Source organism: Rhodoferax potami, assembly GCF_032193805.1.
GTDB classification, from domain to species: Bacteria; Pseudomonadota; Gammaproteobacteria; order Burkholderiales; family Burkholderiaceae_C; genus Allorhodoferax; species Allorhodoferax potami_A.
Window position 1 is genome coordinate 2,736,774 of the sequence record NZ_JAVBIK010000001.1, and the last position, 55,743, is coordinate 2,792,516.

Consider the following 55,743-nt stretch of genomic DNA (forward strand, 5'->3'; position numbering starts at 1 on the left):
GCAAGCCGGACTGACGCAACGAGCGCACGCCCTCCAACTCTGACTGGGCGGCGATATCCATTGCACTGCCATCACGCAAAATAATGCGTTGAATCTCTTCACTGATGGGCATCACTTGGTAGATACCCACCCGGCCCTTGTATCCGTTGTTGCAAGCCGAGCAACCCACTGCCCTATAGGGCTTCCAGCTCCCATCCAGATCAGCCTGCTTGAATCCCGCGTCCAGCAGCGCAAGCTCCGGCACATCGGCCGGTTGCTTGCATTGCCCGCACAAACGCCGTGCCAAGCGCTGCGCGGTGATCAAAATGACGCTGGATGCAATGTTGAACGGCTGAATGCCCATGTTCCGCATCCGCGTGAGCGTTGTCGGTGCATCGTTGGTGTGCAAGGTCGACAGCACCAAGTGGCCGGTTTGCGCCGCCTTGATCGAAATGTCCGCCGTCTCCAAGTCCCGGATTTCCCCCACCATGATGATGTCCGGATCCTGCCGTAAAAACGACTTCAGCGCTGCAGCAAAGGTCAGCCCCGCCTTTTCATTCACGTTCACCTGGTTGACACCCGGCAAGTTGATTTCGGAGGGGTCTTCTGCCGTAGCAATGTTCACCCCCGGCTGGTTCAGCAAATTCAGACAGGTGTACAGCGACACCGTTTTGCCGGAACCCGTAGGCCCCGTGACCAGAATCATCCCGTAAGGCCGGCCAATCGCCTTGAGCAGGCGTTCTTTTTCCTCAGCCTCGTAACCCAGCGCATCAATGCCCAGCTTGGCACTGCTCGGGTCCAGGATACGGATCACAATCTTTTCGCCAAACAGCGTCGGCAGTGTGCTGACCCGGAAGTCAATCACCCGGTCCGCGCCCACCTTGAGTTTCATACGGCCGTCTTGTGGGACCCGCTTCTCCGAAATATCCATCCGCGAGATCACCTTGATCCGCGAGGCCAGCTTGTCTTTGATCGCAATCGGAGGGCTTGCTATTTCGCGCAATTCCCCGTCAATACGGAAGCGCACCCGGTACTGGTGCTCGTAGGGCTCAAAGTGCAAGTCAGAGGCCCGCATGCTGAACGCATCCATCAGCATTTTGTGCAGGAAACGCACCACCGGTGCATCTTCGACATCCGCGGTCGCCGCTTGGGTGGTCTCAATGGCGGACTCAGCAGCGGCTTCATCAAACTCGAAGTCGCCGCCAATGATCTCTTCCATCGCCTCGGTCGCAGTGACCGTATTGGCGTCCACAATCTTGGAGAGCTTGTCGTACTCGGCAATGACCCAGTCAAAGCCCATCTGGGTCGCAAACTTGATGCGCTCCGCAGCCTGCTGGTCTGAGGGGTCTGCGGTGGCAATGATCAAGCGGTTACCGCGCTTGCTCAGCACCAGCACCCTGAATTCCGTGCAAATCTTGGCGTCTAGCAGGCCCTTGGGCAGGCGCTGCACATCGACAGCATCCAAGTCCAGCAGCGGTGCCGCAAAGGCCGCAGACAAGGTTTGTGCCAGATCCAACGACGATACCGCCGCCGACCCCACCAGTTCCGCCATAAAACTGTTTTTGCTCAACAGTGCTTTGCGGTAGATTTCTTCAGCCGTTTGCTGGGGAAGCTTTCCGGCTAGCACCAGCGCCCTGCCAATTCCCGGCAGGGCAACAGAAGCGGGATCGCGGGTCAATGAATCAGCGGATGCCATAAGCCGTGAAGGATAGCGCAAGCCACGCATTCGCAGGGCGCCGGAATCACCCGGTTACGAATTTTCGTCTCCCAACCGTGGCGCTTTTCACACCGAGGTGAAAGAATCCCCGGCCATGTCCTTGGCTGACAACTTGGGCGCTATCGACATGGCCGGCCATTCGATTGCCAAAGTGGGGTCATTCCAGGCAATACATTTTTCAAAAGCAGGCGTGTAGTAGCCTGTAGTTTTGTATAAAAACTCGGCTGTTTCCGACAACACCACAAAACCATGCGCCAGCCCGGGTGGCACCCATAGTTGCCGCTTGTTGGCGGCCGAGAGTATCTCGCCTACCCATTTTCCGTAGGTCGGGGATTCAGGCCGAATATCTACGGCCACATCAAAAACTTCGCCCTGAGCCACTCGCACCAGTTTGCCTTGGGGATTTTGGGTTTGGTAGTGCAGCCCGCGCAGCACACCGTAGCCGGACTTGGAGTGGTTATCTTGCACAAAGGGCAATGTCACTCCGGTGACCTCACGAAACACGCGCTCGTTAAAGCTCTCAAAGAAAAAGCCGCGCTCATCCCCAAAAACTTTGGGCTCCAGCAGCAACACATCTGCAATAGCAGTGCGGGTGACTTGCATCAAAAAACCTTTTCTTTCAGCAAACGCAGCAGGTACTGCCCGTAGCCGGACTTTGCCAGCGGATGCGCCAACAGTTGTAGTTGTGCATCGTCAATCCACCCGCTGCGCCACGCAATCTCTTCGGGGCAGGCCACCTTCAGGCCTTGGCGGTTTTCAATGGTGTGGATGAACTGGCTCGCCTCCAGCATCGATTCATGGGTTCCTGTGTCCAGCCACGCGTAGCCGCGGCCCATGGTCTGCACATCCAATGCGCCGCGCTCCAGGTACATGCGGTTCAGGTCGGTAATCTCCAACTCGCCCCGGGCAGAGGGCTTTACCTGCTTGGCCATCTCAACCACGTTGGCGTCATAAAAATACAGGCCTGTCACTGCGTAGCGCGATTTCGGGGCCTTGGGTTTTTCTTCCAGGCTGATCGCCTTACCTGCCGGGTCAAATTCCACCACGCCGTAGCGCTCCGGGTCATTGACCGCATGGGCAAACACGGTAGCACCGCTCGTTTGCGCGGTGGCGTTCTGCAGCAACCCCACGAAATCGTGCCCGTAAAAGATGTTGTCGCCCAGCACCATCGCGCAGGGGGCACTGTCCAGAAACTTTTCACCAATCAAAAACGCCTGTGCCAGCCCGTCCGGCGAGGGCTGCACCGCGTATTCAATGCGAACACCCCATTGGCTGCCGTCGCCCAGCAACTGCTCAAACCGGGGGGTGTCTTGCGGCGTGCTGATCACCAGCACCTCCTTGATGCCTGCCAGCAGCAGCACACTCAAGGGGTAGTAAATCATGGGCTTGTCGTAGATCGGCAGGAGCTGCTTGCTGACAGCCTGGGTTGCGGGGTACAGGCGAATACCGGTCCCCCCCGCCAAAATAATGCCCTTGCGGCGCTTCGCCGTGATGCCGTGCGACAAATCGCTCATGGTGTTACTTCCCTGAAATTTCAATCAACATGCGCCTTACACCCGCTTGCCAGTGGGGCAGGGTCAAGCCAAACGCGGCTTGTAGTTTGCGGGTGTCCAAGCGCGAGTTCAGCGGGCGCTTGGCCGGCGTGGGGTAACTGCTTGTCGGGGTGGGTGCCACCTTGTCTGCCGTGGCTTTGAGTGGCAGTCCCAAAGCTGCCGCCTCAGCCAGCACAAACTGCGCATAGCCGTGCCATGTAGTTTCACCTGCGGCAATGCAGTGATACAGACCCGCCAATTCAGGGCGGGTTTGCAGGGTGCGTATGGCATGCGCCGTCACATCGGCCAACAAATCTGCAGAGGTGGGGGCGCCGAATTGGTCGCTAATCACCGTCAGCGACTCTCGCTCACCCGCCAGGCGCAGCATGGTCTTGGCAAAGTTGCCACCCCGGGTTGCATACACCCAGCTGGTGCGCAAAATCAAATGCTTGGGGTTTAAGGCAACCGCCTGTTCGCCTTCAAGCTTGGTCTGGCCGTACACACTCAAAGGGCCCGTGGCATCGGCCTCGGTCCAAGGCATGTCACCCCTGCCATCAAACACATAGTCTGTGCTGTAGTGAATCAGCCATGCTCCTGTTTTGATAGCTGCTCGCGCAAGAGCAGCGGGCGCTAGGGCATTAATGGCTCTTGCAAGTTCTGGCTCGCTCTCGGCTTTGTCGACAGCTGTGTGTGCAGCCGCGTTGACGATCACGTCTGGCCGAACTGCCTCTACCGTGCGTTCCAAACCCGCCAAATCCGTAAAGTCGCCGCACAAGCCTTGTGGGTTCTGGCTGGCGTCAAAGTCCAGCGCCACCACCTCACCCAGCACGCTCAAAGACCGCTGTAACTCCCAGCCCACTTGGCCGCCACGACCCAACAGCAAAATCTTCATGCTGCCGCCTTATCGCGGGGTGCTGCGATTCGGTAGCCTCCGCTCAACAACTTATCCACCCAATGCGGGTTGTCCAGGTACCACTGCACCGTTTTACGGATGCCGGTCTCAAACGTTTCTGCCGGCCTCCAGCCCAATTGCTGCTCAATTTTGCGAGCGTCAATCGCATAGCGGCGGTCATGGCCGGGCCGGTCGGTGACAAAGGTGATTTGCTCTTCGTAAGGCTTGCCGTCCGCGCGGGGCTTAAGCTCATCCAGCAGCGCGCAGACGGTATGCACGATGTCGAGGTTCGGCTTTTCGTTCCAGCCACCCACGTTATAGGTTTCACCCAGCACGCCGGCCTCAAGCACGCGGCGAATGGCGCTGCAGTGGTCTTTGACATACAGCCAATCGCGGATTTGCTGACCGTCTCCATAGACTGGCAAAGGCTTACCGGCTTGTGCATTAACGATCAATAGCGGAATCAGCTTTTCCGGAAATTGGTAAGGCCCGTAGTTATTGCTGCAGTTGGTGGTCAGCACCGGCAGGCCATAGGTATGGTGATACGCACGGACCAAGTGGTCGCTAGCGGCTTTGCTCGCGCTATAGGGGCTATTGGGCTCGTAGCGGTGGGTTTCTGCAAAAGCCGGGTCTGTTTTGGCTAAAGAGCCGTACACCTCGTCCGTGGAAACGTGTAAAAACCGGAATGCCGCTTTGGCGTCTGCTCCCAGAGCACCCCAGTAGGTGCGCACACTTTCCAGCAAGTGAAAGGTACCCACAATATTGGTCTGAATGAACTCCCCGGGCCCGTGGATAGAGCGGTCCACATGGCTCTCGGCGGCAAAGTTCAGCACAGCCCGGGGTTGGTGTTCTTGTAGCAAGCGGGTGATCAGTTCCTCATCGCCAATGTCGCCGCGCACAAAAATGTGCTCGGGGTTGTCAGCCACAGTAGCCAGGTTTTGTAGGTTGCCGGCGTAGGTCAGCTTGTCCAGGTTGACCACTGTTTCGTGGGACTCGGCCAGCCAATCCAGCACAAAGTTGCTGCCGATAAAGCCGGCGCCGCCGGTAACCAGAATCGTCATGGTGGCTCTCTCGCATAGGGGTTGCAGCCCCGATTATCTTTCCAGGCGCCCCCGCGCTTGCCAAACGACTGCCGTTAGTCCATTCGGCTCATCCATCCGGACTATTCCCTTCCTCGCTGCGCCTGCGTACTATCTAGTAACAACTGGTTACAGACTTGCATTTCAGCCCACCATGCGCGCTTTATCGAACCCTCGTCACCCTCAAACCGGTTTCACCCTGATTGAGCTCGTCATGGTGATCGTCATCCTCGGTATCTTGTCTGCCGTGGCCATCCCCAAGTTTGTTGATTTGCGTAGCGACGCCCAAACCGCCGCCACCCAAGGCGTGGCAGGTGCTATCTCCGCCGGGGCTGCCATCAATGTGGCCACCCGCAAGGCTAACGCCAGCAAAGGCGTTGCAGTTACCGATTGCGCAGACGGCGCCTTGCTCCTGCAAGGGGGCCTGCCCGCCAACTACAGCTTGGGCGGCGGGCTGCCCTTGCCAGTGCCCGAGGGGGAAACCGTCGTTTGCACCCTGAACGGCCCCAACGGCACTACAGCCAACGCCACCTTGATCGGCATTCTGTGACACACATTTTTCGGGAGACCTCTATGCCGCTACCCAGCGACTTCCGGGCCATTGCTTCCACCCTCGCCGCTGCCGCGGCGCTGCTCTTTTCCGCCGGAGCGCATGCGCAAGCCCTCACACTGACGTTTGATGCGCTCTCTGCTCCCTCGGGTACCCTGGCTGCCGGCGTGCAGTTGCAGCACACCAGTAACACCCACTTTGTGGTCAGCGGCGCAGGCTACCTGGTGGAGCCCGCGCCCGCCGGTAAATTTTTGGCCTACTACGGACTGAGCAACCAGAGCGAAACACTCAGCCTCGCCCCAGGTACAAGCGGCACATTTGCGCTGCTCAGCCTCGACCTTGCAGGCATGCTCGGTGACGGTGGCGGCACATTAACCGACCAGCTCAGCATCCAGATTACCGGCACCAAGCTCTACGGTGGCATGGTCAGCACCAGCCAGCCTCTTGCGCTGACGCCCGGCCGCTTCACCCACTACGACAGCAGCTATTTCGCAGGCTTTACCGGGCTGACGTCGGTGCAATTCAGTGGCATTGGCTTCAACTACGCCCGCTATGTAGGGGTCGACAACATCGCCCTCAACATTAGCCCCGTACCCGAGCCCGAAACCTATGTTCTGTTGTTGGTCGGCCTCGGGCTGGTGCTGGCAGCCCCGCGGGCCCAAGCGCGGGGCCCGCAGCGCCCCTGAAAATAAAAAAGGCTGCAGTTGCAGCCCTTTTTGTATACAGCCCCCGCATGTGGGGCCGGTGCCGATCAGGCAGTTACTTTATTGCGGCGGCGGGCAATCATGCCCATCACTCCCAAGCCGGCCAACAACATGGCGTAAGACTCAGGCTCGGGTACTGGCGTCACGTCGTATTGGGCAATCACCAGGTTGAACCCGCCACCCAACACTTGGCCGGAGGCCCACAGCGAATAAGTACCGCTGCCCAGGTTGTTGAAACTGAATGTGCTGCCAGTTGCAGTGCTTTGTAGCGCGCCACCTTTGTACAGCGACGTAGTCAAGTTGGCGATAGGGCTCGCGGTGTAGCTGGTGCCCGATGCGCCCACTGCGCTCACCAGATAGTCAATCGTGCCGGTCAAGTTCGACAAGCCCAAAACATCCACGGTGCTCAGCGCTTGGTTAAAGCTGCCGGTTACCACTGCGGGTGCCGATGTGGAAGCCTGTGCTCCCAACGAAGCAACGGCCATCGCCACTGCAGCCAAAGCTGTTTTCATAGTCATAACCTCTCCTGTGAGTCAAAAGCCGCAACATTGCAGCCTGTATAAAGGTTAGGGTCGGCCGCGAGAGTTGTACATAGTCCTTTTGGCTGACCCGTGGCGTGCAGACTACGCCTGCGCAGCCACCTTCAGCACCCGCAGCAGGCAGTCATCGCACAATTGCTTAGCCTGATCGACAGTGGTGCTCTCTGCGTAGCAGCGCAGCTCGGGGGCATTGCCGCTGGGGCGCAGGTGGACAATGTCGCCTGACACAAACAGCACCCGCAAACCATCGGTCTCGTCGATCGAAACCACTTCGCCTGCTTGGGGGGCCATCAGCTCGCGCATTGCAGCGTGGTCCATGCGCAAGCGGACGATCAGCGCCAGGCTGCTGGCAGTGGCAAAGTTTTGAATCCGGTCGCTGGCGGTAAACCGCTTGGGCAGGCGGTAACCCACCTCTGACATTTTCAGCTTGCCCGCTTTGGCGCCGCACAGCAGGGCCAGCATCGGCAGCACCGCATCGCGGGTGGGCAAAGGCCCCAGGCGGCGGCCATCGCGTAGCACCTGGCTACCCAGCAAAAAGCCGCCATTGGCCTCAAAACCCACCACCAGCTCTGCACCCGCCTTAGCGGCGTTTTGCATGCCCTCAATCACATAGGGCGAGCCAATGCGGGTGCGCACCACCTGCGCAAAACTTTGGGTGCTCTCCAGTGCGCTATTGCTGCTCACGGGGGTGACCACTGCAGTCGCCTGGAGCTGCTGCGCCGTCAAAATGCCCACCACATCGCCGCGCAGCCACTCGCCGCGCTCGTCGCCAATCAGGGGGCGGTCGGCATCGCCGTCGGTAGACACAATCGCATCAAAGTCATGCAACTCCGCCCACTCGCGGGCCTGCTCAATGTCCTCATGGCGCACCGCCTCGGTGTCGATGGGCACAAACACATCGGTGCGGCCCAGCGAAATCACCTCTGCGCCCAGCGCCTCCAAAATAGTGCGCAGCACATCACGCGCCACACTGCTGTGCTCATAGACGGCAATCGTCTCGCCCGCCAGCGCCTCAGTGCCAAAGAAATCCACATACCGGCGCACATAGGCCCGCTCCACCTGCGGGTCGGGGGCGGGCAGGGCAGGGAGCTTCAAGTCCCGGGGTACGCCCACCAAAAAGTCCAGCATGGCGCGCTCATCGGCTTTGGTGATCTCGCCTTCTTCGCGGTAAAACTTGATGCCATTGCGGTCAAACGGAATATGGCTGCCCGTGACCACAATCGCCGGTGCACCCAGCTGCGCCGCATACAGCGCCAGCGCCGGTGTGGGCAGGGCGCCGCCATACACCACCTGCATCCCCAGACTTTGAATCGCTGCCGCGCAGGCCGCAGCAATCGCCGGGCTACTGGGGCGCAAATCGTGGCCCAGCACAATGGTGGTGGCCTTGGGCACTACCGCATTCAAAAACGCCGTGGTGTAGGCGTGGCACAAGCCCGGGGTCATGTCCACCACCTTGCCGCGCGCACCGCTGGTGCCAAATGCCACGCCGGATTGGATGGCCAAATCTTGCAGGGTCAACACGGTCATGGCATTAGCGTCCGATAGCTTGGTACTCAATGCCCATGCTGCGCACCAGCTTGGGGTCGTACAGATTGCGGCCATCAAAAATCACAGGCTGCTTGAGCTTGGATTTGATGTTTTCAAAGTCCGGGCTGCGGAACTCGCGCCACTCGGTCACGATGATCAGCGCATCCGCCCCCTCCAGCGCAGCCGTCTGGTTATCGGCATAGCTCAGGCGCGGCTCATCCGGGAAGCAGTGCTGCGCCTCTTTCATCGCCACCGGGTCATAGGCCGTAACCGTAGCCCCCGCATCCAGCAAATCTTGAATCACATCGCGGCTGGTGGCCTTGCGCATGTCGTCGGTGTTGGCCTTGAAGGCCAAGCCCCATAGCGCAAAGTGCTTGCCGGTCAAATCGGTGCCAAAGCGCTTGAGCACCTTGCCGCCCAGTACGCGCTTTTGGGCGTCGTTGGCGGCTTCTACCGCTGTCAGCACCTGCAGGTGAATGCCGGCATCGTCTTGCGCGGTTTTCACCAGGGCCTGCACGTCTTTAGGAAAGCACGAGCCGCCATAACCCGCGCCGGCATACAAAAAGTCGTAGCCAATGCGCGGGTCCGAGCCAATGCCCTTGCGCACGTTTTCAATATCGGCGCCCAGCTTTTCGGCCAGGTTGGCCAGCTCGTTCATAAAGCTGATGCGGGTCGCCAGCATGGCGTTCGCGGCGTATTTGGTCAGCTCTGCACTACGGATATCCATCACGATCAGGCGGTCGTGGTTGCGCTGGATTGGCGCATACAGCGCGCGCATATTGAGCGCGGCCTGCTCGTCCTCGCAGCCCACCACAATGCGGTCGGGGCGCATAAAGTCGTCAATGGCGGCGCCTTCTTTCAAAAACTCGGGGTTGCTCACCACGCTGAAAGGCGTGTTCACCCCGCGCTTGGCCAGCTCGTCGGCAATGGCCGCCTTCACCCGGTCTGCAGTGCCCACGGGCACCGTGCTCTTGTCTACCACTACCTTGTAGTCGGTCATGTACTTGCCGATATTGCGGGCGGCCGCAATCACATATTTCATGTCGGCCGAGCCATCTTCATCCGGCGGGGTGCCCACCGCAATGAACTGCACCGTGCCAAAGTGCGCAGCTTTTTCCACATCGGTGGTGAAGTGCAAGCGGCCCGCCGCCACATTGCGCTTGACCATCTCTTGCAGGCCCGGCTCGTAGATGGGGATGCCGCCGTCTTCCAAGATCTTGATCTTGGCCGGGTCCACATCAAGGCACAGCACATCGTTGCCCACATCGGCAAAACAAGCGCCTGACACCAGGCCCACGTATCCGGTACCAATTACTGTAATTTTCATCTCTCACTCCCTCTCTAAATTAAATAAAAAAGGCCTGTAGCGCACATATCGCCTGCGCTACCAGCTATATTTTTGATAGCAAAATGGCATCCACATAGTCTTTAGTGAAGCGGTGCACATCGTCAGAGGCTTGTGCCTCGGCCAGGGGCCACCAGCGCAGCGCACTGTGCTGGGCATCTGCCACCGTCAGCTCGGCACCGGCAGGCAATGCAATCAGGTTGCCCATCACCACATAGTGGGTAGACACCCCCACATCCCCCGCAAAACAGTCAGTGTAAAAGTGCTCAAAGGCACCCATATGACGGGGCGGCACCAGCAAATCAGCCAGCTGCAAGCCCAGCAGTATCTCGGTGCCCCCGCGCACCACCACGAGGTCCATGGCTACCAGGGGCGCAGCGTCTACCACGCCTAAAAAAACGTCTTTACTCAGCATTCTGTTCACTCAGTAGACCTACTAGAGCTGCTACTCGTTGGACTCAAGACATCTCCGAAAACTCGGCGAAACATAGGTGTCAATAATTTGTTTCCAAATTCACTCAAATGGTCATCATCAAAATAGAGTGCACGTCCATTTCTCAAGCCGTGACACTTTCCGTCCCAACACAAATAAGGGGTCGGATCTAGCAACTCAATTTCACATTGCTCATGAGCTTGTTTCTGTGCATTTAATACAGTGGTATTTCGACTTTGATAGTTGGAGATAGAAATCGAGATGTCTTTATCTATGCCCCAAATCATAGATCTTGCACTTTTAGGTACATCCTGTCCCATCTCTGGTACAGGTTGAAGCATATAAGTTTTTCTTGACTCTGCTAGTCGGCAAGCTGATTGCACTAAGTTTTTCGAAAAATCTACCGAAAATTCAGCGCTTGTCTCTAAATTTTGGCTGTTGAAAGAGACAAGAGGCAGATCCCGAGTTGTTTTATCCTTTAAAGCTTCATTGAAGCCTAAAAGGTACGCGCTACTTCTATTCGCAATAATCAGCGGAATTTCCTCTGGTAGCGCTTTGATTTTTATATCTAATTTTTCTAAAAACTCCGAGCATTTAAAGTCGCTGCCCGCGATGTGCGCGCGCGTAGGTTGAACGCCGAACATAGTCGGGCATCCGCTATATGTAATTTCTAATATTCCATCCAGAGGAGAGCTGAGCGCATTAGCAATAGAACTAACGATAGCATTGCCATGGCTGTCACCAATTAAGATTGCTCTGATGTTATTTCCACCATGTACGCAAGAAATTAGGTCTGAGCCTGATGTCTGCATGCATTCTTTACGGCGGGGATTAAAATTACTGGCTTCGGCGGCTATTGCTTCTATGTGCGAAGGAAAGCGATTTTTGATACCATTTTTAGTGTAAATAAAACTCGCAAATAATATTGCGGAAAGCGCAATTGCGAAAACTAAGATAATGCAATATGGATTGCTTAACTTCGCCAAATATTTTTGTGATGGGTTTTCTATCAATGTAAAAGAAAGATGGCCCAATATAAATGTGGCAAATAGACCGATAATCACTGCAATTGGCGCCGTTTCTTGACCTGAGTAAACTAGTCCTACTGTAATTGGCCAATGCCAAAGATAGAGCGAGTATGACCTTGTCCCCAGCCATTGAGCTATCGTGTTACCAGTCAAAAGGGAGTTATTTCGTCTAACAAATAGAATTAACGATGTGCCTAGAACTGGGATTGTTGCTTGCCACCCAGGCCATACGGTGGATGGATCAAAGATGACAAGAGATAGCGTGATAAGTGAAAATCCTAGTATCTCCACGGAAGTTTTATAAATTTCTTTTGTGGGAATCCACGCAGCTAAGAGATACACCAATCCTCCGGCGAACATCTCCCAGGCACGCGTGTGAAGTAGGAAAAAAGAAGCTGTTGGATTTGTTTTGGACAGAAGTATTGATGTTGCAAGCGATACGGCGAATCCAACTGAGATGGCAAATGTAATTCCTAGTCTGTTGGGTACTAACTTCCAGAGACTAAGTAATAATATTGGGAGAATGAGGTAGAACTGCCATTCGACTGAGAGAGACCATGTGTGTAGAAGCCACTTCTCGTGCGATGATGGATCAAAGTATCCAGCTTGGCGCCAAAAATTGAAGTTAGAGAGAAAGGTAAGGCTTGCTACTGATTGAGTTGCCAGTATTTTGTAGTCGTTTTGCAGGAGGAGGAACCATCCTGCAATTATCAATATCAAACATAAAATAATTAAGGCTGGAAAAATACGTCTCGTTCTAGCTGCATAAAAAGCAATCAGTGAGAACTTATTTTTTGTATCATCAGTATTTTCTTCTAGTCCCCGAATGACAATTCCTGTCATCAGGTAGCCAGAGATAACAAAAAAAGTATCAACACCGATAAATCCGCCAGAGAATCCGGGTATGCCGAAATGATAGAGAATGACGAGTAATACAGCCCAAGCTCTCAATCCATTGATGTCTAACCTAAATTGGGATTCTATTTTGGATTTCATATATCTTTAGACGCCGATTTCTTATGTATTTTTAACTGCCGGATTGCACCTGCAATAAACAAAGTGTTTGTCACCAAGTACCGTCGCCACAAGCGGCGGGGCTCAGACACCAGGCGGTGCAGCCACTCCAAGCCCGCGTTTTGCATCCACAGCGGTGCCCGTTGAATGGTCCCCGCGTGGTAATCAAACGCAGCGCCCACCCCAATCATCACCGCCTGAATGCGCCCACGGTGCGCAGCCATCCATAGCTCTTGCTTGGGGCAACCCAAGCTCACCCACACCGTGCCGGCGCCCGATGTGTTGATGCGCTCCACCACCGCCGCATCTTCCTCGGCGGTGAGTGCGCGAAAAGGTGGCGAATACGCTCCCGCCACCTGTAGTGCCGGGTATGCCGCTGCCAGCTTGGCTTGCAAAATGGTGAGCGTTTCTTCGGTGCCGCCGTACAGGTAAATCAACTCGTTGCGCCCGGCCGCTTCTGCGCAATACCTCCACATCAGGTCCGGCCCGTTAATGCGCTGCTGGTTTGCGAACCCCAGCTTGCGCATCATCCAGGCGACCGGAGCCCCATCGGGTGTTGCCATATCGGCTTGCGCAACCACGGCCCCAAACGCTGGGTCTTGCCCGGCAGTAACCACCGAGTGCGCGTTGCAAATACAGACATAGCGGCTTTCGCGTGCGGCGGCCCAAGTGGCTATGCGCGTGAGCGCTTCAGGCCAGGTGACTGCATCGATAGGTGCCCGCAACACCTGAACCGTTTGTTTGAGGAATGTCATGCGCTTATCCGGTCTTTCACTTCCGCAATGGCGGATTCATAAATAGTCATAAGCTGCTGGTAATTGCGCTCTGCGGTGAACTCCGCTTCGTACTGTTTGCGTGCATTGCGCCCCATGGCCGCCATGGCTTGCGGGTTGGCCAGTGCCCAACGCATCTTGTGTGCCAAGTCTTCAGCATTGCCTGGCTCAAACAATAGTCCCGTTTCGCCATCTTTCACTAACTCTGCCAACGCACCAATGCGGCTGGCGATCACCGGCAGTCCGCACCCTAGTGCCTCTACCAACGTGCGGGGAAAGTTCTCGTACCAAATGCTTGGCAACACCAACGCAATGGCCGCACCCATCTCTTGGCGCACTTGCTCCATCTGCAAGGCGCCCATCGCGTTGAGGCCGGGTACTTTGTCAAGCAGTGATGCGTCGGGCCCTGTGCCCGCAACCCGCAGTGCGCTGCCCTTTACCTGCCGCTGGGCATTCACCAGCACATCGACCCCTTTTTCGGACGAGAGGCGCCCCACAAACAAAAAGCCTTGCCGCTCAGCAGGGGCTGGCGGCTGGAAGTCCACAAAATTGGGTTTGATGGCGATTCGCTCTGCAGGCAGGCCGCCTTCAATGAACTTGCCGCGGCAAAACTCGTTGAGCGCGATGTAGCGGGTCACCTTGTTTTGCCACGTGCCCATGGCGCGATGCACCGTCACCATCCCTGCCAGCACCGTGCTCTGCAGCACGGAGCCGCGGTAACAACCGCGCGCGGCGCCGCGCCATGGCAGCTTGCCCAAGCAGTCTTCGCACACTTTGCCGTTGCGCAAGAGCATGGCCTGCGGGCACATCAGCCTGAAATTGTGCAGCGTTTGCAGCACCGGCACTTGCAAGCGTGCAGCCACCCAGTAGATCGCTGGCGATATGAGCGGAAACGTGTTGTGCACGTGCACTACGTCGGGCTGAAACGCACGCAGTGTGCCTTCAAACTCCGCGGCTACATTGCCCGACCACACCGTATTGACTGCAGCTGAGAGTTTGGACATTGAAGCGATTGCATCGTTGTGCCTTGTGAACATCTCTACCGTGTGCCCCCTGCTGCGCAGCAACGCAACCTCGGCCTCCATTACCGTGTCTTCACCGCCTTTGTGTTGATAAGCGTTATGAACTACCAGCACCCTCATAGCGCGGCCTTTGCACGGTAGCTTGGGCTTTGCAAACATTGCTCCACACCATCTGCAAAATTACGAGCCATATTTTCCACCGTGTAGGTGGTTGCACTGCTTTTGCACGCAGCTTTCATTGCTGCTAACGTGGTGGAGCTAGTCATCAGAGCTACACACTCACGCACATAGTCATCCAGCGTGTTGTTTGTCATCAGCCCATTGGCGCTTGACTGCAAATAAACAATCTCTGGACTATGCAAGCCACAGTCCGTCGTCACCATCGGCACTTCGCATACAAATGAATCCAAGATACCCAGGCCCACCAAGCCGGGGTTCAACATGACAGTGGCGCTTGCTAGGGCTAGCACTTTGTCTTTTCCCTTCAGCATGCCGGCAAAGTGCGCCCACGCATGCTCTTTGCAGAACGCTTCGACCATAGATTTTTGTGGGCCCGCCCCGACCATGAGCAATTCAAAACCCGGTACTTGTGCGCGAATAGCCTTGACTGCATCCAAAAGAAAGTTGATGCGCTTTTCTTCATATAAAGAGCCTAGAAAAATGCCTACAGGCCCATCTCCAAGCCCGTGGGCCGCACGCCAGCCCGCAAGCTCAGCCGGCCTGATGGCTTCGAACTGGCTACGCATCTCAGCAGTATCGATAGTGTTGTTCAACACGGTAATCCGGTTTTCTGGAAAGCCTGACTTTGCGATCAACGGCCTGCTGTGTTCGGTGTAGCCAAACCACCAGTCGGCCCGGTGTGCCACACGGCGCTTAAACTTTTCGCGCCAAGACGCTGCATTGCCCTGCAAGTTCGCACCATGCCCCCACAGGGCCACTTTGTACGGCACTGGTGTGAATTGGTGCCACAGGTTGCAAATCAGCTTGTTTTCTAGTGTCACAACGAGCATGGCAGCGTCCTTGCACATATCGCCCAAGGGTTGATAACAAATACGACCACCTAAGAAGTAGTGCGTCGGCAACTTCTTTGCCCACGCTATCTGCCCCCCATCGTTCTTTCGTTCCTCTTTCTCGGTACCCAAACCATAGGCAAGAACCAACTCCAGCCCCCGCTCTGCCAGCTGTTTGCGCAGACTCTCAAAAAAAGCGACGCGGTAATGCGTCATGCGTCGTTGAATTACGACTACTTTCGTAGAAACGAATCGTTGCATCGTGACTACTCCTTAGACAACCGAAAATCTTCGCGTGCCAAGCGCGATTGAGCAGGCATATTTTTCAAAAAGATGGTCTCTGTTGCTTGCGTGTTGTTGGCGACTTCGATACCACGGATCGCATCAGGCGCCACGCTTGCCATTTGCCCGCCAACGATGGTGTTGCTACGAAAGACGTTGTATTTGGGAGCGCCTATATCGTCCTCGCGTATCTTGGCTAGATTGGGGAAACGTGTGGCGTAAATGGCGCCCCGGTACGGGACCGCATCAAGACCGCGCTGCAGCGTGCCTTTGGGGTCTAGCGTTGTCTGGCGTTGTGATGCAAGTCCTCTTGCATCCAAGTGCACGGCAGGGGAGCTTTGGAAGAAGAGATTCTTCTCAATGATGTTGTCTCGCCCGCCACCCAGGAAAACTGGTTGTTGTACGCGAGCAAAGATGTTGCCTCGAATCGTGATCCCAGAGGCTTGGTCATCGAGGTAAATACCTTTGACATCCAGTTCTTTGGACTGTGCAGTTATGTCATGAAAGAAATTATTTTCTATGACCGTGCCATGCACGGTGAAGTCTCTGCCCACGTAGATGGCGCCAGCGTCGCCGGTTTCTCGCACTACATTGAATATCTCGTTATTTGAGATGACATGGTCATTGCCTTTGAAGAATATGGCTGCATGTGGCGCATCGGAGACGGTGCTGCCATTCACGCGCTGTCCAACGCCATCGAGTTCTACTGCGTAGCGATACGTCTTAACTAAACGGCTGTAGCGCCGGATGATGCATGTGTCTACAAAGTTGCCTGCTGCAAGCAGCGTTGTACGGTCGCCCCCGGAAACATAGACGCCACCTTCACCGTTGTCTTCCACAAGGCTGTTGCGAATTCCTGACGCAGCGGAGTCAGCAATCACCAACCCTCTGTTGCCCGTGAGCCGAATGACAACGTCGTCAAACACCACACCATTGCTTTTCGACACATGCACCGCATCACCGGTCGTTTTTTCAAACAATATGCCACGCACGGTGATCTGATCAGAGTCCGCTATGCGAAGAAGTTGGGCCGCAACAGAGAGCTCAGCTGGTTTGCCCGCCGCACTTGGGTGGGGCCAATACAAGAGTTTGGCTGAAGCACGGTCTACATACCATTCACCTGGCGCGTCTAGCTCCACCAATGCGTTTTCTACCCGGGCGCGTTGGCCTGGTTTGATGCCATAGGGCGAGCCGTTGCCAAGGAGGGTCAATGTGTTTGCATTCGCATCTTTGTTGGAAACTAGATAGCTTTGCGCCGCCCAGTTGTTGCCCCAAAACGCGTGAACTTGCAGACTAGGCTCAACCAGCCAGTCGTTTACGTTTCTTCCCTCAATAGAAAACGTCTTTTTGTCGTCTGCAGCCACACCGCCAGGCCGTGCCACCTTGCCGTAACCTGCATTGGGCCAACCTGCTACGGGTTGAGCGGAGTCACCTACAAATAGCTCTGTTAACACCGGGCGGATCGGCAGGCCATAGCCCCACGCATGGGGTATCACTTGCAATGGCAAGCTAAGCGCTGAAAGGTCTGCAACTAGCAAATTGCTGCGAATGGATGGGTTTACGCGTGCTGGCACATTGCTCACAGTCGCCGTTTCCCATTTTTCAATGAGCTTTGCACCGCTAATGACGGTGGACTTGGAAGTGCCAACTATTTCTAGGAGGATGGCTTTGGTGAGGCCTCTTCCCCATTGCATGTCGAGTGCACTCGTCAAACGATAGGTGCCAGGGGCAACGAGCACCCGAACTCTGGAGAACTTGCCTAAAAGTGTGGCTTGCCATTGCGGTGTCTGAATCACACGAAATGCATCGGCCAAGCTTGCTTTGCAAGCTTGTGCCAAGTTCACTTGACAGGCAGGCAATGGCGATGACGATAGCCCTGCCGGAGGGAAAACCTTTACCTCTAAATCAGCCCCCGAGCTGGCGGTGGCGGCTACAGACAAAAAAAAGGCGATTGCCCGCGAGCAAGTAACGGCGAAGCCATTCATCTGGGTTGGCTCGCGGATATTTTGTTGTGCTTGGCAATTGCGTCGTTGTAGAAAGTCTCAAGAATCGTGGTCTGCTTTGAAATATCAAACGACTCCAGCACGAACTCGCGACCGCGCTGTCCCATCCTTGCACGCAATTCGCCGTCGCCCAGCAGTTTGGCAAGTGCGTTTGCCAGCGCAGCATCGTCACCTTCTGCCACCAGCAAGCCCGTTTCACCGTCTAACACGGCTTCGGGTATGCCGCCATGCCGAGTAGACACAATGGGTATGCCGCAAGCGGATGCTTCGTTGAAGACAATGCCAAGTGCCTCAGAGTCGCCGTTGGGCGCAGTTTGGCTTGGCAACGCAAAGACCTCAGCTTGCTGCATGTAGGAGCGCACTTCCTCTGAAGACTTGCTACCCATTAGCTCCACCCTGTTGCCAATGGATAGGTCAGTGATCAGTTGCAAAAGTTCTGCGGTTTGTGGGCCAGCGCCGATCTGGAGCAACTTCACCTCAGGAAATTGCTTTTCAATCCTCGCCCAAGCTTTAAGCAAGGTCACCAAACCCTTTTTTGGGGTGTGTCGTCCTACACAGAGAACGTAACGCTGTTGTGCAGTTTTGGGAACTGGACAGAAACGGGTTGTGTCTACCCCAATATAAATACGGCGAATTTTGTCCTTGGCAAAACCCGCCTTCAGCAGCAGATTCTGTACAAAGTCTGAAACAGCAATAAACCCGGTGCCTGATCGCTTCAATTCGTTCAAGTGAAGTGCGTAATGCAGATCAGTAGGCCGTTTGCTGGTCAATAAATCCAGCTTATTGCGGGTGATGTCCATCCCATGAAATGTGGTCAGCATGGGAATGTTCAATTTCCTTGTCAATGGCATTGCCATCACAGCATCCGGACCAAAATGAACGTGCACCAAGGACAAGTCTTTCAGGCTAGGCACATCAAATTGACTGGGCGACCGGGTGAGCGTCCACCACCACTTAGAGAATTTTTCGTGAAGATAGGCTACTTTCGTATCATCAGTTTTGCCAAAAAAATCTCGGCACAGAAACATCGAATCAAAGCTCTTGAGCGCTTTGACTTGTTCAGTAATAAAAACCTCTGACGGGAGGGGGTAGGTAGTTCTAAAAACTCCTACTTTCAGTCGATTGTTCAATTTATCTCCAGGTCCGGTAGTACCGAATTACTTTATAAAAAAACAAAGCCATTTGCTGAAATTTGTTGTGATACTTCACCTGAATGCGAAAGCTTTCTGTCAGCGTGCCAAGGAAGTCTCGCCCGCTCACGCCACCTGGTTCAAAAGAGCCCGAAACAAAATCCGCACGGTGAATAGTTGCGCCGGCGTGTGCAGCCTTCAAAATGAAATCTTGGTCAGCGGCAATAGGAAACTTGTTGGAGTAGTAGCCAAACTTCTGGTGCAAGGCCGTGCGGAATGCTGTGGAAACAGCATGACCTGATACAAATGCAAACTGGCGGTTAATGGCGGGGTCTCCGCCAAGCACGCCCTTTTCAGTGCCACAAAAATTAAGGCGAGATGTCACCATATCCGCGCCGCTGAAAGCAATTTCACGCTTGAAATTAGCAATTGCATCGGCATAAAAGTAGTCGTCTGAACCGGCTACGACGTAATAATCATTCGTGGCAACGCGTATGCCATTATTCAGTGCATCGTAAATTCCAAAGTCAGGCTTGACACTCAATTTAATATTGATTCCTGTGATGCCTTTAATAAAATCGATAGTGCCGTCGGTCGAGCCGCCATCTGCAATGACCCACTCAAAATCCAGGTCTGATTGATTTAGGAGACTCTCGGCCAGAATTGGTAGCATTTGTCTGGAGTTGAAAGTAGCAGTGATTATCGAAATCGTCATTTAACTGGAAAAGTTTGGGTGAATATTATTGGAGCTACCGATGGCAAAGCGACTTGCTTGTTCTTAAAGTAGGCAAAAGCGAATAAATCATAAGCAAGAAACAAGGCGAATTGGTGCATATAGCTCATATATGACCCATTCATGAATGTGCCGAGCATGAAAAAGATAAATATAAAGTTAACCTTCGAGTATTGCTCAGCTTTGAGTGCCTGCAGTTTAATGTTAAGAATCATCCAAGAAGCTATAACGCTCATGAAAATTGCTAGCCCAACAAAGCCTGAAACTCCAATTAGATTTGAAAAGCCGTTATCTGCAGAACCACCATGTATTTGTGTAGTAACGAACCCAAATGCAGCTGGAACGGTGAACCCAAATCCAATAAAGGGACTGAAATCAATTACATTGCTAACAATTTGCTCGAATTCTCTGCTCCGCACACTCAAGTTCTTCGCGCCTGAAATTCCGTTTGTTCCAAACTCCTGGAGGCGGTTCATTAGGGCTTGGTAATGCCCCTCTGCGACATAAGGCGCAATCAGTAAACCCACCCCAATGAGAATGGTAAGTACGATAAGTCTCACAAAGGTTTTAGAGCTTGGAATACGATAGACCACCAAAGCCAGCAACATAACCGCCACTAATATCAGGGTCCCGCGTGTCAACATCAGCGGTACACAAAAAAGCAAAATAGATAAGCCCGTGATGTTGACAAACCACTTTCCACTCCCTGTCAGGAGTCGCTGTGTAAACAGGAATATGAAGTAGTAAGCGAAAGTAGGAAATCCTGAGAAGTTTCTCGCTACCGGGGCTGCGGTGGACGCCACTTCAAACTCTTCGTAGGCCCCTTTGGGGTAAATATCGAGTCCTAATAAGTTGTAGGAAATATAGCAAATTCCGAAAAAAATTGTAAAGTATTGCAATGCGGTTATTATCTTTTCGAAATTTTCGATCGGGTTAGGCTTTAGTTCCTTATAAATTAGGTAAAAAATGATTCCATAAAAAAAAGTTCTTCCCATCTTGATTGGCCAGGTAAGATTGTTCATGGCCAGTATTGAAAAGATAAACAAGCCAATATAAAAAAACCAATGAAGATTTACAGCGAAGAGTAAAGCCCTACTTTTTGTAATTTTCAAGTAGTCTGGTTCTAACGTTTCCTCTTTGCGGAATACTGAAAAGGAAATAAGTGTAAGTGCCAAGATAAGGCCGTAGTCTTGGAACTTGATAAACCCTTTGAGTGCAAAATCTTCCCACCCCAAGAGTCCATTTATATTTGAATAAATGATAAGAATCATTGGAATGACGTAGATCTTGTCTCGTCGTATCAGCCATGAAAAAATTGCTATAAATGCAAGAAGCACTATGTATTTATGCATATTGTTGCTTGATGTAGTTGCTTTTCTACGGGCTGGATTGGTCGCATTTGTGTGATATTACTTGTTGCTACGTTTGATGTTTGCTGCAATCAGTGCTATTCCCGCTGTCATGGCGGCGCAGACAGTGAAATTGAGTGCGTGTTGCAGTGGTGTGTCAAGCAGAAAGTCGATTGTGAAGAATATAGATAATGCTGAAAGGTATGCTAGTACACTGATACAATTTTTGTTTCTGAGTAGTTGCGATGCGGAAATAATTCTTCTTGATTTGAAGAGTCTATTTGTTGCGTGCATGTACAGATATATATTTGCCAATATCAAGGCTGTGGCGCATCCAAGTAGAATTCCGTATTTGGTATTCGCATATGAGCCTAATAATCCCAATGCAATGGTTCCTAATAATGACGCCACTTGCCCCACGGCAATGGGCCTTCCTTGGCCGGTCCCAACTAGATAAAAATATGCTGGCATTAGAAGGGTTACGATGAGCCAGCTGCCGGAAAGAATATGTCCGGAGGTAATGAATATCTGCTCTTCCTTACCGATCCAAAGTAATGATATCGCTTTAAAGGACATAATTACGATACTGATAAAGGGAAGGCCTATATCAAGTGTTTTTTGCTCTGTTCGCAAAAACAGCGATTCATGCACCGTTTCTGAGTTGGTTGTGCTGAATTGAGGAACAATGGCTTGAAAGCCTGCAACCAGAACCGAACGTATCCTTGTTACAACTTGATTCGCCATTTCATAGAATGCGAGAAAGCTCAATCCAAGATATCGGCTTAGCAAGGCTTTAGTAATAGGTTCGATAAGTAGACCAATAATGCTGCCGATCTGCATCGAGAATGCGAATGCTGCTATTTCATTAAATCTATGTCGTCGCCAACGATATGGCAGCCACGGTAAAGCCTTCAATTCCCAGCGAGCGATAAACCATAGCCCGACAAGAGCGGCTAGGGTTTGAATAGCTTGAGCTATCGCCACACCTTCCAAACCGTAACCTGTAGCCAAGAAAACAGCGCCACATAGGTATATGACGTTGCTTCCGATAAGAATCATATTCTTACGATCCATCCGACCACACCCATCAATCGCTGATTGAATCAAACTACTAGTAACTCCAAGCCAGAGAGAGAGCAGTGCCCACGGCAAAATTTGTTTTGCAAGTGCTAGGTTAGGTGCTGACACAACAAGGTAAAGTAGCCCTTGAGCTAGCCAATAAGCGAGTACGGTCAAAACTAAAAATGGCAGAGAGATCGTCATTAATGATGTCTCAAGTACTTCCGCGGCAGCTTTGTCATCCCCTTCGCCCTTATATCTGCCGATGAATCGCATCGTTGCGCTTGCAAAGCCTAGTTCACCAATTCTTGCAAGAGACGTAGTCGCGAGTATGAGTGCCCAGAGACCTAATTGCTCGGTGCCTAACTCGCGTAGTAGGAATTTATAAAGTAGAAATAGCACAATCGCTGATATTACGGTTTGTGCTATAGACCATCTTGCATTGCGCGAAACTTGGCGCGGTAGGTTAATCATATGTTTCAGCAAGACGTGGTAGCCTTGGTTAGCCTTGCGATTTCTATTTCTTCTTGGATTTCTTCAACGGACCAGTTACCGTCTAATCTGAATTTGGTTGCTATTAATGACAGATCGTCTTCAGGTAACGACCACCATTGCCACTTAAGTAGTTGTTCTATCTTCTTATCGTCGAATCTGCGTTTTATCTCCCTTGCGGGTACACCTGCCACGACACTGTAGGGTCGGACATCGCGTGTAACAACCGTGCCAGCAGCAATCACGGCGCCGTCACCTATACGAACCCCATCCAAAACTATGACATTGGCACCGATCCATACGTCATTGCCAACCTTTGTAAACGCACTTTCACCAAATAGATTCTCTTTGGCGAAGGTTCGGGTGGTTTGTCCGGCAAGAGAGTAAAACGAGGGATGAGTGCTAATCCAACTGATTGGATGATTTCCTAGTCCAATAGATACTCGGGGCCCTAGACTGCAAAAAGCACCAATATCGACGCGTGAAAGCTTTGTGTTCGGAGAAATGTATGTATATCTTCCGATAGATGCTTTATATAGTTGGGTATTTGCGTAGACTTTATTGAAGCCTTCGAATACACAATTTCTATCAACAATTGCGCTTGGGTCGATCCAAACTTTCTTCCTTCTCGCCAACAAGTAACGAAAGTTTCGCCGTAGGTATGAAAGGAATAGCATGAAAGCTTTTTTTTCTTGGTTCTTCGCAGAATTTGTAAGCGACTTGGGCTGAGGTGTTACGGCATGTGAAGCACCGGTGGTCCGACCTTGTGCGCGCGCCACAAGGTAAAAACAGCGGTGCTAGTTGAAGGCTATGCTTTTAGCGTTAAGTCCAGAAAGTCGCGATAAGCGGTCTGGAGGCCTGAAGTCATTTGGGTAGGCGCGCTCCAACCAATACGATGGAGTCTGCTCACATCCATCAATTTGCGTGGTGTTCCATCAGGTTTGCTGGTGTCGAACGCAATGTCGCCCGTAAAACCCACAGTGACGCTCACGGTCTGTGCCAGTTCGCTGATGCTCACATCGTGACCCACCCCAATGTTGATCAGCGGTGGCTCGAACTTGCCTGTTTTTGATTCGTCGCTACCCAGCAAGCTTTCATACTTGTCGTCTGGCAGGTTCATCAAGAACACGCAGGCATCTGCCATGTCGTCGCTGTACAAAAACTCGCGCTTCGGTGTACCTGTTCCCCACACGGTCACGGTGCTGGCACCACTCACTTTGGCTTCATGAAACTTGCGGATCAGCGCCGGAATCACGTGGCTGTTTTCAGGGTGGTAGTTGTCGCCCGGGCCATACAGGTTGGTGGGCATGGCTGCCAAATACTTGGTGCCATATTGGCGGTTGTAGCTCCAGCACATCTCTACGCCGGCGATTTTGGCCAGTGCGTAAGGGCGGTTGGTGGGCTCCAAGGGGCCGGTGAGCAGGTGCTCTTCGCGCATGGGCTGTGGTGCCAGCTTGGGGTAAATGCAGCTCGAGCCCAAAAACAGCAGACGCTTGACCTGGTTCACATAGGCCGCATGGATGATGTTGCTCTGGATGAGCAAGTTATCGCGGATGAATTCAGCCGGGTAGGTGTTGTTGGCCACAATGCCGCCCACTTTGGCGGCTGCCAGAAACACGTAGTCCGGCTTCTCAGCTTCAAAAAAAGCGGCAGTGGCTACCTGGTTGGTCAGGTCCAGCTCGGCGTGGGTGCGCAGCAGCAGGTTGCTGTAACCCGCTGCCTGCAGGTTGCGCACAATGGCCGAGCCCACCAAGCCCCGGTGGCCCGCCACGTAGATTTTTGCGTTTTTGTCCATGGCGCTGCGGTTTACTCGTGGTGGTCGTAGGTCTGGAAGCCGGCCAGCTTGACCAGCGCATCGCGCTTGGCGGCCGTAAAGTCGGCTTGCACCATTTCAGCCACCAGCTCTTGCAGGCTGGTAGTGGGCACCCAGCCCAATTTCTCTTTGGCCTTGGTGGGGTCGCCCAGCAAGGTTTCCACTTCGGTGGGGCGGTAGTAGCGGGGGTCTACCTTCACAATCACATCACCCACCTTGCACTTGGCTTCAGAGCCGGTCACTTCCACCACCGTGCCGATTTCGTTTTCAGCCTCGCCGCTCCAGGCCAACTGAATGCCCAGCTCGGCCGCTGCAAACTCCACAAACTGGCGCACGCTGTATTGCACGCCGGTGGCAATCACAAAGTCTTCTGCCTTGTCTTGCTGCAGCATCAGCCACTGCATTTCTACATAGTCGCGGGCATGGCCCCAGTCGCGCAGAGCGCTCAGGTTGCCCAGGTACAGGCAGTCTTGCAGGCCCAGCGCAATGCGGCTGATAGCGCGGGTGATCTTGCGGGTGACAAAGGTTTCGCCGCGCAGCGGGCTTTCGTGGTTAAACAGAATGCCGTTGCACGCGTAAATGCCATAGGCCTCGCGGTAGTTCACCGTGATCCAGTAGGCATACATCTTGGCCACCGCATAAGGGCTGCGGGGGTAGAAGGGCGTGGTTTCCTTTTGGGGGATTTCTTGCACCAGGCCATACAGCTCAGAAGTAGACGCTTGGTAAAAGCGTGTTTTCTTTTCCAGGCCCAGGATGCGAATGGCTTCCAGAATACGCAGAGTGCCCATGCCGTCGGCGTCAGCGGTGTACTCTGGCGACTCAAACGACACCGCCACATGGCTCATGGCGCCCAGGTTGTAAATCTCGTCCGGCTGTACCTGCTGGATGATGCGGATCAGGTTGCTGCTGTCGGTCAGGTCGCCGTAGTGCAGCGTGAAGTTGCGTGCCGAGACATGGGGGTCTTGGTACAGGTGATCGATACGGTCGGTGTTAAAGCTCGATGCCCGACGCTTGATGCCGTGCACCTCATAGCCTTTTTTGAGTAAAAGCTCAGCCAAATAAGAACCGTCTTGGCCGGTTACGCCGGTAATGAGTGCTACTTTTTTCATAGTGACTTTTAGAGTTGAGTTGTTGTTAGATTGCCGCCAATCAAGCGGTTTCGATGTTCAGGTTTGACAGCCTGTATCAATTGCTCGGAGAACTGCTTTTGCGCTTCGAAGGCTCTAGAGGAGTCACGATCAATTGATGAAACCCTCACGAGCATCCCGTCGGGGATCTGGCCGTGCCACGCATATTCCATTTCAGTGATTTTTTTGGAAAATCCAAAGGTCGTGATTCTGTCTCCAATAACCGTCCAATAAGTAACAGGTTCGTAGCGTTGACTTAAATTTGTTTCCAGTTGCACTGCAGCTATTTGTTGTCCTGCAATCGTCAATTCCGTAGAGCGTTTGGACTGCAGAACGAAACCTTGAGCCGGGTAGCAAGATTCTGGCCTGTGCAGTTGTAGCGTGTCGTTTTGGTTTCGTCCGTAAGCGAGCGAAAGCATGATTCGATAGCCTTCGGCGTTGACATAGCTGCGGCTCAATGTCTCGCTGTAGACCTCATTCAGCATCTTTTCCTGTTGAGGGTTTACTACTTGGCCACCACCACTGGGCTCAGCCTTCCAACCTTCAAAGGTGGTTGGAATGAGCTCTGCGAGAGAGACCTGTGGCCGCATTTCAGCTATCTGCTCCGTGGGTCTTGCCGTGCTACCCAAGTATGCTGAACTGAGCATTAAGCAGAGCAAAACGATGTTTTTCTTCAGAGAGATCATTACAGAGCGGCTCCAAGGTTTGTGGCCCGAGCTTTTCTAAAGCGCTCTATCACTTGGAGCGTTGAGTCGAAGCTGATGATGAGCAACAGGGCACTTAAAAACAAAACCATGCCGGCAAAGCCATGCAAAAAGCCTTGTCCGGCCTCGTCGCCAAAGTGGTAGGTGATCAAGCTGAGTGCCATCACGCGAATCACGTTGGCGGTAAACGAAATCGGCACGATCAATATTGCAAGGCCCACGTTACGAAACAGTGAATCGCGGCGCACCAGGTTAAGGTACAGCAGGCCCAAGGCCTCTAGGGTCAGCAGCGTGTGCAAGCCGGCGCAGGCGTCTGCCACTAGCAACATGTATTGCCCGATTTGCAAAATCACACCACTGCGGCCGATGGGGTAGCCCACCCAAAACAGCACATGCTCTGCCACATAAGACACTGCCATCTTCATGGGCATGGTCACGGTTTCGACCACAGCACCGGGCAAGGGCACCATAAACAACATAAAAAACAGAGCAAACCATTGCGCCTTCAGCGCCTTGGGGCCAAAGTTGAGCAGGGCCAGCGCAATCAGCAGCCAAATAACCGAGCCGATTTCAAAAATCAAAATGTCTTGCGAGCGGCCCAGCGCATACATCAGCAGCCCGAACACAAACACCGGCCAACCCCAAGCGCTGGGTTGCTCGCCGCGGCTGGCCTCCAGCATGGCGGGCCAGTTGCGGTAAATCAGCCAACACGAAATGCCCAGCACGATGGGGCCGTGCATTTGCTCGTCTTTCGCCCAGATGCCGGTAAACAAGTCGTACAAGCTAGGCAGGTAAAGCACCGCTAGCCCGAGCATGACAGGTAGCCAGGCCAGTAGCTGTGCGGCTAGAGCGGGTTTGCCAGAGTGAACGCGGTTCATGGTGGGGCTCATGCGTCGTTGAGCACCGAGCCCACCAGCGCGACACCGCTGTCTTGCAAGCGGCGGGCCAGTTGGGCGGCGCGGGGCACCAGGCTCACATGCTGGCGTGCCACCAGCAAGGCGGCGCCGGCGCGGGCGGCGGTGATTTCGGCGTCGGCAAAGTCGCTGCCGGCGGGGGTGTCGATGATGATCACATCAAACTGCTGGCTGGCTGCGCGCAGCAAGTCGCCAAAGGCCGGGCGGCCCAGCAGCTCTTGCGGGTTAGGTGGTGTTGCGCCTGCCGGCAGCACTGCCAAGCCCGGCAGGCCGGGGATGAGCTGTGCGGACTCTAGGCCCGCACGGTTAGCCAAGATGGCAGACAACCCGGCGCTCTTGCCCAGCTTGAACAGGGCTTGCTGCCCGCGCTCGGGCTTGGAGCGCATGTCGGCATCAATCAACAAGGTGCGCTCGCCTTGCTGGGCAAACACAATCGCCAGGTTGGCTGCCACAAAGCTGCGGCCCTCACCATTGCCGGGGCTCACGATGGCCATGACTTTGCGGGCGGGGTCGGTGTTAAACCAGCGCAGCATGAGCTGGCTGCGCACGGCGCGCAGGTTTTCGCCCACGCGGCTGAAGGGCTTGTAGGCGGCTACCAGCTCGGGGCTGACGCTTTGGTCTTGGTCGCTGAGGTACGAGTAGTCAAACTGCTTGCTGAGTGCAAAGTCGATGTCGTCTTTGCTCAGCACTTTCAGGGCGAGGGCTGCCTCACCGAACTGCACTTGGTCTTTGCGCTGGCGCTCGACGATGCGGGCCGCGTCTTCCACCGTGAGGCGGCCGGTGGCAACCAGAATGTCGCCAATGGTTTTGGTGCTGTTATTCATTAGCGGACTCCCAGGGCGGTGCGTTTAAACATGCCCGATGCCGAGCTGATGGCGCCCAGCACAGGGAGCTCCAGAGCCTCGACCAGATCCTCGGTAGAGCGGACACGGCGATTCATCAACTCCAGCAGAAGTGCCAAGCCAACGCCCAGCAGCGTGCCCAAAAACACAGACACCAGCACGTTGATCAATACACGGGGTTTGGAGGGGTCTGGTGGTGGGCTCGCGGGGTTGAGCACCGCGATATTGGTCTGGTTGGTTTGGCTCTCGATATTGGTTTGCGATGCGCGTTGGCTCACGATCTCGAACGCGCGTTGCGCGGATTCGATGTCGCGGCGCAGCACATTGAGCTCGTCGCGCTGTTTGTTGAGCTCCAGCACACGGGCCTTTTGGGCAGCCAGGGCGCCTTGCAACTGGGCCTCGCGCTGCTTGCCAACCTGGTAGGTGGTGTCGATAGAGGCGGTGATTTTGCGGGTCTCGGCGTCTAGCTGGGCTTTTAGGGTGGCGAGCTCGGCCTCGCTACGCTGAATTTGTGGGTGGTTTTTGCCCAGGTTGCCGCTGGTTTCGGTGATTCTGGCTTCCAGGCGGGCAATGTCGGCTTTCAGGCCGTTGATCAGGGGGCTTTGCATGACCTCGGCCACGGTGTCGGCCTTGCTGTTTTGGCGCTTGCTTTGGCTGTCAGTCGTCATGGCTTGCACGCCGGTGAGCTGGCTGCTGGTTTCGTTGAGTTTGGCGGTTTCAAAGTCCATGCGCTCGTCGGCAGAGGTAATGCCGTTGGCCTGCTGGTAGTCAGACAGGGCCTGCTGCGCAGCCTCCAGGCGGCCGCGGGCGGTTTTGGTTTGCTCTTCAAAAAACGCAGCAAACTGGCGGGCCGGGGCGACACGCAAATCCAGGTTCACATCCATGTACGCCTGGGCGAATGCGTTGGCAATGGCTGCTGCAAACTGGGGGTCAGCGCCGGTGTAGTTGATGTTGATGACATTGCTCTCGCGGCTGGGCTTGACGTCCAGATTGCGTTGGAAAGCAGCAGCCAGCCAGTCGCGCAGCAAGCCTTTGCCTTGGGTGGCTTCTTGCCACTGGGCTTGCACCGCAGGGTTGCTTTCCATGCGCAGGTTTTTGACCACTGCTTGGGCGACGCGGTCGCTGTTGATGATGTCCACCTGCGTGGCCATGTAGCCAGGCGCCATCATGCCTTGCAGCATGAGGCCGCTAACTGGGTCGGGCGAGCGCACGTCGAGCACCACAGCAGCGCTGGCGGTGTATTGCTTGGGCATCAGCAGGCTCACGGTCACGGTGGTGGCCACGGTGAGCGCAAAGGCGAGCAGGGCGATCATCCAGCGGGCCCGCAGGATGAGCAGAAATTGTTGGAGTGTCATGGTCTGTCGGGCCCGGTTTAGAAGATGCTTTCTTTGACGTAGAGCACGTCATTTGCTTGCACAGCGTCGGTCAGCTGCGGCTCGATTTGTTGCACGCTGCCGTTGGGCAGTTTGCGGTGCAGGCGCAGGCGCTTTTCAGAGCCACGGGCGTTGGGGCCGCCGCCTTGGGCCAGGGCTTGCATGATGGTCATGTCGCGCTCAATGCGAAACGAGCCGGGGCGCTGCACTTCGCCATAAATAAAGAACACCGGTGCGCGGTGCACATAAATGGTGTCGCCACCCTGCAGCAACAGGTTGTCTTGGGTTTTGTTGCCCAAAAAGATGTTGGGGATATCAATTTCTTTGCGGAAGGGCTTGCCATCGCGCACGCCACTCACTACCACCACATCGTCGCCACCGGCGGTAGCGCCACCGGCGTTGGCCAGCATGTCGCTCAGGCGGGTGTTAACGGTTTCCAGCGGAAAGCGGCCGGGCCGTGCCACTTGGCCCAGCACTGAGACCTGGTTGCCACGGATCTGGATGAGTGCAATATTGACTTGTGGCTTTTGAATGAAGCCGCCGTTTTGCAGGGCGTCGGCAATTTTCTTTTCAGCTGCGGCGACCGACAGGCCACCCAGGGGTACAGCGCCGATCAGCGGGTAGGTGATAACGCCGCTCTCAGACACGCGGGTTTCAATAGTCAGGTCGGGGTTTTGGAACACTTGCACCCGGATGGTGTCGCCCGCACCCAGGGGGTAGTCGGCTTTGCCGTCTTGCGCGTGGGCCGTGAGAGCACCCAAGGCCAGCAGGCCGGCGGTCAGGAGTTTTAAAAGCTTGTTCATGGTGGGGGAAACCTCGGGTGGCAGAGTTACAGGGCCGTGGGGGCTTATTTCAGGCCGGAGATGCCCTTGTCGATGACGGCTTTGGCCTTGTCATCCACAGCGGGTGCCAGCACGGGCTCTGCGGGCACAGCAGGTGCGGCTGCAGCGGCGGGTGCTGGGGAAGCTGCAGGCGCTGCAGCTTTGTCAAACTCACCCATGTAGCTGATTTTGGTGTTGCTGCGCAGTTGCTTGAGGTTGGCGGCCACAGCCTCGCCAGCGCGCTGGTTGGTCAAAAACTGCTCAATGCGGGGGAGTGCAGCCGCCTCAGGCACTGCAGATTGCTGGGACGACACCACCCGCACCATGGTGATGGCCTGGGGGGCCTCGATCACGGTGGCTTGGCCGTCTTTGAGGGCGTGGATTTTGGGCAGCACTTCCAGCGGAATTTGCTCAGCCGCGCGGGTAGCGCCACCGCCATTGAATTGGATGTTTTTTGCCTTCAAGGCTGCGGCCATTTCTTCGGCGCTTTTGCCGGCGGCTACCAGTTCCTTGAGGGTGGCTGCTACGCCAGGCGCGTTGGGCGCCACGATTTCTTGCACATTGAAAATGCGGCGCTCGCTGAACAGCTGGGGGTTGCTGGTGTAGTAGTTTTTGATGTCTTCGGGGCTGGGCTTGGCCACGCCGGCACTGAAGTTGCTGGATGTAGGCACGGGCCAAGATGTCGCGGCGGGCAGCCTCAATTTGCGAGACCACATCGGGTGTGCGATCCAGCTTTTTCTCGGTAGCTTGGTCGACGGCGAGTTGTTGGTCGATCAGCTTTTCGAGCACTTCGCGGCTCATGGCTTGCACTTGCTCGGCATTAGCGCCGCTGGTGTTGGTGCGGCTCAGAACCTGGTTGATCTGGTGCACCGAGATTTCTTCGCTGCCCACTTTGGCGGCTACCTGGGTGGCGACTTTGGTGTCTTTTTTGTCGCCGCAGGCGACCAGGGTCAGGGCGATGGCGGCTGCCAATACGGTGGCGGTAAAGCGTGGGGTGTTCATGGTGCGGTCCGGTTAGTAGGTGAGTTGTGCGGCAAAAAACAGCATGGTGCTGTCGTAATCGAGGTTGGCCTGGTTCACGCCACGGCTGCTTTGTTGCAGGGATGCGCTCAGGGCCAGTTGTTCGTGGGCCTGCCAGTTCACTGACAAGGTGGCGTCACGGGTGATGTCTTGGCGGTTGCTGCTTGCGGTGGTGCTGGGGCTGCCCAAGTAGTTGCGCTGGGCCCAGTCGTTTTTCAGGCGCAAGCCGACTTTGGGGCTGATTTGCCAGCCGGCCGACACACTGATTTTGTCGGTGCTGCTGTAGTTACTGTTGCTGGTGGCATAGGCGTCGAGCGTGTGGCTGATGCTGGTGCTGAGGCTGGTTTTGCCGGTCAGGGCCCAGTCGATACCGGCGCCGAAGTTAAAGCCGGTGTAGTCGCGCTGGCCATAGCGGGGGTGGGTGCGGTTGATGTGGGTCAGGTTGGCGTTGACCGTGCTGCCGGTGCCCATGAGCCAGCGAAGGCGCAGGTCGTTGTCGAGCTGGGTGTATTGGTCGTCAAATGCGCCGGTGTTGGGCACCGGCCGGTTGAGGTAGCTGCCCTTGTTGGTGCGCATCAGGTAGCTCAAAGAGCTGCCGGTCGCAAATTGATAGCGCACGCCGCCGTCTACCGCGTTGGTGGTGAAGTCGCTCCCGGTGACAAGACCGGCTTGGTTTTCTTGACGGGTGGTGCTGGCACCTGCAATCAGGCGCCATGGCCCGTCGAGCGCGTAGCTAGCGTCAAAGCGGGTGGTGGTGTCCAGCCGCAGGTTGCGTTGTTTGACGTTGGTGGAGTCCGTAAAGCTATTGAGCGTTTCTTTGCGATCGGTGCTGAATTTGCCGGTCACCTTGGGGGTGATAGCCCATTCCCAGGCGGCGTTGTAGTTGTTGGCCGTAAAGCTGAGGTAGCTGAAATTTTGGTAGCTGTAGTCCACCAGGTTCAGGTTGAGGGCCAGGGTTTGCAGGCTCTGGCGGGTGTTAAACCCCAGCCCGACGGTGGTGACGCCGATGGTTTCAGCAGCGCTACTTTTGCCGATGGTGTTTTGCAGATTGGCGCTGGAGGGCAGGCGAAAGAGGTTGCTGTCGGTCTGCACCGAGTAGCCAGCGCTCAGGGTCAGCGGGTCTTGCTGCGAGAAAACCGGGGCCGAGCCCAGCAGTGCCAGGCTGGCTGGCAAGAGAAGGCAATTGCTGCGCATGGATTAATAGGCCTGTTGGTCTTTGGCCACCAAGCGCACGGTGCGCAAGATGATGTGAATGTCCAGCCGGAGTGACCAGTTGCGGAGGTAGTCAAGGTCGTAGTCAATACGGCCTTGCATTTTGTCGAGGGTGTCGGTTTCGCCGCGGTAGCCGTTGACCTGCGCCCAGCCGGTGATGCCGGGTTTGACCTTGTGGCGGACCATGTAGCCTTTGATGAGTTTGCGGTACAGCTCGTTGTGTGCCACCGCATGAGGGCGGGGCCCCACAATGCTCATGCGGCCTTGCAGCACGTTGATGAACTGGGGCAACTCGTCGAGCGAGGTCTTACGCAAAAAAGCGCCCAAGGGGGTGATGCGACTGTCGTTTTTGGTGGCTTGGGTGACAACGCCCCCATCCTCCGTCACGCTCATGGAGCGGAACTTGTAGACCAGAATCTCTTCGCCATCAAGGCCGTAGCGGCGCTGCTTGAAGATGATGGGCCCGGGCGAGGTGAATTTGACGGCCGCAGCAATCGCCAGCAGCACTGGCGCAATCAAGGTCAAAATTCCAATAGAAAACACGATGTCGCTCAGACGTTTGACGATGCCGTTGGTCCCACGGAATGGGGTTTCGCAGACCGAGATCACTGGCATGCCGCATACGGCGCTGGGCTGACCTTGGATCAGGTCGGTAACAAACATGTCAGGCACAAAGTAAATGGATGCCGTGGTGTCTTTGAGTTCGTCCAGCACTTGCAGGATCCGGGGCTGGGAGGCCATCGGGAGCGACAGGTAAATAACCTGAATGCGGTTGCATTTGGCCAGGGTGGCTAGCTCATCGAGTTTGCCGAGAAGGGGGACGGGGGCGCTGGCGTTCAGGCGGTCAGTGTTGCGGCTGTCCACAAAGCCGGCGAGCTCCACCCTGGAGTAAGGGGAGCTTTTGAGCTTTTCGGCAAGGGCCAGGCCTTGCTCGTTCATGCCGACGATCAGGGCGCGTTGCTTGGGGCCTTGCAGGCTGATGATGATGGGGGCAGCAATGCGCAAGCCAAAGGTGAGCGCAATTTCGGTAGCCGGGGCCGCCCACAACCAGGCCGTCAAGGCTTGCAGGTCGAACTGGCGGATGTAGCCGGTGGCATAGCCGGTGAGCCCGAGCAGGGCTGCGATCCACACCCAGTTAAAGCAGATGTCGAGCACGCTGCCCGATTTGCTGGCTTGCAAGCGGGGCTCGCCGGGGAAGGTGAGTGCGAACGCGAGCACTGCGAGCAGCAGGTAGGCCGGGGGCACGCTGCCCTCGAACCAATACGCCAGCACCCAAAGTGAGCCGACCAGCGCGGTGGGGCAGAGGCAGGTCTCCAGGATGCCGAGTAGGTTGTCACGGCCCATGGAGGCGTGTTCTGTGCTGCGGTTGAACTCTGCCGCTGAAAAAGTAATGTGAGCCTTAGACATGGTTGACCCATGCCCGGAATTTGCCCACGGCTTGGGCGCGGTTGGAGACGTCGAGTTTTTTGAAAACACGCTGCATGTGGTTTTTGACGGTAAACGCGCTGATGTCGAGGATGCTGCCGATTTCGGGGTTGGTTTTGCCCAGGGCGACCCATTTCAGGATTTCGGCTTCGCGCTCGGTGAGGACATCGGGCTCGGGTATTTTTGTTTCTGCTGCCGGGTTGGCAGGGGCTGACGAGCTGACGCCGGATTGGTGCGGCAGGTGTTCGACTTGGCGCAGCGCGGTATCTATATAAGGCAGAACCATGGCCATGGCGTTTCGCTCGAGGTCGGTGAACTGCTTGCGGGCGCTGAACACGACATAGACGCAGTCATGGCTGCCCCGCTCATCGGTAATGCCGTGGATGGTGGCACTGCGCATTTTGAGCAATGCGCCACCCAGCGCGCTTTTGAGGCCGAACTCGTCCAGCGAGAAGCCGGAGTCGCCGGCATTGAGGCTGAAAGGCTTTTTGCCGAACTCAGCCCAGCGGTTGAACAGGCTCACCATGAGCGGCGATAAAAGCTCGGACTGCGCTGCATGCGAGCGCACGCCGGACAGGGCGGAGATGATGTCGTGTTGCACGTGGCCGGTGCTGAAATCACCCCAGGCTGCGATCAGGATGTCGTGTGGCAGGTATTTCTGCATGTCTCCCTGCAGCCAGATGAGCATGTCGAAATGGCTGCGCACCTCCACCGAGTGGGTGACCACGCGGTGGTAGTGATGGAGATCCTCGGTAGAGAGCGAGGGCAACAAAGACATTTTTGTAACTAAATAACCGAGGGTTATTGCTAGGGTGACAGCGAAGCCGCGATGTTACGTAGTCCAAATGACTAGGCCTATCCCCCAAATGGGTGAATCCACTACTTTTTGACAATTGAAGTTCGTTTGGCGTGAAAAAAGTCACACTTGCCCAGAGAATTTTGATTTTTGTGTCGGGTTTGTATCGCTCCGGTATCGCGTGTGTAGCTGCTGAATGTGGGGCAAAAGTGCGCAAATGGGGTCGAAAGAGCTATGCCTGAGACAGTACACTTTTAGGCTGTGAAACACGCGCTCTGTGGAGCGGGTTACATCAGATCACGGGAGTAAAAATGGCAAAAGGAATGATCCTGGCTGCTGGCCAGGGCACACGGGTCCGCCCGCTCACTAAAGACTTGCCTAAACCGATGGTGCCTATTTTGGGCAAGCCGGTGATGGAGTACTTGATCGAGCATTTGGCGCGGCATGGCATCCGCGAAATCATCATCAACGTGGCTTACCACCACCAGCGGATTGAGCAGTACTTTGGCGATGGCAGTCGCTGGGGTGTGGAGATTGCCTACTCCTACGAAGGAGTGCGCGAGCACGGCGATATATTGCCCCGCCCTATGGGCTCGGCAGGTGGTATGCGGCGGATCCAGGATTTCAGTGGTTTTTTTGACGAAACCACCTTGGTGCTGTGCGGGGATGCGCTGATTGACCTCGACATCACTGCAGCGATTGCCGAGCACAAAGCCAAAGGCGCGCTGGCTAGCGTGGTGGCCCTCGAGGTGCCGCTGCAAGAGGTCGAGAACTACGGCATGGTGGTGGCAGACGAGGATGGGCGGATTCGCTCGTTTCAGGAAAAGCCCAAGCCGGAGGATGCCAAGTCCACCTTGGCTAGCACCGGCATCTACATTTTTGAGCCCGAGATCTTGGACAAAGTGCCCAAGGGCAAGGTGTATGACATTGGCTCGGAGCTGTTTCCGCAGCTTGCGCAGGATGGATCGCCGTTTTATGTACAGAACCGGCCGTTTCACTGGATTGATATCGGCCGGGTGAGCGACTACTGGACGGTGCTTCAACGGGTTTTGAAGGGCGAGGTGGAAAACATGCCGATGCCCGGCAAGCAGGTGAAACCCGGTGTGTGGGTGGGCTTGAACACCAACATTCCGTGGGACAAGGTGAGGATTGAGGGGCCGGTTTACATCGGCTCCAGCGTAAAAATTGAAGAGGGTGCCACCATCATCGGGCCGGCTTGGATCGGGCACGGTAGTGTGATCCGCTCAGGGGCAAGGATTACCCGGGGCATTTTGTTTGAGTACACCCGGATTGCGCCGGATATGCATTTCCACGAAATGATTGTTTCGCGCTTGTATTGCGTGAACCGGCATGGCGAGACGCTGTATGCCGGCGACGACACCTCGCGGATGCGTTGGGGCGATGCCCGCGCTTGATCTTGATTTTTGACTTGTGAAGGATTTGTGATGTTGATTCAACCCGTGGTTTTGTCGGGCGGCTCCGGCACCCGTTTGTGGCCTTTGTCCCGCGAAAAGTACCCCAAGCAGTTGTTGCCTTTGATTGGCGAAGATTCGTTGTTGCAAGCCACGGTGCGGCGGGTCGAGGGGATTGCTGGTGTGGAGCTGGCGGCCCCGATGGTGGTGTGCAACGAGGAATACCGCTTTGTGATCGCCGAGCAGATGCGCCTGATGGGCAAGCCGGGTACGGTGGTGTTGGAGCCTTTGGGGCGGAATACGGCTCCAGCCCTCACCATTGCTGCGCACGCCGCTATTAAAAACGGAGCGGACCCCGTGCTGCTGGTGATGCCGGCAGACCACGTGATCATGGATGGCGCGGCTTTCCGTGTGGCGGTGGTGAAGGGCGCGCAATTGGCGCAAGAGGGGGCGGTGGTGACTTTTGGTATCACCCCTGATGCCCCTGAAACAGGCTACGGCTACATCCAGTCGGGTGCAGCTTTTGGTGCAGATGGCGCCAAGCAAATTGCACGCTTTGTGGAAAAACCCGATTTGCAAACCGCGCAGGCCTATCTGGATGAGGGCACGTACTCCTGGAACAGTGGCTTGTTCATGATGAAGGCATCGGTGTGGCTGGCGGCCATGGAGCGCTGCCGCCCCGATATTGCCCAAGCCTGTGCTACGGCTTGGAGCGAGGGGCGTGCAGACGGTGAGTTTGTGCGTGTGGGTAAAGAGGCTTTCAGTGCCTGCCCCAGTGACTCGATTGACTACGCCGTCATGGAGCGGCTCGCGGGCCAGGGCGGTGCAGTGCTTGAAGGTTTGCCCACGGGTGTGGTCATTCCCTTGTCTGCCGGTTGGTCGGATGTGGGGGCATGGGAGGCCTTGTGGAACGTGCTCCCCAAGGACGATGCAGGCAACGTAGCGCAGGGCGATGTGCTGATGCAAGACAGCCGCAACACCCTTGCCTTGTCGGAGGGGCGGCTGATTGCTTGCGTGGGCGTAGACGATTTGATTGTGGTTGAGACCGCGGATGCAATTCTGGTCGCCCACAAAAACAAAACCCAGGACGTGAAGAAAATTGTGGACCGCTTGAAGCAAGCCGGCCGCAGCGAAGGGCAGGCACACCGCAAGGTTTTCCGCCCATGGGGCTGGTACGACAGCATTGACCATGGCGAGCGCTTCCAAGTGAAGCGTATCGTGGTCAAGCCGGGTGCTGCTTTGTCGTTGCAAATGCACCACCACCGCGCCGAACATTGGATTGTGGTGAGCGGCACAGCCAAGGTGACGGTCGGTGACAAGACCCTGTTGCTGTCGGAAAACGAATCGACTTACATCCCCTTGGGCACAACGCACCGCCTTGAAAACCCCGGCAAGCTAGCGCTAGAAATGATTGAAGTGCAGTCGGGCAGCTATCTGGGTGAAGACGACATTGTGCGGTTCGAGGATGTGTACGGTCGCTGATGCTGCTGCGGGTCAAAAAGTGTGACTTTTTTCACGCTTTTGACCATCTTGTAGTCGGATCGGACTATCGATTGATTGGCGGATGTTTTTGATAATTGGGGTGCGAGCAGCGGCAAATCCTGTCGTTGTCGCACTCAACATTACAGGGATAAACATGAACTTCAAAAAAACTAGCTTGGCTTTGGCCATTGCTGTGTCTGCTTTGGCAGCTGGTTCCGCACAGGCAGCTACCAAAAACGCTGGTTTGATCAGCGATAGCTACTCCACCGTTTTCAATGTCGCCCCAGGCGTTTCTTTTGCTGACACCGTTAACTTCTCTATCGCTGGACCATCCACGCTGACCGGTACAGCTGCGAGCTTGACTTTGAGTTTTGGTACCTTGAGCTTGTTGGATATTGCTGGCTTGACAGTGAACGTGTGGAATAACATCCACCCGTACGGCTCTACCAACTTCGGTTCTTTTGCAGGCGGCACTGGCTCTTACACCTTTAACCTGCCTACCGCAGGTAATTACCACGTAGACATCACTGGTACTGCAACCGGCACTTTTGGTGGTACCTACGCTGTGGGTCTGCAAGTGGCGGCTGTTCCAGAACCAGAAACCTACGCCATGCTGTTGGCCGGTTTGGGCGTGATGGGCGCAATTGCTCGCCGCCGCAAGCAAGCTGCTTAATTAGCAAGCTCACCTCATGAAAAAGGGCCTGTCAACTGACAGGCCCTTTTTGTATGGTGGGTGCGTTGAGCGCAACTCAGTGGTTGCGCTCTAGCAGTTGACTGGCGAGGCTGACTAAGCAAGCAGAATAAGCATTGGTAGGCAGTTGTTTGGCCGCCGCAATGGCGCGCTCGGCCTCGCTGCGAGCCGAAGCTTTTGCAATATCGAGTGCGCCGGTTTTGTGCACGATGGCCACCACGGCGTCCAGCATGCTGATGTCGCCGGTTTCAATCGCGGTTTGGATGGTGGCGCGCTCTGCGTCGGTGCCACGCTGCATGGCGGCAATTAAGGGGAGGGTGGTTTTGCCTTCGCGCAAATCATCGCCGAGGTTTTTGCCCATGACGGCGGCATCGCCCGCATAGTCGAGCACATCGTCAATCACTTGAAACGCAGTGCCCATGGCCTGGCCATATTCGGCGCAAGCGTCTTCCTGTGCGGGTGTGGCGCCCGACAAAATGGCGCCCACACGAGCGCTGGCCTCGAAAAGTTTGGCAGTTTTGGAGCGGATGACTTGCAGGTAGCCGGCTTCATCGAGCGCGGCGTTGTGCATGTTCATGAGCTGCATCACTTCGCCTTCTGAAATGATGTTGGTGGCATCGGCCAGAACCTGCATGATCCGCATGCTTTGGGCTTCAACCATCATCTGGAAAGCGCGCGAGTACAAAAAGTCTCCCACTAGCACGCTGGCGGGGTTGCCAAACCGTGCGTTTGCGGTGGGGGCGCCGCGGCGCAGCTCGGATTCGTCCACCACATCATCATGCAGCAGGGTGGCGGTGTGAATGAACTCGACCACAGCCGCCATGTTGAAGCGCTGGGCACCTGTGTATCCCAAGGCTCCGCAGCACAGCAGCAGCAAGGCAGGGCGCAGGCGCTTGCCACCTGCGGAAATGATGTATTGAGATACGCTGCCCACCAAGGGGACGCCGGAGTCCAATCTGTGAGCGATGACCCCGTCAACTTCGCGCATGTCGGGTTCGACGATGGAGAGCCCCGTCGAAGAAGCAGGAGTAGAGACTTGCAAGGCGTTAGACCGGTTTGTTTTGATGGATTATAGGGACGCCCGATAGGACTTGCTCTGCGCTGTCTTGGGCTGCTTTGACGAATTACAAGTAAATGTTATACTCCTAGGCTCTGTAAAAATTCATTTGCAGAATTTCCTAGTCGAAGAGGTCAACATGTACGCGGTCATAAAAACCGGCGGCAAGCAATATCGTGTTGCTGCTGGCGAAAAAATTAAAGTAGAACAGATTGCTGCGGACGTAGGCCAAGAGATCGTGATCGACCAGGTTCTGGCAGTCGGAAACGGCGCTGAACTGAAAGTCGGCACACCCTTGGTGTCCGGTGCGACCGTTACGGTCACAGTAATTTCCCACGGAAAGCACGACAAAGTGCGTATCTTCAAGATGCGTCGTCGTAAGCACTACCAGAAACGTCAAGGTCACCGTCAGCAGTTCACCGAACTGCAAATCGGCGCGATCAAGGCTTAAAGGAATAGGTCATGGCACAGAAAAAAGGCGGCGGCTCTACGCGCAACGGACGTGATTCCAAGCCAAAGATGCTCGGTGTGAAGGCTTTCGGCGGTGAGTTGATCAGCGCTGGTTCCATCATCGTGCGTCAACGCGGCACCAAGTTTCACGCTGGCGACAACGTCGGCATGGGCGTGGACCACACTCTGTTTGCACTGGTGGACGGCAAAGTGTCGTTCGCAGTCAAGGGTGCGTTGAACAAGCACACAGTGAGCATCACTGCAGCGTAATCTGCACTGGCTCCCCCGAGAAACCCTGCGCCCTCAGCGCGGGGTTTTTCATTTCTAACCTCGGTGTACGACCATGAAGTTTGTTGACGAAGCCTACATTGATATCTCCGCGGGAGACGGTGGCGCGGGTTGCGTTTCCTTCCGGCATGAGAAGTACAAAGAATTCGGTGGCCCCAACGGGGGCGACGGTGGCCGCGGCGGCCATGTCTTCGCAGTAGCGGACCCCAACCTGAATACCCTGGTGGACTACCGCTTTGCCCGTCGCTACGATGCCAAGCGCGGCGAGCACGGCATGGGCTCCGACATGTTCGGTGCCGCCGGTGATGACATCACCCTCAAAATGCCGGTCGGGACCATCATCACTGACGCTGAAACCGGCGAAGTGCTGTTTGAGCTGCTGCAGCCGGGCGAAGTCATCACCATCGCCAAAGGCGGTGACGGCGGCTTTGGGAATATGCGTTTTAAAAGCGCAATCAACCGGGCACCACGTCAAAAAACCCCGGGCTGGCCTGGCGAAAAACGCAACCTGAAGCTGGAGCTCAAGGTGCTGGCCGATGTCGGCCTGCTGGGCATGCCCAATGCGGGCAAATCTACTTTCATTTCCGCGGTATCGAATGCGCGCCCGCGTATTGCCGACTATCCCTTCACCACGCTGCACCCCAACCTGGGTGTGGTGCGCGTCGGCCCAGAGCAGAGCTTTGTCGTAGCCGATTTGCCCGGCTTGATTGAAGGCGCTGCGGAGGGTGCAGGCCTCGGACATCAGTTTTTGCGGCATTTGCAGCGTACCCGCTTGCTCTTGCACGTGATCGATATGGCGCCTTTTGATGAGGGTGTGGATACCGTTGCGCAAGCGAAAGCCATCGTCAATGAGCTCAAGAAGTACGACGAAGAGTTGTACAAAAAGCCCCGCTGGCTGGTGCTGAACAAGTTGGACATGGTCCCCACGGATGACCGGGTTGCGTTGATCAAAGACTTTGTCAAACGCTACAAGTTCAAAGGGCCGGTGTTTGAGATTTCTGCGCTGACCCGAGAGGGTTGCGAGCCTCTGATCAAAGAGATTTACAAGCACATCAAGGCACAGCAGATCGCCGAGATGCCGCATGTCGAGATCGATCCGCGATTTGCGCCGGGATCGACAGATTCAGACGCGCCGACGGAGTGAATCTGATCTTCGGATCCTTTGGTTATTGCTACGATATTTATAGCTGCTCACGCATATTCGATTAGGGCTACAGGCATCAATGAATCAAAAATTCAGCTCATCTGTTCTGCGTGATGCACGTCGTGTCGTGGTCAAGGTCGGCTCCAGTCTGGTCACCAATGATGGCCGCGGTTTGGATGAGCAGGCTATCGGTGAGTGGTGCCGCCAATTGGCGCATTTGATTCGTGATGGCCGCGAGGTCATCATGGTGTCGAGCGGCGCCATTGCCGAAGGCATGAAACGTCTGGGCTGGGCAACCAGGCCGAAAGCGGTGCAGGAGCTGCAAGCGGCTGCGGCTGTGGGCCAGATGGGCCTGGCTCAGATGTACGAAACCAAGCTGCGTGCCAATGACTTGGGCAGTGCCCAAGTGTTGCTGACCCACGCTGACCTTGCCGACCGTGAGCGCTACTTGAATGCCCGCTCGACCTTGCTGACGTTGTTGAAGCTCGGCGTGGTTCCGGTGATCAACGAGAACGACACGGTCGTCAACGATGAGATCAAGTTCGGCGACAACGACACCTTAGGTGCTTTGGTGGCCAATTTGGTGGAGGCGGATGCCTTGGTCATCCTCACCGACCAAAAAGGCCTTTTTACCGCGGATCCTCGCAAAGACCCTGCCGCCACTTTTGTGAGCGAAGCGAAGGCTGGCGACCCGGCCTTGGAGTTGATGGCCGGCGGCGCCGGTAGCAGCATTGGCCGTGGCGGAATGCTGACCAAAATTTTGGCGGCCAAGCGGGCTGCTGGTTCTGGCGCATCGACCGTGATTGCCTGGGGGCGTGAGCCAGATGCCTTGATCCGCCTGACGCAGGGCGATGCAATTGGCACCTTGCTGATTGCCCAGACCCAAAAGAACCAGGCCCGCAAGCAATGGATGGCCGACCATCTGCAAATGCGCGGCGCCGTGGTTGTGGATGCCGGTGCAGCTGCCAAAGTGCGGGATGAAGGCAAGAGCTTGCTGCCCATTGGCATGCTGCAGGTCGAAGGCGAGTTCTCGCGCGGCGATGTGATTGCGGTGCGCGACGAAACCGGCCTTGAGGTCGCCCGTGGACTGGCCAACTACGCCAGCGCCGAAGCCCGCCTGCTGTGCCGCAAGCCTTCTGCAGAGTTTGAGCGCCTGCTCGGTTACGCAGCAGAGCCAGAAATGGTTCACCGCGATAACCTGGTACTCACCCGCTAAGTGGGCTAATCTGGCCCCAGTTAGCCAGCACTGTGACTATTGCTCGCTAGGCGCCCGGTAGTTCGGCGAGTTCTTTCCGAATTTCAGCGCGTTGAGAATCTCGGCTTTGCTGCCCGCGACCCGCGAGTCGCACGCAGCTTGGCGGGCAAATACGCGGGCGTGGGGGGAAGGCAGATTGCCCATCACATCGCGCCAGACAGGTGCGCTCACCACAGACCAGTTGCCGGATGAGCCTGCCCGGGCGTAGGTTTTGACCTCGCCGGTGAGGCAGCGAATACCTTCGTACATCGCGTTGCTCGTTCCGCTGGCGTTGGTCATCACTGCTACGTAACGCACCACGCCATCGCCCCCGACCATGATGGTCGACGGATCAATACCCACTTTGACAGTTACAAAGTTAGGCATATCCAGTGGCAGCACCTTGGACGTGGAAAACGCAGGAGCCGGGGGCTCCTTTTCTTCGGTCCAGTCAGGGTTGTCCAGTGTGTTCTGGGCGCCAGCAAAGCCCACGCACCCCCCGCAAATCAGGAGGGCTAGGGCGGATCGCAAGTTAATCATGGTGTGTGGGTGCATTGGTCCCCGGATCCGGCTCAAAAGACGCCCCAGGTGGCAATTCCATATGGTTAGGCTGCAGGCGGTCGAAACCGCTGTCTGCATCGCGCGTGCGATTACCGCCATGCCGCAGATAGCGGTTACGACTCTCGTGACGCGGCAGGTAGCGAGATAACTCGGTCAGCGCCATTTCATAGACGCCACGTTTGAATTCCACCACAGCGTCCAGCGGGACCCAATAGTCGTTCCACCGCCAGGCATCAAATTCCGGGTGGTCGGTGGCACGCAGGTTCAAATCCCAGTCGTGGCCCACCAGCTGCAGAAGAAACCAGATCTGCTTTTGCCCTTTGTAATGTCCGCGAGCATCTCTGCGGACAAATCGGTCCGGCACCTCGTAGCGCAACCAGTCGCGGGTACGGGCAACAATGCTCACATGCTCCGGTTGGAGACCCACCTCTTCATGCAACTCCCGGAACATGGCCTGCTCGGGGGTTTCCCCCCGGTCAATGCCACCCTGCGGGAACTGCCACGAGTGTGTGCGTATGCGTTTGCCCCAAAATACCTGATTTTTCTGGTTGAGCAGGACGATGCCGACATTGGGCCGAAATCCGTCCCGGTCAAGCATAATCAAACCCCAATTTTTAAACTTCATTCATTATGCACAGCGAATGCGGTGCATCAAGGTCTGAAGCTCCTTGTAGTTCACCGAGCGACCCATGAAAGCCTCCCAATTTCTGATTTCCACCCTCAAAGAAGCACCCACCGATGCCGAAGTGGTGAGCCACAAGCTCATGATGCGTGCGGGCATGATCAAAAAGCTGGGTGCCGGCATTTACAACTACATGCCTATGGGATTGCGGGTGATCCGCAAGGTGGAAGCCATCGTTCGTGAAGAAATGAACCGGGCTGGCGCCGTCGAATTGACGATGCCCGTGGTCCAGCCTGCGGAGCTGTGGCAAGAGACCGGGCGCTTTGACAAGATGGGCCCCGAGCTGCTTCGTATCAAAGACCGCCATGACCGCGACTACGTGGTCCAGCCCACCAGCGAAGAGGTGGTGACGGACATCGCCCGTCAGGAAATCAAGAGCTACAAGCAGCTGCCCAAAAACCTGTACCAGATCCAGACCAAGTTCCGCGACGAGCGCCGCCCCCGTTTTGGCCTGATGCGTGGCCGCGAATTCATCATGAAAGACGCGTACAGCTTTGACCGCGACCAACACTCGGCCAAGGCCAGCTACCAAGTCATGGCCAAGGCCTACCGCCGCATTTTTGACCGCTTCGGGCTGACGTACCGCGCAGTTGCGGCAGACAGCGGCGCCATCGGTGGTGACTTGAGCGAAGAGTTTCAAGTTATTGCAGCCACAGGTGAAGATGCGATCGTGTACTGCCCAACCAGCGATTACGCGGCCAATATGGAAAAAGCAGAGTCGTTGGCGCCTGTAGCGCCCAGAGCGTCTGCGCAAGATGCTATGGAAAAAGTAGCAACACCCGGAAAGAGCACCTGTGAGGACGTGGCTGCGTTGTTGGGTGTGGCACTGAACACGACCGTGAAGTCTTTGGTGCTGGCGACAGACGAGAAAGATGAGCACGGCGCGGTCAAGAAAACCCAAGTCTGGCTCTTGCTGCTGCGTGGCGACCATGACATGAACGAGGTCAAGGTCGGCAAGCTGCCAGGTCTGGCCGAGTTCCGATTTGCCACCGTGGGTGAGATTGAAGAACACTTCGGCTGCAAGCCCGGTTACTTAGGGCCCATTGGCCTGAAGCAGCCACTCAAGATCGTGGCGGACCGCGATGTAGCCGTCATGGCCGACTGGATTTGTGGTGCCAACGAAGAAGGCTTTCACATCCGGGGCGTCAACTGGGGCCGTGATCTGCCGGAGCCCGACATGGTCGCGGATCTGCGCAATGTGGTCGAAGGCGATGCCTCTCCCGATGGCAAAGGCGTGCTGGCGATTGAGCGCGGCATCGAGGTCGGCCACGTGTTCTACCTGGGTACCAAGTACAGCAAGGTAATGAATGCGACCTTCCTGGATGTGAACGGCAAGCCCCAGTTCATGGAAATGGGCTGCTACGGCATCGGGATCACCCGCCTGCCTGCCGCGGCAGTTGAGCAGAACCACGATGACAAGGGCATCATCTGGCCCGACGCACTGGCACCTTTTACCGTGGTGCTGTGCCCGATCAACCCGGACCGTTTCCCCGACGTCAAGGCAGCCGCTGACAAGCTCTACGAAGAGTTGTTGGCTGCGGGTGTGGACGTGATTCTGGATGATCGCAACGAGCGCCCCGGCGCCATGTTTGCAGACTGGGAGCTGATTGGCGTGCCCCACCGTGTGAACATTGGCGATCGCGGTTTGAAAGAGGGTGTGGTCGAGTACCAGCACCGCCGCGAGAGCGCGGCTACCAGCGTGGCGGTCGCCGATATTGCTGCGCTGTTGCTGGGCAAGTTGACGGCATGACTAAGCCGGTAGCCGCATCCGGCGTTACTCGCCGGATCGGGCTGCAGCGCTTGTTTCTATTAGGCGGCTTGCTATCGTTCTCGCAGCAGAAGGCGTGGGCAGGCAGGCAACTGGAAGAGCCCTTGGTGGACTCGGTGCGAACAGCGCTGTCGTCTGCCATCTCCAACTCGGCACCGCCGATTCCTGAGTTCCAGGACACCGAGAGCCGCTTGAATTACTTGCGCTGGCTGGGTGCCATGAGCGAGCGACTCAAAAAGAAAAAGCCGGAGTGGGATGTGCGGCGGGAGTTTTTGCAGACCGTCTGGTACGAAAGCAAGCGCGCAGGCCTGGATGTGTCGCTGGTACTGGGCCTGATTCAGGTGGAGAGCAACTTCCGCAAGTTTGCCGTGAGCAGCGTGGGCGCACGGGGCTATATGCAAGTGATGCCGTTCTGGACACGGGTGCTTGGCGACGGCGACGCCGGCAAGTTGTTTCACATGCAAACCAACCTGCGCTTTGGCTGTGTCATCTTGCGCCATTACCTCGAGCGCGAGCGGGGCGATATGTTCTTGGCTTTGGGGCGCTACAACGGCTCGCGTGGCAAGGCGCCTTATCCCAATGCCGTCATGGCGAACAAGCGCCTCTGGGATTGGGCCGGTTAAGCCCGAGCACGCCAATAGGCCTCAAAGTCATCGGCGGGCATGGGCCTCGCATACAAGTAGCCTTGCCCCTGGTCGCAGCCCATGCCACGCAGGGCCTCGGAGGTCGCTTCGTTTTCCACCCCCTCTGCCGTAACCTTCAAACCCAAGCTGTGGGCTAAGTGAATGATGGCGCTGACCATGGCGACGTCCTTTTCGCCTTGCAGCAAGCGGCGAACAAAGGATTGGTCGATTTTGAGCTTGTGCACCGGAAACCGCTGCAGATACGACAGGTTGGAATAGCCTGTGCCGAAGTCATCAATCGCCAGCCGGATCCCCGAGGCCTGAATCCGCGAGAGGGTCACAATGAACTTCTCGGTGTCGGCAATCAGGGTGGACTCGGTGACTTCCAGTTCCAACTGGCCATGGTCCAGACCGGTGGTCTGCAGGGCGTGGGCAATCACTGCTTCAATATTGCCGCGACTGAATTGCACCGGTGAGAGGTTGACCGACACGAACAGCGGGCCTGCGCCCATGGTTCGCCATGCCTGCATCTGGCGGCAGGCCTCGTTGAGCACCCACTGGCCGATATCGACAATCAGGCCGGACTTTTCTGCCAAGGCAATGAACAGCCCCGGCGACACCATCCCCAGCTTGGGGTTTTGCCAGCGGACCAGTGCTTCCGCCCCGATCAGCGCTCCGGTGCGCAGGTCCAGCACCGGCTGGTAGTGCAGCACGAATTCTTCTTGTGCGACCGCTTGGCGCAGGCTGGAGATTAGGTGGAGGCTTTCCGTGATGCTGCTGCGAATGTCTTCGCTGAAGATCCGGTAGGTGTTGCGCCCCGCTTTCTTCGCCTCGTACATGGCGAGATCCGCATGCCGCAGCAACTCGTCAAAGGTAGTGCCTTGGGCCGGGTAAATCGCTACACCAATCGAGCACGATGCCAGCACCTCTTCGCCCCGTAAGCGAAAGGGGGCTTGCATTTTGAGGAGCACTTGTTCGCTCACCAGCGCGATATCGTCGGCGCTGGTGAGTTCGGTCAGACCGATCAGAAACTCATCTCCGCCCTGGCGGCACACCACGTCGCTTTGCCGCACCGTCTCGCGCAGGCGCTGGGCGACCTGAACCAGGAAATCATCGCCCGCCGAATGACCCGCAGAGTCATTCACATCCTTGAAGTTGTCCAGATCCACAAATAGCAGGGCGACATGGGTGCCGTTTAGTGAGGCTTGCCGCATGGCGTCGGTCAGCAGAGCATTGCCCAACAAGCGGTTGGGCAAACGTGTCAGCCCGTCATGCTGCGCAAGGTAAGTGAGGTTTTTTTCTGAGGCATGGAACCGCGCAATCTGCGCGCGCAGGCGGACCAGTGCGTTTTGCATGTCATAGGTCAGAAACCAGATCAGAAAGCCGTTCACCAGCAAAATCGACAGGCTGTCCGAGAGCCGGTCCATATCGGTGCCCGGGGTGACGCCGGTTCGCCAGCCATACAGCGTGCCAAGACCGAGGGCCAATACACACACCAGCATGAGTGCCAGTAGTGCCCAAAAGTGCCGGGGCTTGAGCAACTGGCCCGCACCGATCAGGATGACCGGGTAACCGAGGAGCGATGAGTCCCGCAGGCCATCGCTGAACCACATGATGCTGAACAAAGACAGGGTCGCGGTGCTTAGCACCAGCCCTGCAGCGGCTTCATGATGGCCCCGGTAATTCAGCCACTGGCAGGGAAGCATCATGGCCGCACCCACAGTGAGCGCGATCACTACATCCCAGCGGGACTGCAGGCTGTACTGGATCGCCGTGCCCGTGAAGGCGATGAAAACCAGCAGCCCGAATTGAAAAACCCGAAGGCTGCGAATCTCGATGTCTTCGATCTCGTCGGTGAACGCGGTAGACACAGCAGACTCCCTGCAACACGCAATAAATCTGCAGTGCCCGGTCTAAGGTGCCGGGCTGTCCGCAGGTGAATTTAGCCGGCTTGGGTGCCCAGCACTTGCACCAGTTCGCCGGATTCGTACATTTCCATCATGATGTCGGAGCCGCCGATGAACTCGCCCTTGATGTAGAGCTGGGGAATAGTGGGCCAGTTGCTGTATTCCTTGATGCCTTGGCGAATGCCGTCGTCTTCCAGCACGTTCACGGTTTTGACGGTTTTGGTGTCCACGCCACACGCCTTGAGGATCTGGATGGCCCGGCCGGAAAAGCCGCACTGCGGGAAGCTGGCGTTGCCCTTCATGAAAAGCAGGATGTCGTTGGATTTCACCAGTTCGTCAATACGTTGTTGTGCGTCGCTCATGTCAGTACTTCCAAGTAGATAGTTAGATACCCCGATTATTTCACCATCGCATTTGCCTGTCGTCGGTACGGGCGAACGATGCACCCCCTTGACCGCTTTTTAGGATAATCAAGCCCATGAACATCACCAAAAACACCGCAGTCACCCTGCAATTCAAGATTTCCGACACCACCGGCAAGTTACTGGACCAAAGCCAGGAGCCCATCGCCTACCTGCACGGCGGCTACGGAAACACCTTCCCCAAGATCGAAGAGGCGTTGGAAGGCCAGGCTGCCGGTTTTGCCACCACCATCGAGCTCGCACCCGCCGATGCATTTGGTGAGTACAACGAAGCACTGTTGCAAACCATCCCCAAGACCCAGTTTCCCCCGGGCGTCAAGGTCGGCGGCCAGTTGGAAGGTCGCTCGGAAGACGGTCAGAGCATCGTCTTCAACGTGGTCAAGATCAAGGGCCCGGTGGTGCATTTGGATGGCAATCACGCTTTGGCCGGCAAAACGCTGCGTTTTGCGCTAAAGGTGCTGGAAGTGCGTGCTGCCAGCGAAGAAGAAGTGGCACACGGTCACGTGCATGGTGCTCACGGACACCACCACTGATTGCGAGCTTTAAATCGCCGGCCTCTTTGAATTTCTCGATGGGCTGTTTTGTTGGCACGATCTGCCAATAAATTTTAAAAATAGGCAAACTGCGCAATCGGCTGCCTGACCTGCGGGGCTAAGATACCAGTCTAGATATTGGTGTCATGCCCTTCAGGAGTTTTTGCCGTGTTGTCCAACCCCGCTACCAAATACCGCGCCTTCCCCGCCATTGACTTGCCGAATCGGCAGTGGCCCACGCGCAGCATCACCCAGCCGCCTATATGGATGAGCACGGACCTGCGGGACGGCAACCAATCCCTGTTTGAGCCCATGAATGCGGAGCGCAAGATGCGCATGTTCCGCACGTTGCTGCAAGTGGGTTTCAAAGAGATCGAGGTCGGCTTCCCCAGCGCCTCGCAAACCGACTTTGACTTTGTGCGCGAATTGATCGAAGGCGGCCATGTGCCGGACGACGTGACCATCGAGGTGCTCACCCAGTCCCGCGAGCACCTGATCCGACGCACCATTGAATCGCTCAAGGGCGCCCGCCGCGCCATCGTGCATGTGTACAACGCCACTGCACCTGTGTTCCGCGACGTGGTGTTTGGCATGAGCAAACCCGAGGTGAAAGAGCTGGCCGTGTCCTCGGTGCGCTTGATCAAAGAGATCACTGCCACCATGCCTGAGACCGAGTGGGTGTTGCAGTACAGCCCCGAGGTGTTCACCAGCACCGAACTCGAGTTCGCGTGCGAAGTGTGTGACGCCGTCACCGCCGAGTGGGGTGCCACGCCTGCCAACAAGGTGATCCTCAATTTGCCGGCTACCGTAGAAGTGTCCACCCCCAATATTTATGCTGACCAGATCGAGTGGATGCACACTCATTTGGCCCGCCGCGACAGCGTCATCCTCAGCCTGCACCCGCACAACGACCGCGGCACTGGCGTGGCGGCGGCTGAGCTGGGCATGATGGCCGGCGCCGACCGCGTGGAAGGCTGCTTGTTCGGCAACGGCGAGCGCACCGGCAACGTGGACCTCGTCACCCTGGCCCTCAACATGTACACCCAGGGCGTGAGCCCCGGCCTTGATTTTTCGGACATCAACGCCATTGCCCGCACCGTCGAGCATTGCAACCAGTTGCCTATTCACCCACGCCACCCGTATGTGGGTGACTTGGTGTTTACCGCGTTCAGTGGCTCCCACCAGGATGCCATCAAGAAAGGCTTTGCCGCCCAAAAGGCAGCCGGCCCGGATGCGATGTGGAATGTGCCCTACATGCCCATTGACCCCGCCGACGTGGGCCGCAGCTACGACTCGGTGATCCGGGTCAACAGCCAGTCCGGCAAGGGCGGTGTGGCCTATCTGATGGAAGCCGAGTTCGGCGTGGTCATGCCGCGCCGCCTGCAGGTCGAGTTTTCGGGCGAGGTGCAAAGCTACACCGACAGCCATGGCGGCGAAATGAGCGCGCAAAACATTTGGGATCTGTTTGACGCCACCTACCTGAACGCGGCTGATGCCAAAGTGCGCTATGTGGAGCACCACCTGTTTGACCACCCCGGCCAGACCGGCAAGGCCCATGTGCAGGGCATCCGCATCGGCGTGGAAGTGGACGGCCAGTCTATGCTGATCACCGGCGAAGGCAACGGCCCTATCGACGCAGCAGTGCACGCCCTGCAAACCATTGGTGTCAAAGTGCAGGTGCGCAGCTATGAAGAGCGCAGCACCAAAGCCAGCACCGACGCGGGTGATGCGCAGGCCTGTGCCTTCCTGGAGCTGGTGGCTACGAATGGCGATACCGGCAAGGGCGGCGAGCGCTTTGGCGTCGGTATGGACACCAACATCGTGACCGCTTCGGTCAAGGCCTTGATCAGTGGTGTGAACCGCTTGAGGTTGGTGGATGTGGATGCGGCGGAGCCTGTCGCAGCCTGATTACGCTCACTGATGAAAAGCCGGGGCAGCGCAAGCGCCCCGGTTTTTTTATGCCTTTTTCAGGAAGCAAGCCTTGAGCATGAAGCTGCCGCCGTCCATCTTGCAGTCCACCTCGTGGTCGCCCCCCACCAGGCGGATGCTTTTGACCTTGGTGCCCTGCTTGAGCACGGTGGAGCTGCCTTTGACTTTCAGATCTTTGATCAGCACCACCGCATCGCCGTCCTGCAGCACCTGACCGTTGGAGTCTTTAACGACTGCGTTGTCTTCGTCATCCGCCGCTGCAACAGCCTGTGGCCATTCAAAGCCGCAGTCGGCGCACACAAAGTTGCTGCCGTCGGGGTAGGTGTTTTCCAGAGTGCATTGCGGGCAGGCGGGAGTTGTGGGCATGGATTCTTTCTATGTGCTATCAATTCAGTAGCTGCTGGCGCAATAAATATGAGCGCTAGAGCTCAATTTCTTATAAATCTGGAGCGGTCCACTGGCCGCCGCTGCAGCGCTCGATCCCGGCCAAGTCCTGGCGGCTTTGCACGTTGGCGAAGCCTGCAGCCTCCAAGAGCGCCCGCACGTCAGCAGCTTGGTCATAGCCGTGCTCCAGCAGCAGCCAGCCGCCGGTCTGCAGCCGGGTCTTGGCTTGGTCGATGATGGTGCGGATGTCGTCCAGCCCGTCATCGCCCGCGGTGAGTGCTTGGCGCGGCTCAAAGCGCAGGGCGGGCAGGTGTTCGTCGTCCTCGCGGATATAGGGCGGGTTGGAGACGATGGCCTGAAACACGCCCTCTGTGCCATTGAGCCAGGAGCCTTGGCTGAAGGTCACCGCCAACCCCAGCCGCTGCGCATTGGCTTGTGCGACGGTCAGTGCGGCGTGGCTGTAGTCCACCGCCTCCACCTGCAGCGCAGGCCGCGTAGACTTGAGTGCCAGCGCAATCGCACCGCTACCGGTGCCCAGGTCCACCACTCGGGCTTCGGGCATTGGCTCCAACACATTCAGCGCCCAGTCGACCAGCGTTTCAGTGTCAGGGCGGGGCACCAACACATCGGAGTTGACCTGCAGGTTCAGCCCGTAAAACTCCTTGTGCCCCACGATGTAGGCCACCGGCTCGCCGGCCAACCGGCGCGCAACATAGCCCTGTAGCGAGGTGTTGACCGCTTCGCTCACCAGGTCCGTGTCGTGGGCGAGCAACCAGGCCCTTCCTGCCCGCGGCTGACCCAGCGCGTGCAACAAAAGCAGGCGGCTGTCCGTCAGATCCAGGCCCCGGGTTTGCAGGGTGGCGATGGTTTGCGATATGGAGGGCATATTTGCTCTAAATTTGATAGCGAACGGTGCAGGGGAAACGAGGGCTAAACGCCTAAAGCTCCCAAAAACCAGCTTATTCTGCTTTGCGTAGGGGGGTCAAACAAAGTCCATTGGATTCACAACAACATACCTCCGTGTCTTTCGGAGGCGTATGCATCAGGCACCGGGAGTTAGGGCGGCTGGGCGTTTTGCGCAGGTCAAGGAGGAGCCCGCAAAGCGGGCGGGGGACACGGAGCAAAGCGCCCAGCCGCCCCAACTCCAACCCGTAAGCAAACTCAATTTAAGCTGTTTTCCAACGCCGCCAACTGCTGCGCCGCTTCATAGGCTTGCAGGGCTTCGATCACATCGTCCAAGTCGCCTTCCATCGCGCGGTCCAGCTTGTACAGGGTCAGGTTGATGCGGTGGTCGGTCAGCCGGCCTTGCGGATAGTTGTAGGTGCGGATGCGGTCGCTGCGGTCGCCGCTGCCCACCAAGCTCTTGCGCTCGGCGGCGTCTTTGGCGGCGCGTTCGGAGCGGTCCTTCTCGTGGATGCGGGCGGTCAGCACTTTCAGGGCCTGGGCCTTGTTGCTGTGCTGGCTGCGGCCATCTTGGCATTCGGCCACGATACCGGTGGGAATGTGGGTGATACGCACCGCCGAGTCGGTCTTGTTGATGTGCTGGCCACCGGCGCCGCTAGCGCGGTAGGTGTCAATGCGCAGATCCGAAGGGTTGATTTTGATGGCTTCCGCCTCGTCCTGCTCGGCCAACACGGCAATCGTGCAGGCGCTGGTGTGGATGCGGCCTTGGGTTTCGGTAGCCGGCACCCGCTGCACGCGGTGGCCGCCTGATTCGAACTTGAGCATGCCGTAAGCGCCGCAGGAGCCCGCGCTGGTGGTGGTACTGCCTTCGATGCGGAGCACCACTTCCTTGTAACCACCCAGCTCGCTTTCAGACGCGCTCATGATCTCGGTGCGCAGGCCTTTGGCGTCGCAGTAGCGGGTGTACATGCGGGCGAGGTCAGCGGCAAACAGGGCGGATTCGTCACCCCCCGTGCCGGCGCGGATTTCCACAAACGCGGGGCGCGCATCGTCCGGGTCCTTGGGCAGCAACATGCGCTGCAGTTCTGCCTCTAACTGGGCCATCTCGGCAGTGGCACCGTCAATTTCTTCTTGCGCCATGGCGAGCATGTCCTCATCGCCCGCCGCATCACCCAGCATTTCCTGCCCTGTGGCCAGATCAGCCTCGCGCTGCTGAAAGCGCCCCCAACGCCCGGCTACCGCCGCCACATCGGTGTGCTCACGTGAGAGCTTGAGGAACTGCTCCATGTCTTTCATGATGTCCTCGCGCGAAAGCAAAAACTCCAGCTCCCCTTGGCGGTCTTTGTACTTGGCAAGCTGTTGGCGAAGAAACGGTTTCATGAGTGGCTAAATGGTGAGGCGATGAATGCAACGGCAGTAGAAGCTTTGTCGAAGCGAGAAAACAAAATGTGGCTGTTAAAGCCCCCCTCTTGCCCCATGGGGGAGAGGGGCTGGGGGAGAGTGGGGTGAACCCCGAAGCTTGACCCCAGCTAACGCTTATTCCGCAAGAAAAAGTGCGAAATCGCATTGCCCGCCCGCTCACGCGCTGCAGCGTCCCCGGCGTGCAGCTCGGCCATGGCGCCATGCAGCATTTTCTGGCTCAGGCCTTTGGCCAAGGCTTCGAGCACTGCGTCCACATCTTCGCCCTTGGCCAACATCTTGCGGGCGCGGGCCAGTTCCATCGCGCGCCATTCTTCGGCTTGGGCGTTGAGCTGCTGAATCAGGGGCACCGCGCTGCGCTGGTCCACCCAGTGCATAAAGCTTTGCACCCCGGCGTCCACAATGGCCTCCGCCTGGGCCACGGCGGCCTGGCGGTTGGCTTGCGCGGTTTGCACCACACCCGCCAGGTCGTCCACGGTGTAAAGGTACACATCGCCCAGCGCTTTGACTTCGGGTTCAATGTCGCGCGGCACGGCCAAGTCGACCATGAACATGGGGCGGTGCTTGCGTTTTTTCAGCGCCCGCTCCACCGCGCCCAAGCCGATGATGGGCAGGGTACTGGCGGTGCAGCTGATGACCGCATCGAACTCGTGCAGCCGCTCGGGCAAATCCGCCAGGCGCATGACTTCGCCGCCAAAGCGGCTTGCCAGCTTTTCGCCTCGCTCTAGCGTGCGGTTGGCAATCGCGATGGCCTTGGGGTTCTTGGCCGCAAAGTGCGTGGCGCAGAGTTCGATCATTTCGCCCGCACCCACAAACAGCACCTTTACCTTGGCCAGGTCTTCAAACAAATTACCGGCCAGGCGCACCGCGGCAGCGGCCATGCTGATGCTGTGTGCGCCGATCTCGGTTGAGGTACGCACCTCTTTGGCGACGGCGAACGAGCGTTGGAAGAGCTGGGAGAGTGTGGTGCCCAAAGCGCCTGCCTCGTCAGCGACTCGCACCGCGTCTTTGAGCTGACCCAGGATTTGCGGCTCGCCCAGCACCATGCTGTCCAGGCCACTGGCCACGCGGAAGGCATGGCGGGCGGCTTCCTGGTCTTCCAGGCGGTAGGTGTGGGAGCGCAGTTCGTTGGCCGAGATGCCGCCGCTCTGGGCCAGCCAGGCGAGGGTATGGTCTAGCGCAGCTTCATCGCCGGCACAGTAGATTTCGGTGCGGTTGCAGGTGGAGACGATGGCCGCTTCCGGGGGGCGTGCCATGCTCTGGCGCAGCCCGTGGAGCTGCGGTGCAATCTGGTCACTGGCGAACGCAAACCGGCCCCGCATATCCAGCGGTGCGGTAGTGTGATTGATGCCTAATGCCCAGACTGCCATATGTTTAGACGCCGATTATAAAATCCAGCGTCTACCCACCCCGCCAAAGCCTCGATTGGCCTTTGCAATGACCGCCATGGGCCCACTCGATCTCCTGAACCACCTGTTGAATTTTGCGGCTCCCGCCTTGTTCGTGGGTTTGCTGTTGGCCCTTCTGGCGCCACTTTTGTATAAAAAAGTGCCGGTGGCGCACGGTTTGCGAGCGCAGGTAGCTATTAATTTTGTAGCGGGTCTGGTGGCCTTGGTGGGTGGGCTCGTGTTCTTCGGGCGCGACGGCAAGATGCTCAGCTATGCCGCCATGGTGCTGGCCTGTGCCGCCAGCCAGTGGTGGGCCATGCGCCGCTGAAGCGCTGCAGGCTCTTTTTTCTATTTCTTTTTTCCCCGGAGTTCTATGTCATCGCGGTTCAAGGCAGTTTTGTTTGACCATGACGGCACTTTGGTCGATTCCGAGGCGGTGCACCACGCTTTGTGGAACCAGGTGCTCCAGCCCTATGGCGTAGAGATTCCGCGGGATGTGTACATGCAGCATTACTCCGGCGTGCCCGCCTTGGCCAATGGGGAAGATGTGCGGCAGCGCTACGGCCTATCGCCCAGCGCCGAGGCCCTGGCAGAGGCCAAAAACAGCGTAGCAGCGCTGTATCTGCAAACCCACGCCTTCCCGCTGATGCCCGGCGTGCGCGAATCACTGGCGCGCCTGAACGCTGCCGGTCTGCGCAAAGGCGTGGTCACCGGCGCGCGCATGTTTGCCATCGCCGCCACCTTGCGCTCGCACGCCATGGCGCCGGAGTTTGAGGTGGTGGTGTCTGCCGATGAGGTGGTGCACAGTAAGCCGGCCCCCGATTGCTACCTGCTGGCACTGCAGCAGATGGGCCTGCAAGCCAGTGAGGCCGTGGCATTTGAAGACACCGAGCACGGCGTGGCGTCTGCCATCGCAGCCGGTGTGGCATGTGTGGCCATACCCACCCCGATGTCAGCCGCCCAGGATTTCAGTGCGGCGACTGTGGTAGTCCAGGATATGGCCGCCGCGGTGGACTGGGTGCTTAAGCAGGGCTGAACAAGTCCACCCGGTCGGTGATGATGCCGTCGGTGTGCAGATCCATCAGCCGCTGTGCGGTGGGCTCGTCATTCACGGTGTAGCTCAGGGTGCGCATGCCGGCGGCTTTGGCTTGGGTCACGGTGCTGCTGTCCCAAAGCTTGTGGTTGCACACAATGGCGTGGCAACCCAGGCGCTGGGCGGTCTCGAGC

55 protein-coding genes and 1 pseudogene (2 of these 56 running past the window's edge) are annotated in these 55,743 nt (G+C 56.6%); 15 read left to right on the top strand and 41 right to left on the bottom strand.

Annotated features, from left to right (window positions below):
* The 5 genes from pilB to rfbB all read right to left on the bottom strand — a co-directional run.
* Positions 1-1,675: the 5' portion of a type IV-A pilus assembly ATPase PilB gene (gene pilB / locus RAE19_RS13205; RefSeq protein ID WP_313875325.1), read on the bottom strand. 59 nt of this gene lie to the left of the window's left edge; only the first 1,675 of its 1,734 coding nucleotides appear in the window; its start codon is at positions 1,673-1,675; its stop codon lies beyond the left edge, outside the window.
* 87 nt (positions 1,676-1,762) lie between these two features.
* Entirely contained in the window at positions 1,763-2,299 is a 537-nt protein-coding gene (gene rfbC / locus RAE19_RS13210; RefSeq protein ID WP_313875326.1) for a dTDP-4-dehydrorhamnose 3,5-epimerase, read from the bottom strand.
* A complete protein-coding gene (gene rfbA / locus RAE19_RS13215) occupies positions 2,299-3,210 on the bottom strand; it encodes a glucose-1-phosphate thymidylyltransferase RfbA (protein ID WP_313875327.1) in 912 nt (303 codons plus the stop codon). The genes rfbC and rfbA overlap by 1 nt, the downstream gene beginning before the upstream one ends.
* A 4-nt stretch (positions 3,211-3,214) precedes the next feature.
* Positions 3,215-4,120, bottom strand: coding sequence for a dTDP-4-dehydrorhamnose reductase (gene rfbD / locus RAE19_RS13220; RefSeq protein ID WP_313875328.1), 906 nt, complete (start codon positions 4,118-4,120; stop codon positions 3,215-3,217).
* Entirely contained in the window at positions 4,117-5,181 is a 1,065-nt protein-coding gene (gene rfbB / locus RAE19_RS13225) for a dTDP-glucose 4,6-dehydratase (protein ID WP_313875329.1), read from the bottom strand. The genes rfbD and rfbB overlap by 4 nt, the downstream gene beginning before the upstream one ends.
* A gap of 172 nt (positions 5,182-5,353) precedes the next feature.
* Here rfbB and RAE19_RS13230 point away from each other — a divergent pair, with 172 nt between their 5' ends.
* Positions 5,354-5,749 (top strand): type II secretion system protein, encoded by a 396-nt coding sequence (locus RAE19_RS13230; RefSeq protein WP_313875330.1) that lies wholly within the window; start codon positions 5,354-5,356, stop codon positions 5,747-5,749.
* Between the two features lie 23 nt (positions 5,750-5,772).
* Positions 5,773-6,435, top strand: a complete 663-nt coding sequence (locus RAE19_RS13235; RefSeq protein WP_313875331.1) for a PEP-CTERM sorting domain-containing protein — start codon at positions 5,773-5,775, stop codon at positions 6,433-6,435.
* Positions 6,436-6,500: 65 nt separating this feature from the next.
* Here the strand turns inward: RAE19_RS13235 and RAE19_RS13240 are convergent, their stop codons facing one another.
* The 26 genes and pseudogenes from RAE19_RS13240 to epsA form a co-directional block, all read right to left on the bottom strand.
* Positions 6,501-6,971, bottom strand: coding sequence for an FxDxF family PEP-CTERM protein (locus tag RAE19_RS13240; RefSeq protein WP_313875332.1), 471 nt, complete (start codon positions 6,969-6,971; stop codon positions 6,501-6,503).
* A gap of 105 nt (positions 6,972-7,076) precedes the next feature.
* On the bottom strand, positions 7,077-8,519 hold the full coding sequence (locus tag RAE19_RS13245) for a phosphomannomutase (protein ID WP_313875333.1): 1,443 nt from the start codon (positions 8,517-8,519) through the stop codon (positions 7,077-7,079).
* A 4-nt stretch (positions 8,520-8,523) separates the two neighbouring features.
* A complete protein-coding gene (locus RAE19_RS13250) occupies positions 8,524-9,846 on the bottom strand; it encodes a UDP-glucose dehydrogenase family protein (RefSeq protein ID WP_313875334.1) in 1,323 nt (440 codons plus the stop codon).
* 64 nt (positions 9,847-9,910) lie between these two features.
* Positions 9,911-10,279: a hypothetical protein gene (locus RAE19_RS13255; RefSeq protein ID WP_313875335.1), complete on the bottom strand. Its 369-nt coding sequence runs from the start codon at positions 10,277-10,279 to the stop codon at positions 9,911-9,913.
* A 5-nt stretch (positions 10,280-10,284) separates the two neighbouring features.
* Positions 10,285-12,321, bottom strand: coding sequence for an acyltransferase family protein (locus tag RAE19_RS13260; protein WP_313875336.1), 2,037 nt, complete (start codon positions 12,319-12,321; stop codon positions 10,285-10,287).
* The gene (locus tag RAE19_RS13265; RefSeq protein WP_313875337.1) at positions 12,318-13,094 is read right to left on the bottom strand and encodes a WecB/TagA/CpsF family glycosyltransferase; all 777 of its coding nucleotides are present in this window, start codon (positions 13,092-13,094) and stop codon (positions 12,318-12,320) included. The genes RAE19_RS13260 and RAE19_RS13265 overlap by 4 nt, the downstream gene beginning before the upstream one ends.
* Entirely contained in the window at positions 13,091-14,293 is a 1,203-nt protein-coding gene (locus RAE19_RS13270; RefSeq protein WP_313875338.1) for a glycosyltransferase family 4 protein, read from the bottom strand. The genes RAE19_RS13265 and RAE19_RS13270 overlap by 4 nt, the downstream gene beginning before the upstream one ends.
* Complete coding sequence (locus tag RAE19_RS13275) at positions 14,251-15,405, bottom strand: glycosyltransferase family 4 protein (RefSeq protein WP_313875339.1); 1,155 nt, start codon at positions 15,403-15,405, stop codon at positions 14,251-14,253. The genes RAE19_RS13270 and RAE19_RS13275 overlap by 43 nt, the downstream gene beginning before the upstream one ends.
* Positions 15,406-15,410: 5 nt before the next feature.
* Positions 15,411-17,411 carry a right-handed parallel beta-helix repeat-containing protein gene (locus RAE19_RS13280; protein ID WP_313875340.1) on the bottom strand — a complete coding sequence of 667 codons (2,001 nt, stop codon included), beginning with the start codon at positions 17,409-17,411 and terminating at the stop codon, positions 15,411-15,413.
* Positions 17,408-18,559, bottom strand: coding sequence for a glycosyltransferase (locus RAE19_RS13285; RefSeq protein ID WP_313875341.1), 1,152 nt, complete (start codon positions 18,557-18,559; stop codon positions 17,408-17,410). Before RAE19_RS13285 ends, RAE19_RS13280 begins: the two co-directional genes overlap by 4 nt.
* Before the next feature lies 1 nt (position 18,560).
* On the bottom strand, positions 18,561-19,274 hold the full coding sequence (locus tag RAE19_RS13290; RefSeq protein ID WP_313875342.1) for a glycosyltransferase: 714 nt from the start codon (positions 19,272-19,274) through the stop codon (positions 18,561-18,563).
* Positions 19,271-20,563: an O-antigen ligase family protein gene (locus RAE19_RS13295; protein ID WP_313875343.1), complete on the bottom strand. Its 1,293-nt coding sequence runs from the start codon at positions 20,561-20,563 to the stop codon at positions 19,271-19,273. Before RAE19_RS13295 ends, RAE19_RS13290 begins: the two co-directional genes overlap by 4 nt.
* Positions 20,564-20,701: 138 nt before the next feature.
* The gene (locus tag RAE19_RS13300) at positions 20,702-22,186 is read right to left on the bottom strand and encodes a lipopolysaccharide biosynthesis protein (protein ID WP_313875344.1); all 1,485 of its coding nucleotides are present in this window, start codon (positions 22,184-22,186) and stop codon (positions 20,702-20,704) included.
* The gene (locus RAE19_RS13305) at positions 22,180-22,971 is read right to left on the bottom strand and encodes a CatB-related O-acetyltransferase (RefSeq protein ID WP_430962538.1); all 792 of its coding nucleotides are present in this window, start codon (positions 22,969-22,971) and stop codon (positions 22,180-22,182) included. The genes RAE19_RS13300 and RAE19_RS13305 overlap by 7 nt, the downstream gene beginning before the upstream one ends.
* Positions 22,972-23,000: 29 nt before the next feature.
* Complete coding sequence (locus RAE19_RS13310) at positions 23,001-23,987, bottom strand: GDP-L-fucose synthase family protein (protein ID WP_313875345.1); 987 nt, start codon at positions 23,985-23,987, stop codon at positions 23,001-23,003.
* Positions 23,988-23,998: 11 nt separating this feature from the next.
* Complete coding sequence (gene gmd / locus RAE19_RS13315; protein ID WP_313875346.1) at positions 23,999-25,114, bottom strand: GDP-mannose 4,6-dehydratase; 1,116 nt, start codon at positions 25,112-25,114, stop codon at positions 23,999-24,001.
* A gap of 8 nt (positions 25,115-25,122) precedes the next feature.
* The gene (gene epsI, locus RAE19_RS13320; protein ID WP_313875347.1) at positions 25,123-25,818 is read right to left on the bottom strand and encodes an exosortase-associated protein EpsI, B-type; all 696 of its coding nucleotides are present in this window, start codon (positions 25,816-25,818) and stop codon (positions 25,123-25,125) included.
* A complete protein-coding gene (gene xrtB, locus RAE19_RS13325; protein ID WP_313875348.1) occupies positions 25,818-26,714 on the bottom strand; it encodes an exosortase B in 897 nt (298 codons plus the stop codon). The genes epsI and xrtB overlap by 1 nt, the downstream gene beginning before the upstream one ends.
* Positions 26,715-26,722: 8 nt before the next feature.
* Positions 26,723-27,574, bottom strand: coding sequence for a chain length determinant protein tyrosine kinase EpsG (epsG, locus tag RAE19_RS13330; RefSeq protein WP_313875349.1), 852 nt, complete (start codon positions 27,572-27,574; stop codon positions 26,723-26,725).
* Complete coding sequence (gene epsF, locus RAE19_RS13335) at positions 27,574-28,947, bottom strand: chain length determinant protein EpsF (protein ID WP_313875350.1); 1,374 nt, start codon at positions 28,945-28,947, stop codon at positions 27,574-27,576. Before epsF ends, epsG begins: the two co-directional genes overlap by 1 nt.
* A gap of 17 nt (positions 28,948-28,964) precedes the next feature.
* The gene (epsE, locus tag RAE19_RS13340; protein WP_313875351.1) at positions 28,965-29,768 is read right to left on the bottom strand and encodes a polysaccharide export protein EpsE; all 804 of its coding nucleotides are present in this window, start codon (positions 29,766-29,768) and stop codon (positions 28,965-28,967) included.
* A gap of 44 nt (positions 29,769-29,812) precedes the next feature.
* A complete protein-coding gene (locus tag RAE19_RS13345) occupies positions 29,813-30,502 on the bottom strand; it encodes an EpsD family peptidyl-prolyl cis-trans isomerase (RefSeq protein WP_313875352.1) in 690 nt (229 codons plus the stop codon).
* A pseudogene (locus RAE19_RS13350) lies at positions 30,390-30,788 on the bottom strand (EpsD family peptidyl-prolyl cis-trans isomerase); the annotation flags it as partial. The pseudogene RAE19_RS13350 and the gene RAE19_RS13345, both read right to left, overlap by 113 nt.
* A gap of 12 nt (positions 30,789-30,800) precedes the next feature.
* Positions 30,801-32,000, bottom strand: coding sequence for an XrtB/PEP-CTERM-associated polysaccharide biosynthesis outer membrane protein EpsL (epsL, locus tag RAE19_RS13355; protein ID WP_313875353.1), 1,200 nt, complete (start codon positions 31,998-32,000; stop codon positions 30,801-30,803).
* A gap of 3 nt (positions 32,001-32,003) precedes the next feature.
* Positions 32,004-33,425, bottom strand: coding sequence for an undecaprenyl-phosphate glucose phosphotransferase (locus RAE19_RS13360; protein ID WP_313875354.1), 1,422 nt, complete (start codon positions 33,423-33,425; stop codon positions 32,004-32,006).
* Positions 33,418-34,221 carry an XrtB/PEP-CTERM-associated transcriptional regulator EpsA gene (epsA, locus tag RAE19_RS13365; protein ID WP_313875355.1) on the bottom strand — a complete coding sequence of 268 codons (804 nt, stop codon included), beginning with the start codon at positions 34,219-34,221 and terminating at the stop codon, positions 33,418-33,420. The genes RAE19_RS13360 and epsA overlap by 8 nt, the downstream gene beginning before the upstream one ends.
* A 329-nt stretch (positions 34,222-34,550) precedes the next feature.
* Here epsA and RAE19_RS13370 point away from each other — a divergent pair, with 329 nt between their 5' ends.
* The 3 genes from RAE19_RS13370 to RAE19_RS13380 all read left to right on the top strand — a co-directional run bounded on the left by RAE19_RS13370 (position 34,551) and on the right by RAE19_RS13380 (position 37,806).
* Positions 34,551-35,654 carry an NDP-sugar synthase gene (locus RAE19_RS13370; protein WP_313875356.1) on the top strand — a complete coding sequence of 368 codons (1,104 nt, stop codon included), beginning with the start codon at positions 34,551-34,553 and terminating at the stop codon, positions 35,652-35,654.
* A gap of 30 nt (positions 35,655-35,684) precedes the next feature.
* Entirely contained in the window at positions 35,685-37,133 is a 1,449-nt protein-coding gene (locus RAE19_RS13375) for a mannose-1-phosphate guanylyltransferase/mannose-6-phosphate isomerase (RefSeq protein ID WP_313875357.1), read from the top strand.
* Between the two features lie 154 nt (positions 37,134-37,287).
* On the top strand, positions 37,288-37,806 hold the full coding sequence (locus RAE19_RS13380; RefSeq protein WP_313875358.1) for an FxDxF family PEP-CTERM protein: 519 nt from the start codon (positions 37,288-37,290) through the stop codon (positions 37,804-37,806).
* A 76-nt stretch (positions 37,807-37,882) separates the two neighbouring features.
* Here the strand turns inward: RAE19_RS13380 and RAE19_RS13385 are convergent, their stop codons facing one another.
* Positions 37,883-38,812: a polyprenyl synthetase family protein gene (locus tag RAE19_RS13385; protein WP_313876238.1), complete on the bottom strand. Its 930-nt coding sequence runs from the start codon at positions 38,810-38,812 to the stop codon at positions 37,883-37,885.
* A gap of 208 nt (positions 38,813-39,020) precedes the next feature.
* Here RAE19_RS13385 and rplU point away from each other — a divergent pair, with 208 nt between their 5' ends.
* From rplU to proB, 4 genes are all read left to right on the top strand, one after another.
* A complete protein-coding gene (rplU, locus tag RAE19_RS13390; protein ID WP_087496570.1) occupies positions 39,021-39,332 on the top strand; it encodes a 50S ribosomal protein L21 in 312 nt (103 codons plus the stop codon).
* An 11-nt stretch (positions 39,333-39,343) separates the two neighbouring features.
* Positions 39,344-39,601: a 50S ribosomal protein L27 gene (rpmA, locus tag RAE19_RS13395; protein WP_087496571.1), complete on the top strand. Its 258-nt coding sequence runs from the start codon at positions 39,344-39,346 to the stop codon at positions 39,599-39,601.
* Between the two features lie 73 nt (positions 39,602-39,674).
* A complete protein-coding gene (gene cgtA / locus RAE19_RS13400) occupies positions 39,675-40,763 on the top strand; it encodes an Obg family GTPase CgtA (protein WP_313875359.1) in 1,089 nt (362 codons plus the stop codon).
* A gap of 79 nt (positions 40,764-40,842) precedes the next feature.
* Positions 40,843-41,979, top strand: a complete 1,137-nt coding sequence (gene proB / locus RAE19_RS13405) for a glutamate 5-kinase (RefSeq protein ID WP_313875360.1) — start codon at positions 40,843-40,845, stop codon at positions 41,977-41,979.
* Between the two features lie 36 nt (positions 41,980-42,015).
* Here the strand turns inward: proB and RAE19_RS13410 are convergent, their stop codons facing one another.
* Positions 42,016-42,537 (bottom strand): CNP1-like family protein, encoded by a 522-nt coding sequence (locus RAE19_RS13410; protein ID WP_313875361.1) that lies wholly within the window; start codon positions 42,535-42,537, stop codon positions 42,016-42,018.
* Positions 42,530-43,156 carry an RNA pyrophosphohydrolase gene (locus RAE19_RS13415; RefSeq protein ID WP_313876239.1) on the bottom strand — a complete coding sequence of 209 codons (627 nt, stop codon included), beginning with the start codon at positions 43,154-43,156 and terminating at the stop codon, positions 42,530-42,532. The genes RAE19_RS13410 and RAE19_RS13415 overlap by 8 nt, the downstream gene beginning before the upstream one ends.
* Positions 43,157-43,247: 91 nt before the next feature.
* On the opposite strand from RAE19_RS13415, the gene RAE19_RS13420 reads away from it, so the two are divergent.
* Both RAE19_RS13420 and RAE19_RS13425 read left to right on the top strand, forming a co-directional pair.
* Positions 43,248-44,990 carry a proline--tRNA ligase gene (locus RAE19_RS13420; protein WP_313875362.1) on the top strand — a complete coding sequence of 581 codons (1,743 nt, stop codon included), beginning with the start codon at positions 43,248-43,250 and terminating at the stop codon, positions 44,988-44,990.
* Entirely contained in the window at positions 44,987-45,631 is a 645-nt protein-coding gene (locus tag RAE19_RS13425; protein WP_313875363.1) for a lytic transglycosylase domain-containing protein, read from the top strand. Before RAE19_RS13420 ends, RAE19_RS13425 begins: the two co-directional genes overlap by 4 nt.
* Here RAE19_RS13425 and RAE19_RS13430 read toward each other — a convergent pair.
* Both RAE19_RS13430 and grxD read right to left on the bottom strand, forming a co-directional pair.
* A complete protein-coding gene (locus tag RAE19_RS13430; RefSeq protein ID WP_313875364.1) occupies positions 45,628-47,502 on the bottom strand; it encodes a putative bifunctional diguanylate cyclase/phosphodiesterase in 1,875 nt (624 codons plus the stop codon). The two genes, RAE19_RS13425 and RAE19_RS13430, sit on opposite strands and share 4 nt — an antisense overlap.
* 71 nt (positions 47,503-47,573) lie before the next feature.
* On the bottom strand, positions 47,574-47,900 hold the full coding sequence (gene grxD, locus RAE19_RS13435; RefSeq protein WP_313875365.1) for a Grx4 family monothiol glutaredoxin: 327 nt from the start codon (positions 47,898-47,900) through the stop codon (positions 47,574-47,576).
* 116 nt (positions 47,901-48,016) lie between these two features.
* Between grxD and RAE19_RS13440 the strand changes: the two genes are divergently transcribed.
* Both RAE19_RS13440 and leuA read left to right on the top strand, forming a co-directional pair.
* A complete protein-coding gene (locus RAE19_RS13440) occupies positions 48,017-48,493 on the top strand; it encodes an FKBP-type peptidyl-prolyl cis-trans isomerase (RefSeq protein ID WP_313875366.1) in 477 nt (158 codons plus the stop codon).
* A 168-nt stretch (positions 48,494-48,661) separates the two neighbouring features.
* Positions 48,662-50,401: a 2-isopropylmalate synthase gene (gene leuA / locus RAE19_RS13445; protein WP_313875367.1), complete on the top strand. Its 1,740-nt coding sequence runs from the start codon at positions 48,662-48,664 to the stop codon at positions 50,399-50,401.
* A gap of 48 nt (positions 50,402-50,449) precedes the next feature.
* Here leuA and RAE19_RS13450 read toward each other — a convergent pair whose 3' ends face one another.
* From RAE19_RS13450 to hemA, 4 genes are all read right to left on the bottom strand, one after another.
* On the bottom strand, positions 50,450-50,788 hold the full coding sequence (locus RAE19_RS13450; protein WP_313875368.1) for a zinc ribbon domain-containing protein YjdM: 339 nt from the start codon (positions 50,786-50,788) through the stop codon (positions 50,450-50,452).
* Positions 50,789-50,858: 70 nt separating this feature from the next.
* On the bottom strand, positions 50,859-51,692 hold the full coding sequence (gene prmC, locus RAE19_RS13455; RefSeq protein WP_313875369.1) for a peptide chain release factor N(5)-glutamine methyltransferase: 834 nt from the start codon (positions 51,690-51,692) through the stop codon (positions 50,859-50,861).
* Between the two features lie 275 nt (positions 51,693-51,967).
* On the bottom strand, positions 51,968-53,089 hold the full coding sequence (prfA, locus tag RAE19_RS13460) for a peptide chain release factor 1 (RefSeq protein WP_313875370.1): 1,122 nt from the start codon (positions 53,087-53,089) through the stop codon (positions 51,968-51,970).
* A 149-nt stretch (positions 53,090-53,238) separates the two neighbouring features.
* Entirely contained in the window at positions 53,239-54,498 is a 1,260-nt protein-coding gene (gene hemA, locus RAE19_RS13465) for a glutamyl-tRNA reductase (RefSeq protein ID WP_313875371.1), read from the bottom strand.
* 76 nt (positions 54,499-54,574) lie between these two features.
* On the opposite strand from hemA, the gene RAE19_RS13470 reads away from it, so the two are divergent.
* Together RAE19_RS13470 and RAE19_RS13475 are read left to right on the top strand one after the other, a co-directional pair.
* Positions 54,575-54,844, top strand: coding sequence for a hypothetical protein (locus RAE19_RS13470; RefSeq protein ID WP_313875372.1), 270 nt, complete (start codon positions 54,575-54,577; stop codon positions 54,842-54,844).
* 45 nt (positions 54,845-54,889) lie between these two features.
* Positions 54,890-55,552 (top strand): HAD family hydrolase, encoded by a 663-nt coding sequence (locus tag RAE19_RS13475; RefSeq protein WP_313875373.1) that lies wholly within the window; start codon positions 54,890-54,892, stop codon positions 55,550-55,552.
* On the opposite strand, the gene ugpQ is transcribed toward RAE19_RS13475, so the two are convergent.
* Positions 55,539-55,743, bottom strand: the 3' end of a protein-coding gene (gene ugpQ / locus RAE19_RS13480; protein ID WP_313875374.1) for a glycerophosphodiester phosphodiesterase. It continues 614 nt past the right edge of the window; 205 of the gene's 819 nt are visible here — the last part of the coding sequence; its start codon lies off the right edge, out of view — the gene reads right to left on this strand; the stop codon is at positions 55,539-55,541. The two genes, RAE19_RS13475 and ugpQ, sit on opposite strands and share 14 nt — an antisense overlap.

What these genes read in the sequence shown, in the direction of transcription:
- rfbC (WP_313875326.1), bottom strand. Translation starts at nt 2,299, where the DNA reads ATGCAAGTCACCCGCACTGCTATTGCAGATGTGTTGCTGCTGGAGCCC.
- rfbA (WP_313875327.1), bottom strand. Translation starts at nt 3,210, where the DNA reads ATGAGCGATTTGTCGCACGGCATCACGGCGAAGCGCCGCAAGGGCATT.
- rfbD (WP_313875328.1), bottom strand. Translation starts at nt 4,120, where the DNA reads ATGAAGATTTTGCTGTTGGGTCGTGGCGGCCAAGTGGGCTGGGAGTTA.
- rfbB (WP_313875329.1), bottom strand. Translation starts at nt 5,181, where the DNA reads ATGACGATTCTGGTTACCGGCGGCGCCGGCTTTATCGGCAGCAACTTT.
- RAE19_RS13230 (WP_313875330.1), top strand. Translation starts at nt 5,354, where the DNA reads ATGCGCGCTTTATCGAACCCTCGTCACCCTCAAACCGGTTTCACCCTG.
- RAE19_RS13235 (WP_313875331.1), top strand. Translation starts at nt 5,773, where the DNA reads ATGCCGCTACCCAGCGACTTCCGGGCCATTGCTTCCACCCTCGCCGCT.
- RAE19_RS13240 (WP_313875332.1), bottom strand. Translation starts at nt 6,971, where the DNA reads ATGACTATGAAAACAGCTTTGGCTGCAGTGGCGATGGCCGTTGCTTCG.
- RAE19_RS13245 (WP_313875333.1), bottom strand. Translation starts at nt 8,519, where the DNA reads ATGACCGTGTTGACCCTGCAAGATTTGGCCATCCAATCCGGCGTGGCA.
- RAE19_RS13250 (WP_313875334.1), bottom strand. Translation starts at nt 9,846, where the DNA reads ATGAAAATTACAGTAATTGGTACCGGATACGTGGGCCTGGTGTCAGGC.
- RAE19_RS13255 (WP_313875335.1), bottom strand. Translation starts at nt 10,279, where the DNA reads ATGCTGAGTAAAGACGTTTTTTTAGGCGTGGTAGACGCTGCGCCCCTG.
- RAE19_RS13260 (WP_313875336.1), bottom strand. Translation starts at nt 12,321, where the DNA reads ATGAAATCCAAAATAGAATCCCAATTTAGGTTAGACATCAATGGATTG.
- RAE19_RS13265 (WP_313875337.1), bottom strand. Translation starts at nt 13,094, where the DNA reads ATGACATTCCTCAAACAAACGGTTCAGGTGTTGCGGGCACCTATCGAT.
- RAE19_RS13270 (WP_313875338.1), bottom strand. Translation starts at nt 14,293, where the DNA reads ATGTTTGCAAAGCCCAAGCTACCGTGCAAAGGCCGCGCTATGAGGGTG.
- RAE19_RS13275 (WP_313875339.1), bottom strand. Translation starts at nt 15,405, where the DNA reads ATGCAACGATTCGTTTCTACGAAAGTAGTCGTAATTCAACGACGCATG.
- RAE19_RS13280 (WP_313875340.1), bottom strand. Translation starts at nt 17,411, where the DNA reads ATGAATGGCTTCGCCGTTACTTGCTCGCGGGCAATCGCCTTTTTTTTG.
- RAE19_RS13290 (WP_313875342.1), bottom strand. Translation starts at nt 19,274, where the DNA reads ATGACGATTTCGATAATCACTGCTACTTTCAACTCCAGACAAATGCTA.
- RAE19_RS13295 (WP_313875343.1), bottom strand. Translation starts at nt 20,563, where the DNA reads ATGATTCTTATCATTTATTCAAATATAAATGGACTCTTGGGGTGGGAA.
- RAE19_RS13310 (WP_313875345.1), bottom strand. Translation starts at nt 23,987, where the DNA reads ATGGACAAAAACGCAAAAATCTACGTGGCGGGCCACCGGGGCTTGGTG.
- gmd (WP_313875346.1), bottom strand. Translation starts at nt 25,114, where the DNA reads ATGAAAAAAGTAGCACTCATTACCGGCGTAACCGGCCAAGACGGTTCT.
- epsI (WP_313875347.1), bottom strand. Translation starts at nt 25,818, where the DNA reads ATGATCTCTCTGAAGAAAAACATCGTTTTGCTCTGCTTAATGCTCAGT.
- xrtB (WP_313875348.1), bottom strand. Translation starts at nt 26,714, where the DNA reads ATGAACCGCGTTCACTCTGGCAAACCCGCTCTAGCCGCACAGCTACTG.
- epsG (WP_313875349.1), bottom strand. Translation starts at nt 27,574, where the DNA reads ATGAATAACAGCACCAAAACCATTGGCGACATTCTGGTTGCCACCGGC.
- epsF (WP_313875350.1), bottom strand. Translation starts at nt 28,947, where the DNA reads ATGACACTCCAACAATTTCTGCTCATCCTGCGGGCCCGCTGGATGATC.
- epsE (WP_313875351.1), bottom strand. Translation starts at nt 29,768, where the DNA reads ATGAACAAGCTTTTAAAACTCCTGACCGCCGGCCTGCTGGCCTTGGGT.
- RAE19_RS13345 (WP_313875352.1), bottom strand. Translation starts at nt 30,502, where the DNA reads ATGTGGTCTCGCAAATTGAGGCTGCCCGCCGCGACATCTTGGCCCGTG.
- epsL (WP_313875353.1), bottom strand. Translation starts at nt 32,000, where the DNA reads ATGCGCAGCAATTGCCTTCTCTTGCCAGCCAGCCTGGCACTGCTGGGC.
- RAE19_RS13360 (WP_313875354.1), bottom strand. Translation starts at nt 33,425, where the DNA reads ATGTCTAAGGCTCACATTACTTTTTCAGCGGCAGAGTTCAACCGCAGC.
- epsA (WP_313875355.1), bottom strand. Translation starts at nt 34,221, where the DNA reads ATGTCTTTGTTGCCCTCGCTCTCTACCGAGGATCTCCATCACTACCAC.
- RAE19_RS13370 (WP_313875356.1), top strand. Translation starts at nt 34,551, where the DNA reads ATGGCAAAAGGAATGATCCTGGCTGCTGGCCAGGGCACACGGGTCCGC.
- RAE19_RS13375 (WP_313875357.1), top strand. Translation starts at nt 35,685, where the DNA reads ATGTTGATTCAACCCGTGGTTTTGTCGGGCGGCTCCGGCACCCGTTTG.
- RAE19_RS13380 (WP_313875358.1), top strand. Translation starts at nt 37,288, where the DNA reads ATGAACTTCAAAAAAACTAGCTTGGCTTTGGCCATTGCTGTGTCTGCT.
- RAE19_RS13385 (WP_313876238.1), bottom strand. Translation starts at nt 38,812, where the DNA reads ATGCGCGAAGTTGACGGGGTCATCGCTCACAGATTGGACTCCGGCGTC.
- rplU (WP_087496570.1), top strand. Translation starts at nt 39,021, where the DNA reads ATGTACGCGGTCATAAAAACCGGCGGCAAGCAATATCGTGTTGCTGCT.
- rpmA (WP_087496571.1), top strand. Translation starts at nt 39,344, where the DNA reads ATGGCACAGAAAAAAGGCGGCGGCTCTACGCGCAACGGACGTGATTCC.
- cgtA (WP_313875359.1), top strand. Translation starts at nt 39,675, where the DNA reads ATGAAGTTTGTTGACGAAGCCTACATTGATATCTCCGCGGGAGACGGT.
- proB (WP_313875360.1), top strand. Translation starts at nt 40,843, where the DNA reads ATGAATCAAAAATTCAGCTCATCTGTTCTGCGTGATGCACGTCGTGTC.
- RAE19_RS13410 (WP_313875361.1), bottom strand. Translation starts at nt 42,537, where the DNA reads ATGATTAACTTGCGATCCGCCCTAGCCCTCCTGATTTGCGGGGGGTGC.
- RAE19_RS13415 (WP_313876239.1), bottom strand. Translation starts at nt 43,156, where the DNA reads ATGCTTGACCGGGACGGATTTCGGCCCAATGTCGGCATCGTCCTGCTC.
- RAE19_RS13420 (WP_313875362.1), top strand. Translation starts at nt 43,248, where the DNA reads ATGAAAGCCTCCCAATTTCTGATTTCCACCCTCAAAGAAGCACCCACC.
- RAE19_RS13425 (WP_313875363.1), top strand. Translation starts at nt 44,987, where the DNA reads ATGACTAAGCCGGTAGCCGCATCCGGCGTTACTCGCCGGATCGGGCTG.
- grxD (WP_313875365.1), bottom strand. Translation starts at nt 47,900, where the DNA reads ATGAGCGACGCACAACAACGTATTGACGAACTGGTGAAATCCAACGAC.
- RAE19_RS13440 (WP_313875366.1), top strand. Translation starts at nt 48,017, where the DNA reads ATGAACATCACCAAAAACACCGCAGTCACCCTGCAATTCAAGATTTCC.
- RAE19_RS13450 (WP_313875368.1), bottom strand. Translation starts at nt 50,788, where the DNA reads ATGCCCACAACTCCCGCCTGCCCGCAATGCACTCTGGAAAACACCTAC.
- prmC (WP_313875369.1), bottom strand. Translation starts at nt 51,692, where the DNA reads ATGCCCTCCATATCGCAAACCATCGCCACCCTGCAAACCCGGGGCCTG.
- prfA (WP_313875370.1), bottom strand. Translation starts at nt 53,089, where the DNA reads ATGAAACCGTTTCTTCGCCAACAGCTTGCCAAGTACAAAGACCGCCAA.
- hemA (WP_313875371.1), bottom strand. Translation starts at nt 54,498, where the DNA reads ATGGCAGTCTGGGCATTAGGCATCAATCACACTACCGCACCGCTGGAT.
- RAE19_RS13470 (WP_313875372.1), top strand. Translation starts at nt 54,575, where the DNA reads ATGGGCCCACTCGATCTCCTGAACCACCTGTTGAATTTTGCGGCTCCC.
- RAE19_RS13475 (WP_313875373.1), top strand. Translation starts at nt 54,890, where the DNA reads ATGTCATCGCGGTTCAAGGCAGTTTTGTTTGACCATGACGGCACTTTG.